The sequence below is a fragment of the Butyrivibrio sp. VCD2006 genome, assembly GCF_000423925.1.
In the GTDB taxonomy this organism is placed as follows: Bacteria; Bacillota; Clostridia; order Lachnospirales; family Lachnospiraceae; genus Butyrivibrio.
In genome coordinates, this window is the sequence record NZ_KE384111.1 from 6,064 (window position 1) to 48,980 (window position 42,917).

At 42.2% G+C, this 42,917-nt stretch carries 54 protein-coding genes and 1 pseudogene; 9 read left to right on the forward strand and 46 right to left on the reverse strand.

Features of this window, described 5'->3' with window-relative positions:
* Window positions 1-267: 267 nt before the first annotated feature.
* The 7 genes from G586_RS0120710 to G586_RS24325 form a co-directional block, all read right to left on the reverse strand.
* On the reverse strand, window positions 268-522 hold the full coding sequence (locus tag G586_RS0120710; protein ID WP_026529228.1) for a hypothetical protein: 255 nt from the start codon (window positions 520-522) through the stop codon (window positions 268-270).
* Window positions 523-649: 127 nt separating this feature from the next.
* The gene (locus G586_RS24320; protein WP_035773870.1) at window positions 650-949 is read right to left on the reverse strand and encodes an immunity protein Imm33 domain-containing protein; all 300 of its coding nucleotides are present in this window, start codon (window positions 947-949) and stop codon (window positions 650-652) included.
* A gap of 131 nt (window positions 950-1,080) precedes the next feature.
* Window positions 1,081-1,635, reverse strand: coding sequence for a DUF3990 domain-containing protein (locus tag G586_RS0120720; protein ID WP_026529229.1), 555 nt, complete (start codon window positions 1,633-1,635; stop codon window positions 1,081-1,083).
* Between the two features lie 138 nt (window positions 1,636-1,773).
* Entirely contained in the window at window positions 1,774-2,511 is a 738-nt protein-coding gene (locus tag G586_RS0120725) for a LytR/AlgR family response regulator transcription factor (protein WP_035773872.1), read from the reverse strand.
* Window positions 2,512-2,670: 159 nt separating this feature from the next.
* Entirely contained in the window at window positions 2,671-3,633 is a 963-nt protein-coding gene (gene floA, locus G586_RS0120730) for a flotillin-like protein FloA (protein WP_026529231.1), read from the reverse strand.
* A gap of 191 nt (window positions 3,634-3,824) precedes the next feature.
* A complete protein-coding gene (locus G586_RS0120735; protein WP_026529232.1) occupies window positions 3,825-4,304 on the reverse strand; it encodes an NfeD family protein in 480 nt (159 codons plus the stop codon).
* 98 nt (window positions 4,305-4,402) lie between these two features.
* Window positions 4,403-5,137 (reverse strand): sensor histidine kinase, encoded by a 735-nt coding sequence (locus G586_RS24325; RefSeq protein WP_155834319.1) that lies wholly within the window; start codon window positions 5,135-5,137, stop codon window positions 4,403-4,405.
* 278 nt (window positions 5,138-5,415) lie between these two features.
* Here G586_RS24325 and G586_RS0120745 point away from each other — a divergent pair, with 278 nt between their 5' ends.
* From G586_RS0120745 to G586_RS0120755, 3 genes are read left to right on the forward strand one after another with little or no spacing between them, the layout of a single operon-like run.
* Window positions 5,416-5,967 carry an ECF-type riboflavin transporter substrate-binding protein gene (locus G586_RS0120745; RefSeq protein ID WP_026529233.1) on the forward strand — a complete coding sequence of 184 codons (552 nt, stop codon included), beginning with the start codon at window positions 5,416-5,418 and terminating at the stop codon, window positions 5,965-5,967.
* On the forward strand, window positions 5,964-7,688 hold the full coding sequence (locus tag G586_RS0120750; protein ID WP_026529234.1) for an ABC transporter ATP-binding protein: 1,725 nt from the start codon (window positions 5,964-5,966) through the stop codon (window positions 7,686-7,688). The genes G586_RS0120745 and G586_RS0120750 overlap by 4 nt, the downstream gene beginning before the upstream one ends.
* Window positions 7,681-8,508: an energy-coupling factor transporter transmembrane component T family protein gene (locus G586_RS0120755; RefSeq protein WP_026529235.1), complete on the forward strand. Its 828-nt coding sequence runs from the start codon at window positions 7,681-7,683 to the stop codon at window positions 8,506-8,508. The genes G586_RS0120750 and G586_RS0120755 overlap by 8 nt, the downstream gene beginning before the upstream one ends.
* Before the next feature lie 91 nt (window positions 8,509-8,599).
* On the opposite strand, the gene G586_RS0120760 is transcribed toward G586_RS0120755, so the two are convergent.
* A complete protein-coding gene (locus G586_RS0120760) occupies window positions 8,600-9,655 on the reverse strand; it encodes a zinc finger Ran-binding domain-containing protein (protein ID WP_026529236.1) in 1,056 nt (351 codons plus the stop codon).
* Between the two features lie 26 nt (window positions 9,656-9,681).
* Window positions 9,682-10,884, reverse strand: a complete 1,203-nt coding sequence (gene coaBC / locus G586_RS0120765) for a bifunctional phosphopantothenoylcysteine decarboxylase/phosphopantothenate--cysteine ligase CoaBC (protein WP_026529237.1) — start codon at window positions 10,882-10,884, stop codon at window positions 9,682-9,684.
* 153 nt (window positions 10,885-11,037) lie between these two features.
* On the opposite strand from coaBC, the gene G586_RS0120770 reads away from it, so the two are divergent.
* Window positions 11,038-11,808, forward strand: a complete 771-nt coding sequence (locus tag G586_RS0120770; RefSeq protein WP_026529238.1) for a type III pantothenate kinase — start codon at window positions 11,038-11,040, stop codon at window positions 11,806-11,808.
* 45 nt (window positions 11,809-11,853) lie between these two features.
* Here the strand turns inward: G586_RS0120770 and G586_RS0120775 are convergent, their stop codons facing one another.
* Both G586_RS0120775 and G586_RS0120780 read right to left on the reverse strand, forming a co-directional pair.
* On the reverse strand, window positions 11,854-12,369 hold the full coding sequence (locus G586_RS0120775; protein ID WP_196811665.1) for a GNAT family N-acetyltransferase: 516 nt from the start codon (window positions 12,367-12,369) through the stop codon (window positions 11,854-11,856).
* A gap of 67 nt (window positions 12,370-12,436) precedes the next feature.
* Window positions 12,437-13,483 (reverse strand): M42 family metallopeptidase, encoded by a 1,047-nt coding sequence (locus tag G586_RS0120780; RefSeq protein WP_026529240.1) that lies wholly within the window; start codon window positions 13,481-13,483, stop codon window positions 12,437-12,439.
* A 331-nt stretch (window positions 13,484-13,814) separates the two neighbouring features.
* Between G586_RS0120780 and G586_RS0120785 the strand changes: the two genes are divergently transcribed.
* Entirely contained in the window at window positions 13,815-14,897 is a 1,083-nt protein-coding gene (locus tag G586_RS0120785) for an NAD(P)H-dependent flavin oxidoreductase (RefSeq protein WP_026529241.1), read from the forward strand.
* 28 nt (window positions 14,898-14,925) lie between these two features.
* On the opposite strand, the gene G586_RS0120790 is transcribed toward G586_RS0120785, so the two are convergent.
* The 8 genes from G586_RS0120790 to G586_RS27170 form a co-directional block, all read right to left on the reverse strand.
* Complete coding sequence (locus G586_RS0120790) at window positions 14,926-15,348, reverse strand: DUF3021 family protein (protein WP_026529242.1); 423 nt, start codon at window positions 15,346-15,348, stop codon at window positions 14,926-14,928.
* Between the two features lie 21 nt (window positions 15,349-15,369).
* The gene (locus G586_RS0120795; protein ID WP_026529243.1) at window positions 15,370-15,819 is read right to left on the reverse strand and encodes a LytTR family DNA-binding domain-containing protein; all 450 of its coding nucleotides are present in this window, start codon (window positions 15,817-15,819) and stop codon (window positions 15,370-15,372) included.
* Window positions 15,819-16,730: an ABC transporter permease gene (locus tag G586_RS0120800; protein ID WP_026529244.1), complete on the reverse strand. Its 912-nt coding sequence runs from the start codon at window positions 16,728-16,730 to the stop codon at window positions 15,819-15,821. The genes G586_RS0120795 and G586_RS0120800 overlap by 1 nt, the downstream gene beginning before the upstream one ends.
* A complete protein-coding gene (locus G586_RS0120805) occupies window positions 16,730-17,644 on the reverse strand; it encodes an ABC transporter ATP-binding protein (RefSeq protein WP_026529245.1) in 915 nt (304 codons plus the stop codon). The genes G586_RS0120800 and G586_RS0120805 overlap by 1 nt, the downstream gene beginning before the upstream one ends.
* Before the next feature lie 246 nt (window positions 17,645-17,890).
* Window positions 17,891-18,403 carry an O-acetyl-ADP-ribose deacetylase gene (locus tag G586_RS0120810; RefSeq protein WP_026529246.1) on the reverse strand — a complete coding sequence of 171 codons (513 nt, stop codon included), beginning with the start codon at window positions 18,401-18,403 and terminating at the stop codon, window positions 17,891-17,893.
* A gap of 46 nt (window positions 18,404-18,449) precedes the next feature.
* Window positions 18,450-18,962: a SprT-like domain-containing protein gene (locus tag G586_RS25470; protein ID WP_051204993.1), complete on the reverse strand. Its 513-nt coding sequence runs from the start codon at window positions 18,960-18,962 to the stop codon at window positions 18,450-18,452.
* A 186-nt stretch (window positions 18,963-19,148) separates the two neighbouring features.
* Complete coding sequence (locus G586_RS0120825) at window positions 19,149-19,367, reverse strand: hypothetical protein (protein WP_026529247.1); 219 nt, start codon at window positions 19,365-19,367, stop codon at window positions 19,149-19,151.
* An 890-nt stretch (window positions 19,368-20,257) separates the two neighbouring features.
* Window positions 20,258-21,367 carry an SHOCT domain-containing protein gene (locus tag G586_RS27170; RefSeq protein WP_242832079.1) on the reverse strand — a complete coding sequence of 370 codons (1,110 nt, stop codon included), beginning with the start codon at window positions 21,365-21,367 and terminating at the stop codon, window positions 20,258-20,260.
* 241 nt (window positions 21,368-21,608) lie between these two features.
* On the opposite strand from G586_RS27170, the gene G586_RS0120835 reads away from it, so the two are divergent.
* Window positions 21,609-22,397: a hypothetical protein gene (locus G586_RS0120835; RefSeq protein ID WP_026529249.1), complete on the forward strand. Its 789-nt coding sequence runs from the start codon at window positions 21,609-21,611 to the stop codon at window positions 22,395-22,397.
* Window positions 22,398-22,580: 183 nt separating this feature from the next.
* Window positions 22,581-22,880 (forward strand): hypothetical protein, encoded by a 300-nt coding sequence (locus tag G586_RS0120840; protein WP_026529250.1) that lies wholly within the window; start codon window positions 22,581-22,583, stop codon window positions 22,878-22,880.
* Window positions 22,881-23,161: 281 nt separating this feature from the next.
* Here G586_RS0120840 and G586_RS26470 read toward each other — a convergent pair whose 3' ends face one another.
* The 11 genes from G586_RS26470 to G586_RS27435 all read right to left on the reverse strand — a co-directional run bounded on the left by G586_RS26470 (window position 23,162) and on the right by G586_RS27435 (window position 28,808).
* Window positions 23,162-23,317 carry a hypothetical protein gene (locus G586_RS26470; protein ID WP_155834324.1) on the reverse strand — a complete coding sequence of 52 codons (156 nt, stop codon included), beginning with the start codon at window positions 23,315-23,317 and terminating at the stop codon, window positions 23,162-23,164.
* Window positions 23,318-23,356: 39 nt separating this feature from the next.
* The gene (locus G586_RS0120850) at window positions 23,357-23,578 is read right to left on the reverse strand and encodes a hypothetical protein (protein ID WP_155834326.1); all 222 of its coding nucleotides are present in this window, start codon (window positions 23,576-23,578) and stop codon (window positions 23,357-23,359) included.
* Window positions 23,579-23,882: 304 nt separating this feature from the next.
* On the reverse strand, window positions 23,883-24,038 hold the full coding sequence (locus G586_RS26475; protein WP_155834328.1) for a hypothetical protein: 156 nt from the start codon (window positions 24,036-24,038) through the stop codon (window positions 23,883-23,885).
* Between the two features lie 195 nt (window positions 24,039-24,233).
* On the reverse strand, window positions 24,234-24,545 hold the full coding sequence (locus G586_RS0120860) for a hypothetical protein (RefSeq protein ID WP_026529252.1): 312 nt from the start codon (window positions 24,543-24,545) through the stop codon (window positions 24,234-24,236).
* A gap of 50 nt (window positions 24,546-24,595) precedes the next feature.
* Window positions 24,596-24,853 (reverse strand): hypothetical protein, encoded by a 258-nt coding sequence (locus tag G586_RS0120865; RefSeq protein WP_026529253.1) that lies wholly within the window; start codon window positions 24,851-24,853, stop codon window positions 24,596-24,598.
* Window positions 24,854-25,205: 352 nt separating this feature from the next.
* A complete protein-coding gene (locus G586_RS25480) occupies window positions 25,206-26,060 on the reverse strand; it encodes a macro domain-containing protein (protein WP_051204994.1) in 855 nt (284 codons plus the stop codon).
* A 24-nt stretch (window positions 26,061-26,084) separates the two neighbouring features.
* Window positions 26,085-26,339, reverse strand: coding sequence for a hypothetical protein (locus G586_RS0120875; RefSeq protein ID WP_026529254.1), 255 nt, complete (start codon window positions 26,337-26,339; stop codon window positions 26,085-26,087).
* 92 nt (window positions 26,340-26,431) lie between these two features.
* Window positions 26,432-26,944 carry an RNA 2',3'-cyclic phosphodiesterase gene (gene thpR, locus G586_RS0120880; RefSeq protein ID WP_026529255.1) on the reverse strand — a complete coding sequence of 171 codons (513 nt, stop codon included), beginning with the start codon at window positions 26,942-26,944 and terminating at the stop codon, window positions 26,432-26,434.
* A 99-nt stretch (window positions 26,945-27,043) separates the two neighbouring features.
* Window positions 27,044-27,385, reverse strand: a complete 342-nt coding sequence (locus G586_RS0120885) for an arsenate reductase family protein (protein ID WP_026529256.1) — start codon at window positions 27,383-27,385, stop codon at window positions 27,044-27,046.
* Window positions 27,382-27,615, reverse strand: a complete 234-nt coding sequence (locus tag G586_RS0120890; RefSeq protein ID WP_026529257.1) for a hypothetical protein — start codon at window positions 27,613-27,615, stop codon at window positions 27,382-27,384. Before G586_RS0120890 ends, G586_RS0120885 begins: the two co-directional genes overlap by 4 nt.
* A gap of 77 nt (window positions 27,616-27,692) precedes the next feature.
* A complete protein-coding gene (locus G586_RS27435) occupies window positions 27,693-28,808 on the reverse strand; it encodes an AlkZ-related protein (protein ID WP_330363307.1) in 1,116 nt (371 codons plus the stop codon).
* A gap of 636 nt (window positions 28,809-29,444) precedes the next feature.
* On the opposite strand from G586_RS27435, the gene G586_RS0120900 reads away from it, so the two are divergent.
* The gene (locus G586_RS0120900; RefSeq protein ID WP_026529258.1) at window positions 29,445-31,073 is read left to right on the forward strand and encodes an IS1182 family transposase; all 1,629 of its coding nucleotides are present in this window, start codon (window positions 29,445-29,447) and stop codon (window positions 31,071-31,073) included.
* A gap of 217 nt (window positions 31,074-31,290) precedes the next feature.
* Here the strand turns inward: G586_RS0120900 and G586_RS27595 are convergent, their stop codons facing one another.
* The gene (locus G586_RS27595; protein ID WP_026529259.1) at window positions 31,291-31,596 is read right to left on the reverse strand and encodes a Dabb family protein; all 306 of its coding nucleotides are present in this window, start codon (window positions 31,594-31,596) and stop codon (window positions 31,291-31,293) included.
* A 27-nt stretch (window positions 31,597-31,623) separates the two neighbouring features.
* A pseudogene (locus tag G586_RS27600) lies at window positions 31,624-31,890 on the reverse strand (DUF4298 domain-containing protein); the annotation flags it as partial.
* Window positions 31,891-32,138: 248 nt separating this feature from the next.
* Between G586_RS27600 and G586_RS26480 the strand changes: the two are divergent.
* Window positions 32,139-32,303, forward strand: a complete 165-nt coding sequence (locus G586_RS26480; protein WP_155834330.1) for a hypothetical protein — start codon at window positions 32,139-32,141, stop codon at window positions 32,301-32,303.
* Window positions 32,304-32,357: 54 nt separating this feature from the next.
* Here G586_RS26480 and G586_RS0120915 read toward each other — a convergent pair whose 3' ends face one another.
* The 14 genes from G586_RS0120915 to G586_RS0120985 form a co-directional block, all read right to left on the reverse strand.
* Window positions 32,358-33,431 carry a DNA/RNA non-specific endonuclease gene (locus G586_RS0120915; RefSeq protein ID WP_035773877.1) on the reverse strand — a complete coding sequence of 358 codons (1,074 nt, stop codon included), beginning with the start codon at window positions 33,429-33,431 and terminating at the stop codon, window positions 32,358-32,360.
* A gap of 114 nt (window positions 33,432-33,545) precedes the next feature.
* On the reverse strand, window positions 33,546-34,295 hold the full coding sequence (locus G586_RS0120920) for a vWA domain-containing protein (protein ID WP_330363309.1): 750 nt from the start codon (window positions 34,293-34,295) through the stop codon (window positions 33,546-33,548).
* Window positions 34,296-34,345: 50 nt separating this feature from the next.
* Window positions 34,346-35,716: a macro domain-containing protein gene (locus G586_RS27180; protein WP_026529262.1), complete on the reverse strand. Its 1,371-nt coding sequence runs from the start codon at window positions 35,714-35,716 to the stop codon at window positions 34,346-34,348.
* Between the two features lie 9 nt (window positions 35,717-35,725).
* Window positions 35,726-36,127, reverse strand: coding sequence for a (deoxy)nucleoside triphosphate pyrophosphohydrolase (locus tag G586_RS0120930; RefSeq protein WP_026529263.1), 402 nt, complete (start codon window positions 36,125-36,127; stop codon window positions 35,726-35,728).
* A 321-nt stretch (window positions 36,128-36,448) separates the two neighbouring features.
* A complete protein-coding gene (locus G586_RS24345; protein ID WP_051204995.1) occupies window positions 36,449-36,838 on the reverse strand; it encodes a DUF4342 domain-containing protein in 390 nt (129 codons plus the stop codon).
* Between the two features lie 15 nt (window positions 36,839-36,853).
* Entirely contained in the window at window positions 36,854-37,102 is a 249-nt protein-coding gene (locus G586_RS0120940) for a hypothetical protein (RefSeq protein WP_026529264.1), read from the reverse strand.
* Window positions 37,103-37,153: 51 nt separating this feature from the next.
* The gene (locus G586_RS27445) at window positions 37,154-37,468 is read right to left on the reverse strand and encodes a PspC domain-containing protein (RefSeq protein ID WP_081674513.1); all 315 of its coding nucleotides are present in this window, start codon (window positions 37,466-37,468) and stop codon (window positions 37,154-37,156) included.
* A gap of 254 nt (window positions 37,469-37,722) precedes the next feature.
* Window positions 37,723-38,616: an NUDIX domain-containing protein gene (locus G586_RS25915; protein WP_081674514.1), complete on the reverse strand. Its 894-nt coding sequence runs from the start codon at window positions 38,614-38,616 to the stop codon at window positions 37,723-37,725.
* A gap of 73 nt (window positions 38,617-38,689) precedes the next feature.
* Window positions 38,690-39,244: an NUDIX hydrolase gene (locus G586_RS0120960; protein WP_026529265.1), complete on the reverse strand. Its 555-nt coding sequence runs from the start codon at window positions 39,242-39,244 to the stop codon at window positions 38,690-38,692.
* A gap of 39 nt (window positions 39,245-39,283) precedes the next feature.
* Entirely contained in the window at window positions 39,284-39,586 is a 303-nt protein-coding gene (locus tag G586_RS0120965) for a DUF3685 domain-containing protein (protein WP_242832080.1), read from the reverse strand.
* A complete protein-coding gene (locus G586_RS0120970; protein WP_026529267.1) occupies window positions 39,583-39,993 on the reverse strand; it encodes a peptide deformylase in 411 nt (136 codons plus the stop codon). The genes G586_RS0120965 and G586_RS0120970 overlap by 4 nt, the downstream gene beginning before the upstream one ends.
* Before the next feature lie 77 nt (window positions 39,994-40,070).
* The gene (locus G586_RS0120975) at window positions 40,071-40,988 is read right to left on the reverse strand and encodes a hypothetical protein (RefSeq protein ID WP_026529268.1); all 918 of its coding nucleotides are present in this window, start codon (window positions 40,986-40,988) and stop codon (window positions 40,071-40,073) included.
* Window position 40,989: 1 nt separating this feature from the next.
* Complete coding sequence (locus G586_RS0120980) at window positions 40,990-41,751, reverse strand: YwaF family protein (protein ID WP_026529269.1); 762 nt, start codon at window positions 41,749-41,751, stop codon at window positions 40,990-40,992.
* Window positions 41,752-41,857: 106 nt separating this feature from the next.
* A complete protein-coding gene (locus tag G586_RS0120985; RefSeq protein WP_242832081.1) occupies window positions 41,858-42,586 on the reverse strand; it encodes an AAA family ATPase in 729 nt (242 codons plus the stop codon).
* Window positions 42,587-42,917 lie beyond the last annotated feature (331 nt).

Below are 42,917 nucleotides of genomic sequence, written 5' to 3' on the forward strand. Positions count from 1 at the left end.
TCTTCTGTCTATGATTTCAGAAATATTCCTATTTTCATAGATAGTCTAAAATTCTTAATCTATGATTTTCCTAGAAATGCTGTTTCCCAGATACTCGCGGCCTCTTCCGTCTATGATTTCAGAAATATTTCTATTTTCATAGATAATCTATAATTCTCCTTCTATGATCCTCTATGATTCTCCTGGAATAACCGATTTCATAGACTATTTCTATATGTTGGCAGTGAAACTAACTCTTCTCCTTATTTCACTGCTCTAAATTTTCCGTCAAGCAGTGAAACAGCCTCTTTTCTTCATTTCACTGCCCAAATTCTTCCTGCCAGCAGTGAAACAACCTCTTTTCCTTATTTCACTGCCAAAATTCTTCCTGTCAGCAGTGAAACAACCTCTTTTCTTCATTTCACTGCCCACAATCACCCCGTCAAGCAGTGAAACCAACTCCTTTACACATTTCACTGCTACAAGCTTTATCCCTCCAGAAAAATCTAAGAAATACCCAAAAGTCACATTGCATAATGCCATGCATCACTTCTATACGTAATCCGCACGATATACATAATCCTTACTATATACATAATCCTTACTATATGCATAATCCTTACGATATGTATAATCCCTACGATATATACGCAATCACTACGATATGAACCTACTCAACTCTATTGCCAGTATGACTGTCTATGAAATATCTTTCGGTTTCATCCTCACAGAATTCCAAGTCTGCCCCAACCGGCATGTCATAAATAGCTAGCACAGCAGGTTCAATTTCAACCAGACGGTCAAAATCAACAACCAGATTGTTTCCTGGAGTGTTGATGTATTCCTGCGTATCTGTATCGCCAATTGCTCTCCATCCATTATCAGAAGGATTGACACTTTCTTCTCTGAAAATCCATTTCAAATTTGAAGTTCCCTCATACAAAGATTTTGTAATGATGCATCCACCCAGATTGGGGTGTGTTCAATGATTCCTCACCTTTTTTCTTAAATCTCCCAAATAATCCCATAGCTTTTAACCACCTTTCCTCTTAGTATTTACGCCAATGTCCCCCTGCATTTACTCCTGTAATTCTCCTGAAATTACTCCTGGATTTTCTCCATCACTTCCGCAAACTCGGTCATATACTTCTCCTCGTCCGCAGCAAGTATCTCCTTGTTAGCCTTTATGACATCCAAAGGCAATGTCTCCGCAGACACAAACTTCAAAGCAGCTCTCGCCTTATCAGACTTAATGACAACCTGCTTATACAAAGGTCCGATCGTCAGTAGCTGCACAGCCTCATCGTCAGACAGATATCCGCTCGTCATGATTCCCATAGTATTGAAAATCGTGTCGTTGGCGATCGGCCCTACAATTACGTCATACTCAGAAAGTTCATCCGGCATGGATCTTCGGTTGGAAAAGACGTACCTAAACCACTCACCATCCCTCTCAAAACTCTTGACCTTCAGTCCTTCCAAATCGAGCTCATAGATATTTACAAACACAGCAGCGCCGGGTTTTTCTCGAACCCAGCGCCTTGCAAATTCCTCGTTATCTGTTGTATAAAAACCCTGCCCGAAGTCCGCATTAACACGGCCTCTTCGGATATCCGGATCTCTTATCTCATCGTACCCCGCATGAAAAACTCTCATAGTTCCAACATCCTTTTCTCAGAATCCACTTCCCAAATATCAATTGCCTTTGGAAAACTCATCATTCGCCAATAGCAGTTGTCTTGTAAAACTCATCATCCTTTCACCAATAGCTATTTCCGTCAAAGCACTCAGCCATCACGAAAACTTCCTCTTGATTTCATCATATTTCTCGGAAGTCATAAGTGCAGTTTCATCTGTATCCTTAAGCTTCACCGTGTAGGTCCAGCGGCCGTACACTTCAAGCTTCTTAACAGCATCTGTCTTGATTATATATGACTTATGGCATCTTATAAACTGCTCGGGATCAAGTTTTTCCTCAAGAGCTGCCAGGGACTGCGAAGTCAGGAAAACCTCATCCTTTGTAACTATCCTTGTCATGCCATCGGTCCGCTCGATCATGATGATATCGGCAACATTTACGATATTGATTTCTTCCTTTCCGCGGATTATAAGCTTCCCGCGGGAAGACTCGCTCTTCTCATCCGAATCATTCTCAGCCGGATTCTTCACCTCTGTCATGCTCTTTATCCTATCGAGAGTCTTAGCAATCCTCTCCATATCAAAAGGCTTCACCAGATAGTCAAAGGCATAGATTTCAAAAGCATTAGCCATGTACTCACTGTGGGCTGTCGCGAAAACTATCTTCACCTTGGGGTCAACTTCGGTTATAGCCTTTGCGCACTCAAGTCCGCTGTCACCGCCAAGATCAATATCCATGAAAACTACCTGCGGACGGAGCTTTATGAAATCACTGATGGCAGATGCAAAATTCCCGCAGGAAGCCACTACCTCGCAGCCCTCATTTTTCTCTATCATTTTCCCGAGGATCATTCGAATCTGCTCCTCATCCTCAACAACCATAACCTTAAGCATACCTATGCCTCTTTTAATCAATTTTTCTCGCTACATTTTTACAGCAGCGACGATTTTTATTCATTGGTACCCATTTTAACGATTTTTACTTGGTTTTTTTCCTATATTTTTATTATCCTTCTTGCTGTCAACATACTTCTTATCATTACTTCCGATGCATTACTTATCCTTCTTGCTGTCAACATACTGCTTAATACCACTTCCGATGTCATTCTTCATCTTGGTGTCAGCCTGAACATTCTTAAGATTGTAATAATCAAGAACTCCCAGATTACCTGATCTGAGTGCCTCTGCCATTGCCTTCGGAACTTCGGATTCAGCCTTAACAACCTCTGCTTTCATCTCCTGCTCAAGTGCAACAGCCATCGCCCTTCTCTCCTCAGCCTTAGCCTGAGCGATCTTGGTATTAGCCTCAGCCTGAAGACTCTGAAGATTTGCACCAATGTTTCTTCCAATATCGATGTCAGCAATATCTATAGAAATAATCTCATATGCTGTACCGGAATCAAGTCCTTTTTCAAGCACCACCTTTGAAATCTCATCGGGATTCTCAAGCACATCGCTGTGAGCCTTCGCGGAACCTACGGTTGTAACGATACCCTCACCGATTCTTGCAAGAACTGTTGCCTCTCCTGCACCACCAATCAACTGGTCGATGTTGGTTCTAACTGTAACACGAGCCTTAACCAGGAGCTCTATACCATCCTTTGCAACTGCTGAGATCTGAGGTGTCTCGATTACCTTAGGAGTAACGCTCATGGTAACAGCCTCAAAGACATCTCGTCCGGCCAGGTCTATTGCGGATGCCTGCTCAAAAGTCAGGTCCATGCCTGCACGCTCTGCAGCGATAAGTGCATTGACAACGCTATCTACGTTACCGCCTGCAAGGTAGTGTGCCTCAAGCTGATTGGAAGTTACCTGGATTCCGGCCTTTGTAGCCTTGATCATGGGTCTTACGATGAATGCCGGTCTTACACGTCTCAGCTTCATTCCGACAAGTGAAAAGACGCTAATCTTTACTCCGCTGGCAATTGCTGAAATCCACATACCCACAGGTATGATTGAGAAAAATACTACCAGTAAAACTATAACTAATACTGCAATAATAATAGGTGCGCTCATTTCAATCCCTCCTCGCCTTTCGGCTAAATCATTTTTCAACCACTATGTTAATGTTCCCTCACGGCAAAATCACAAAACTCTGCTTAGCAATACTTAATTTCATCCATAAAAATCCGCTTAGCTTTATCTGACTTCATCCATAAAAATCTGCTTAGCTTTATCTGACTTCATCCATAAAAATCTGCTTAGCTTTATCTGACTTCATCCACAAAAATCTTGTTATTTTTTATCTCTGTTATTGAGAGCTTAGCTCCCTTCGCTATATAACCATTCGTTATAATATCAAGCTTAACACCGTCAAACTCGCCTTTCCCCGAAGGTCTGAGATCTGTCAGCGCAACTCCGCTTTTCCCAACAAGATATTCCATATCCTTCTCTTCTATGAAAAGATTCTTGCCCGGAAGATCGGTGTCTAACTTGATCGGCGATTTCACGCTCTTAGAGTTGAACACTATGATGCTCACAACCAGCATTATCGCAATTACTATGATTGCAACAAGCCCAACAATTATTCTCTCTGACATATTCCTTCCTGTCAGGAATATTCCCGCCACCGTGAAAATGGTGCCGCTTATCCCAGGTATTCCAAAACCCGGAATGTAAAACTCAATGCCGATCAGAATGATTCCAACCAGCAGGACCACAATGCCCAAAACCTGTATTGCTCCCATGGCCATACTCCTCTCTATCCATAATTCTTCATCAAACCACTTATCACTTCACGGCTTATCCTTAGAACTATCTTACCTTCCTCGAATTACCAGCCGTTTCACAGCTTCTTTAATTCCACTGTAAAAACCGTCTTCCCTTCCTCTGTTTCCAACTTTATATCTCCACCGCTCTCCTCCAGAATCTTTGACACGATCGCAAGTCCCATTCCGTGGCCTTCGCCCTTTTTAGTGGTGAATCCTTTTTTGAAAATATGCTCCCTGATTTCATCCGGAATCTCTGGCCCATTGTTTTCCACATCAAAGATGTATTTATCCTTCGTCTCGGTGATGTTTACTCTAATCCGCTTTTCCGAAACTTCTGAATCCACAAGTGCTCTTATGGCATTGTCTGTCAGGTTCGACAGCACCTTGCAAAGCTCCCAGTCCTCAATTTTGATATCCTTTAAATCGGACTTCACATCAATGACCATCTCGATTCCCTTCGCATCGCACTCAGCATATTTTGCAGCTAAAAGAGCGTTTATAGCGGGCTTTGATGTCTTGATTGCTTTCCCGGTCTTTAGTAGTTCCTTGTAAACCTTCCGGAGATAAGAATTCATTTCATCATATTCTTCAAGCTCCATCAGACCGTACACAATCTGCAGCTGATTCAGGTAATCATGTCTGTCCATCCTGAGTCTGTCATTTAATTCGCCAAGGTTACTGACCGTCTCCACAAGCGACTTGTTTCTGTCAAGGAGCCTAAGGTAGCTTCTCGCCAGTATGACCAGACAGGCCATAAGCACAACAGACAATATTATTAAAAGTAAAAGGTAAATATTTATAGCTTCCAAGGTTGCCTCCGTGATCACTTCCTGAAAAAAGAATACCACCCTGATATTCCAAAACAACTCGCATTCTCCCAAATATACAAAAAGCAGTCTGAAATGTCAGTAAGCAGTCGTGATAAATGATTAAGTCAAGGCCATGCACTAAATCATTTATCAAAACATATTCTTAAATCATTTATTCCAAGATCTTATCTTTAAATCATTTATCCAAATTACTGCACTTAATTACTTACATAATGTAGTATAATAAATCTATATTGTGATAACTAGGAGGAATGTGTATGAAGAAACTATCAGTAAAAACAATTGTCGCTATTGGTATCGGTGCTGCACTGTTCTTTGTCCTTGGAAGATTTGTTGCAATACCGAGTCCTGTACCCAACACTAACATCTCAATCCAGTATGGTCTTCTGGCATTTATCGCTGCCGTTTTCGGACCCATCGCCGGTGCACTTGCAGGTCTTATCGGACACTTCTTCATAGACTTCAGCTATGGCTGGGGAGTATGGTGGAGCTGGGTTATCGCTTCTGCAGTGTTTGGTTGCCTCGTAGGCATTGTTACCCTGAAGCTCAAGCTTGACGAGGGAGAGTTTGGTACAAAGGGAATCATCACCTTTAACATTGGTCAGGCTATTTCACATGTGATTGCATGGGTAGTGGTTGCTCCCGTTCTTGACATTCTCATGTACAAAGAGCCCGCTAACAAGGTATTTGTACAGGGTATTACAGGTGCGATCATTAACATCATCACAACAGCAATCATTGGAACTATCATTTGCATTGCATATTCAAAGGCAATCCCTAAGAAGGGAAGCTTAAAGGAAGAAAATTGACACAGACACAGCCAATCATTGAATTTAAAGAACTTGGATTTCAGTATAGAGCGCAGGCATCTCCTACGCTCTATAATATTAGTTTTACAGTCCGAAAGGGAGAAAAGCTGCTGATTGCAGGCCCCTCAGGATGCGGCAAATCCACAATAGCAAATCTAATAAACGGTCTCATTCCCTTTTCATATAAAGGTGAAATAACCGGATCGCTTCTGATAAACGGCAAAGAGTCCCGTGACATGTCCCTGTTTGACATATCACACACAATAGGTACAGTGCTCCAGGACAGCGATGCACAGTTTGTCGGAATGACGGTGGCAGAGGACCTTGCATTTGCTCTGGAAAATGACTGCATCCCTCAGGATGAGATGAAGGAGAGTGTCTTGAAAGTCGCAGATATCCTAAATCTACGGGCTGTTCTTCGTCATGCTCCCTCGGAGCTGTCAGGCGGTCAGAAGCAGCGCGTATCTGTGGGCGGCGTCATGGCAAGTGATGTGGATCTTTTCCTCTTTGACGAACCACTGGCAAATCTCGATCCCAAGACAGGTAAGCAGGCAATCGAGCTGATCGATGACCTTCAGAAAAGAACCGGGGCAGCGGTTATCATAATCGAGCACCGTCTTGAAGATGTGCTCCACCGACCTGTTGACAGAGTCATTCTCATGAATGAGGGCCACATTGTTGCAGACACAACTCCGGATGAGCTCCTGTCCTCTGAAAATCTCTCTGATTGCGGAGTCCGTGAGCCTCTGTATCTCACCTGCCTTAAATACGCAGGCGTGAATGTGAACGCTTCCATACATCCATCATCTTTGGATGGCCTTGCGCTGTCTGATGATGACAAACAAAAGGTTCATGAGTTTTTCATAAAAAACCGAAAAGAGAGCAATTCCGCACCTCAGAATGCACTCCTGGATGTAAAGGACTTATCTTTTACCTACGAGAAAACCGAAAAGCAAACTCTTCGCAACATTTCCGTAAGCATCAAAAAGGGTGAAATGCTTGCCATTGTCGGTACAAACGGCGCCGGTAAATCCACCTTTTCCAAGGTAATCTGCGGAATGGAAAAAGAGGACTTTGGTGAAATCATCTTTGACGGAAAAGACTTCATAACCCTTTCCATCAAAGAGCGAGCTGAGCACGTGGGCTATGTAATGCAGAATCCAAATCAGATGATCTCACAGGTCATGATATTTGATGAGGTCGCGATGGGCCTCAGGCTTCGAGGTGTTCCCGATGATGAAGTTAAGGAACGAGTGGAAAAATCCCTTAAGATCTGCGGTCTTTATAAGATGCGCAACTGGCCGATCTCAGCACTTAGCTATGGTCAGAAAAAGAGAGTAACCATATGCTCAATCCTGGTTCTGGAGCCCGAGGTCATGATCTTAGATGAACCCACAGCAGGGCAGGATTACAGAAACTATACAAGAATCATGGAATTCTTAAAGAGCCTTAACGAGCGTGGTATCACCATAATCATGATCACCCACGACATGCATCTAATGCTTGAATACGCAAACAGAAGCATCGTCTTTTCAGATGGAATGATAATAGCTGACAAAAGCTGTGCAGAGGTCCTTACGAATAAGGAAATCGTTGACAGAGCAAGCCTAAAGGAAACCAGTCTTTACCACCTTGCAGGCATCTGCGATATCGAAGATGGCACAGGATTCGTTCAGAATTTCATCGATTATGAGAGGGAAAACGTAAGAAAACATGAATAATCTTTTTAACTATATCGAAAAGAAATCACCAATACACGATCTCACGGGAGCCACGAAACTGGTATGCCTTTTTCTCTGGAGTCTTGCAGCTATGACCTCCTATGACACAAGGCTTCTTGCGGTACTTGCAGTTCTTGGAATCGCGCTTTTCCCTGTGGGCAAGATTGGAGTAAAAGATGTTTCCTTTATGCTGTGGTTTACATTGGTGTTCCTGGTACTCAATACAATACTTGTCTACCTGTTTTCACCTCATCACGGCACAGAGGTTTACGGTACCTGCACTTATCTGTTCGGAATGTCCGGACACTTCGCACCGACAGCAGAGCAGCTCTTTTTCCAGCTCAACTATATACTGAAATACTTTGCAACCATTCCTTTTGTGCTCCTCTTTGTCTGCACCACAAACCCAAGCGAATTCGCTGCATCCCTGAACAAGATCGGTGTCAGCTATTCAGTATCCTATTCGGTTGCGCTGGCGCTTCGCTACATACCTGACATCCAAAAGCAATATCACGAAATCAGTCAGGCATCCCAGGCAAGGGGCATCGAACTCAGTAAAAAGGCATCTCTTATACACAGACTGAAGTCAGCATCTGCAATTCTTGTTCCGCTTATCCTTAGTAGCATGGACAGAATCGAGATCATCTCCAATGCTATGGAACTAAGATGCTTTGGTAAAAATAAAAAAAGAACCTGGTACATGGCCAGGCCCTTCAAAGCTTTGGATTATATAAGTATTGCTGTCTGCGCGCTTCTGCTTGTAATTTCCATCACGCTGACAGTAGTAAACGGAAGCAGATTCTATAATCCTTTTAAATAATGGAATTACACGGCATTCCAAATCATGCACATTATATTTCTAAGTAAAAAATGGCGCCTCCACGTAATGTGAAGGCGCCTTAACTTTATCATTATTTCCACTCTGTGAGCTTATCTCCCTCAAGAGTTAGCTCTATTGTCTGGCCTTTCTTGATATCTCTCCACCAGGATTCCTGAATCTCATAGGTTTGCTGCTTTTCCTTATCCTTGCCGAAAGATTTGTAATGCAGGGTTCCGCTCATGGTGTACTTTGATTCGCGGCCCGCTTCTCTTTCCTTATCACTTAGATTAAGGGTCGGCCAATATGGATTCTTGTCATTTCCTGATGCGGTCTCTGTTTTCTCGTAAGTCCATCTGTCTATGTCGTAGTAATACTTTGTGTCGTAGATCGGTTCCTGCCTGTAAACAGGCTCATCTTCCTCGTAGTACTCGGTTGTGTAATCCGGCACATAGGTTTCATGCTCAGTGAAGGTTCCATCTCCGTTGTCCGAATAGCTTGTCTCATAATGCCCACCATCCTGAACTGTCCTTGACTTAGTGACCGATTCATAGTGATCGAGAACTGACTCATAGCTTCGAATTTCCGAAGCAGTATACGCTAGCCGTGCCCCACTTGGAAGATTCCAATCCGATTCCCGAAACGTCCGGTAATCCTCAATCTCAATCGAATTCTCCCAGGTCATCTCCTGCACATCAAAGGTGTAATCCCTCGGCTTATTGAACCATGCCGACAGCACATTTGATAAGGTCACCGAAACCACAAGCCCCAGAACAATCCACATCCAAATCGGTATTTTCTTATTCTGATCCGGAGAAGCCTGAATGTTATTCTGCACAGGACTCGGTGCGGGCTTTGGTTTTTGCTCTTTTAGTGAAAAGTAATCATCCTTGCTTTCCGCCTTAGGTGCTCCACAGTTTTCACAGGTTGTCCTCGCAGCCGTATTTAATGCGCCGCAGTATTCGCAGTACCAGTCAGCACCTACAACCTTATGCCCGGGAACATATTCCACCTTCCCGGCTTTCATGTAAAACTTTGTCTCCTTGCCCCTCTGCCTTCCGCAGTTAGGACAGTCATACGTTGTTCCCGGAATGCCCGTACTTCCACAGGACGGACAATCCCAGTACCCCATTACAATTTTATCTGCCATTCAATACCTCATTTTCGAAAATAATATCAGCCCCTATTATCCATTCTCTTAAGGATCTCATCAAGAAGAGCATTCGCTGCCTCATCCTTACTCATGATAGGAAGCTCCTTCTGGTCCTCCCCTGTAATGAGCGTCAGGATATTGGTATCTGTGCCAAATCCCGCACCCTCAACCTTAACGTTGTTAGCCGCGATCATGTCGAGATTTTTCTTAGCAAGCTTTGCCTTGGAATTCTCAATCATGTTCTCAGTCTCCATGGAGAAGCCACATAAAAACTGGTTGTCTCTCTTCTTCTCTCCCAGTGTCTTTATGATATCTGTCGTCCTCTCAAGGGGAATCGACATATCACCGTCACCTTTTTTAATCTTGTTATCTGCAACAGTAGCAGGTCTGTAGTCCGCAACAGCTGCTGACTTTATCACGATATCTGCAGAGTCAAAATTTGCCATCACAGCTTCATACATATCCTGCGCCGAAACAATGTCGACAACATTCACATAGGCAGGCTTAGGAAGATTCGTAGGACCCGATACAAGAGTTACCTCAGCGCCTCTTCTTGCGGCGGCCTTAGCGATGGCGTAGCCCATCTTTCCTGTGGAATGATTTGTCAAAAACCTAACCGGATCCAGTGCTTCCCGGGTGGGTCCTGCAGTTACCAGAACCTTCTTACCTGTCATATCCTTCTCAAAAGCAGCGGTATGAAGACATACTTCCAAGAGAGTCTCAGGTGAAGGCAGCTTTCCTTTTCCTACTGCTCCGCAGGCAAGGCGTCCGCTGTCAGGCTCTATGATCTCCCATCCGTAGTGGCGAAGCTTTTCAATATTATCCTGAGTTACGGGATTTTCAAGCATCGCTGTGTTCATGGACGGTGAGATTGCCTTGGGGCATCTGCAGGCAAGCACTGTTGTTGTCAGCATGTCATCTGCGATACCATTTGCAAGCTTAGCAATTATGTTAGCCGTAGCAGGTGCGATTATCACCATGTCAGCTTTTTCCGCAACGGAAATATGCTCAACGCTGTGCACGAAGTTCCTGTCAAAAGTGTCTGTCAAAGCCTTATTCCCTGTGAGCTGTTCAAATGTAATCGGCGTCACAAACTTTGTGGCATTTTCAGTCATGATGACCTGAACGTTCGCATGCTGCTTTACCAGCAAAGAAGCCAGCTCGCACGCTTTATAACAGGCTATTCCTCCGGTTACTCCGAGTACTATATTTTTATCTTTGAGCATAATAAATCTATCTCCTTGAAAATAATAAACAATTCGAATTAACTCTATCACAATAGGGCATAAATGCAAGAAAACTTAGCTTGAAGTCAAATTTTCCTATGTTATAATCAGTTTGGTTTTTACCACATAATTAAGATTTTGGAGGAATTTTTCATGATTCTGGCTATAGATGTAGGAAATACAAATATTGTTCTTGGCGGAGTCGAGAACGGAGTTGAGAAATTTTCAGTGAGACTTGCAACTGACCGCAACAAGACTGCAGATCAGTACGCCCTTGATCTTCAGGGCATCTTAAACATGCACCACGTAGAAATCTCGGAGATTGAAGGCGGCATCATCTCATCCGTCGTACCCTATCTTCAGACAGTTCTTCCGCAGGCTGTAAAAATACTTACAGGTATCGACATCCTGGTGGTTGGTCCCGATATGGATACAGGACTCGATATCCGCACAGATAATCCCAAAGCAGTAGGAAGCGACCTTATTGTCGGCGCTGTTGCCGCTAGAGCAAAGTACAAGCTCCCCATCGCCATCGTTGATATGGGTACAGCAACCACCATGACTGTTATTGATGAGAACGGCAGCTACATCGGTGGTATGATCATGCCGGGTCTCTGGGTATCCGTAAACGCCCTTTCATCTCTGGCAGCACAGCTTCCCAATATCGATCTCACAGAAAAAGCAAATGTCCTCGGCACTAACACCGTTGATTCCATGCGTTCCGGTGCCCTTATAGGATGCGCGGCAATGCTTGACGGCATCATCGATAGAGTGGAAGAAGAGCTTGGAAAGCCCGTAAGCGCTGTTCTTACAGGCGGAGTAAGCTCTCTGGTTGCACCATATTGTAAAAGAGATTTCAATTTAGAACCTGACATCCTCATCAGAGGACTTCAGCTGTTATACGACAGAAACAAAAAGGCCTGATATAGCCTCATGATATCTTGAACGAAACATTTAGGGCGTCACAGTCTACAGCACCATGTCCATCTCGTGCCACTTCTCTCCGCCCCATACGGATTCGGATTCGCCGAGATCTCTGAAGCCGAAGTGCTGATACATACCGACCTTTTCATCGAGACAGGTGAGAACAAGGCGCTTTCTACCGCGTCTTGTTTCTCTTTCCCGATAATGTTCAACAAGTGTTCTTGCAAGTCCGGTCCCGCGAAACTCGGGAAGTACTGCAAGACCTGCAATCATCACATTCTCTCCATTCGGATTATGGTTATTTGCATCAGTAAAAAAATCATCGCGAAGAACCTGCTCATCTGAAGCAATACCATTTAGAAATCCTGCAATTTTCCCCGTCTCTTTATTTATAGCCACAAGGAAAAAGTCACCTGCTGCCTTAACTCTAGCTATCATGTTTTTCTCAGAGCAGGCTTCATTTGGCGGAAAGCAAATACTCTCAACCACAGCAGCTTCAACTGCTTCTTCAAACTTTATGGTGCGAAACTCAAATTTGTCGCTAATTTTTATATTCCCCATATCTACTTTCCCCAAACAAAATCATAACTATTTTCCGGCAAACCAATTTCAACGCATACCGAATCAATCACAGCACATACTGGATCAAGAGTCTCAGAACATTTTCAGCTCCGTCTCTGTGACTTCTTTCATATCCATGTGAAGCATAAACACCGGCGCCAATAAGTCCGTGCTTTAAGTCGTTTCCGGAGCGAAGAGTTGCCTCAACATCGCTTCCGTAGTGAGGATAAATATCCACGGCATAATCTGCGCCGCTCTCCTTGGCAGCCTCCACAAGTCCCTTAACAATCTCATAGCTGTAAGGGCCACCGCTGTCCTTAGCACAGATGGAAACCTGTTTCTCAGTGCAGGTAAGGCCATCGCCTACGCAACCCATATCAACTGAGATTGCCTCAGTGCAACCCTCGGGAACACTGCCGCATCCACCGTGTCCAACCTCTTCAAAGACAGTGATGTGAGCATAAAGAGCTCTCTTAGGAGTAACCTTCTTCTCCTTGATATATTTAGCAAGACCAAGAAGAATTCCGACACTGAGCTTATCATCAAGGAATCTGGACTTGATGTATCCTGATTTTGTAACTCTTACGTTGGGTTCAAAGCAAACGATATCTCCGACCGAAATTCCAAGCTTCATGGTGTCAGCCTTATTCTTAACATCCTCATCAAGAACAACCTCGCAGCTCTCCCAGGTTCTCTTCTCATCGTCATAGTCACCGTTTACATGAATTGATGCATTATTGAGCTGGAAGGTTCCCTCATAGATTCCGTCGAACTTAGTCACAACACGAACGTTCTCAGTCTCGGCATTGTTCGGATTCATTCCGCCAAGATTGGTTAGCTGAAGTCTTCCGTTTTCCTTGATCGTGGCAACCATTCCGCCAAGTGTATCAACATGAGCCTCTAAAAGAAGGCCGTCCTTTTTGTCTTTTCCTGTAAGATCAACAATAACTCCGCCCTTATTAGTAAGAGTTGCCTTAAAGCCAAGCTTCTCAAATTCCTTTTTAACCCACTTGGCAGCTTCCTCTGTGTAGCCTGTAGGTGAATCAATATTAAGAAGCTCTGTTGTTTCTTTCACTATAAAATCTGTGTATTTAGTTAATGATATCTTTTTCATGTTTTTTCCTCTTATACTTTCCGGGAACAAGTTCGAATTCAAAAATGAGTACCCAAAAGAATTCCCCATGATCAGGTCATTTGCAGGCCTAAAACCTATTATAGCACCAAAAAATCCATGCAGCACTTATGAATCCGTCCCATTACGCTCTCATACGAGGCATTGACAAGAGACTCTTTTAGGTATAATATCTCAATCAAATTTAACTATATTTTATTTAACTATATCACATAGTATTCAAAACTATTTCTGCTCTCACTTTCCTAAGAAAGGAGCCACCAGAGCAGTAAATACATGACTACTATAAATATCACATACAAGGGAGATTAATATGGATATCAATGGAAAAGAACTGCAGCATGCAATCATTCAGGGCGGAATGGGCGTCGGTGTATCCCTTTCAGAGCTTGCAGGAAACGTTGCAAAGGAAGGCTGCATGGGCGTTATAAGCTCAGTAAACATCGGCTTCAAAGAACCAGATTTTCTCACAAACCCTTTCGAGGCTAACATCAGAGCCCTCAAGAAGCACATTGAGAGAGCAAAAGAAATTTCTCAGGGAAATGGTCTCATTGGCGTAAATATCATGGTTGCGGTAAGTCACTATGAGGAGACAGTAAAGGCTGCAGTAGCTGCAGGGGCAGATGCCATCATCTCCGGCGCGGGACTTCCCCTCAATCTCGCAGAACTTGTTAAGGGCAGCAAGACACTGTTTGCTCCTATTGTTTCCAGTAAAAGAGCAGCCATGCTTCTGTGCAAATCCTTCATCAAAAAAGCCGGCTCTCTTCCGGATTTTATCGTAATTGAAGGCCATGAAGCAGGCGGACATCTTGGCTTTTCAGCCAATGACCTGGAGGCCCAGACCTGCCAGCCAAACCTTGAAATTCTAAAAGAAGTAAAGGAAGTGATAAAACCCTTCGAGGAGGAGTTTAAGAAAAACATTCGCGTCTTTCTTGGCGGCGGAATTTTTGACGGAAAAGATATGGCAGAAGCCATCAAAGCAGGCGCCGATGGCGTGCAGATAGGCACACGCTTCATCGCCACAGATGAATGTGATGCACACGATGTCTTCAAACAGGTAATCGTTGATTCAAAGGAGGAAGACATCCGCATAATCAAAAGCCCCGTAGGTATGCCCGCTAGAGCTATCTATACCCCGCTTCTTGAAAACTTAGAAAAAGACAAAACCTTCTTTGCCCAGAAATGTAACAGCTGCCTCACAGCCTGCCCCAAGGGTGAAAACATTCCCTATTGCATAAGCAGGGCCCTGATTTCAGCGGTTGAAGGAAACAGGGAAGAAGGACTGTTTTTCTGCGGTGAAAACGCTAAAAGAGTAAAAGAAATCGTGCCAGTAAAGGAACTTATAAATGAACTCCTCACCGATTTCAATAATGAAATGGGAGTATGCCGGACTTGATTCCGGTACACTCCCATTTAATCTTCTATCACTCATCCTTATATTTTTTCAAGGCATCAGTCATTTCATCTGCCTCACCTTTTGAGAGTATATATGACGTAACGGTTGCAATAAAATATACTACCGCCACACTGACAATTACTGACAGCGCTCCCTTTAGAGTAGGGTCAAACCAGTCAAAGAAAATTCCAAGAACCATTATGATTACGCAAAGGCACAGATAATGCACGCAGGTCAGAAGGATCCTCCCTGGCACACTTATTGGCTTTTTGGGATTGTATGAAAAGTAGGCTGTTGTCACAAGTGAAGTCAAAAAGCTAGCCCCGAAAATCTGAGGTATTATATCCGTCCAGATTTCGTCGTACTTAAAAATTGCGATCCAGACAACAAACATAATCCCAGTATTTATGATTAAAAACCATTTTAGAAAATCAGAAATAAAATTCTTCATAATGTATTAAAATCCTCCGTCTTATTTCCCAATGCCAAGCTTTTTCTTCAGTGCCGGAACATATCCTCTTGAGATAATGATATCCTCACCATTTTTAAGGCTTGCGATAAATCGTCCATTGAACTCAGGACTGAGATGGTCGATGGTTTTAATGTTAACTATGGCATTTTTGGATATTCTCAAAAATGAAGACTCAGAAAGAAGCTCTTCAATTTCGAAGAGCTTTTTCCTTGTATCAAAGCAGTCATTTTTCGTGTAAGCAAAGACGTGATTGTCGGTAGCATCAAAATACAAGATATCCCTGGTAGGCACCATTCTGATGCTCTCATCCGCATAAACCGCCATGGTTTCCTTGCTCACGCCATCCTTAAGACGACGGATCGTTTTTAAGACCTCGTCGTCCAATTCGGCCATCCTTATTATGATTTCATCTTCTTCACCGGGTAACGGCGTTTCAATTGTTATTTTCATTATCTGTCTTTCTTCTTGCTGATTGATAAGATGATTGTCGAGAGAATGATAAAGAATACCCCAACACTAATTAGTATAACCACTTTTAAAGGCTCGGACAATTGGCTATTGCCCATGAAAAGATTCATTCCCATTGCCTTATCGACTTCCTCTCTGATAACCTCAGGAGTTCCGTCAAATAGTGAATTCTCAATCGGCATCAGCATTACTTTTCTGAAAAGCGATGTGCCATAAATAAACGGGAAACACTTAACAACCTTCTGCATCGTATCGCTCATGGAACCGATAGGAAAATAGATTCCGCCAAGAAATCCTGAAAGTGTACCAAGAATTATTCCAATTCCGCTCCATGCACTCTGGCTTTTTATAACTGAAGCAAGGGCAAACATGATCGTTGAATAAACAAATGTATTAAGCATGATCAAAAGAAGAAGTCTTAGATGTGTTGCAAAAGAAAGCACCTCCATTCCCTTCGCCACACCTATGATCTCAGTTACAGCAAAGGTTGCGATACTCATGATCACTCCGGCAATCCATGCTCCTGATATGTAACCAAGCACAAAGACAGGTCTTTTCACAGGCATGACAAGGAGTGAATTAAGGCGATTTCCGGTTCTGTCCTTGATCATGTTTGAATAAAATGCGTGAGTGACAGTTGAAGCATTTATAGTAAGTATTCCGGCGCAGGTCCAGAGGAAACTGAAGTTATTTATGGTATTTACATCGCTCTCGCCACCTCTTCCGGGAACAAGCTTAATGGCATCAATCAGATCACCATTGTTGATATCACCGAGGAAAAATACCATCAGCAAAATTATTATCATCATTGAAAGAAGTGAGAAAAATACAGCTGAATAATCCCTAAAATATAAACTGACATTTCTTTTATTTATCGCAAGAAAACTTCTCATTATACTGCCCTCCCATACTGGTTAGTAACATTTAAAAATACGTCATCCATTTTTCCCTGAATTATCTCAAAACCATCAACTATGCCCTGCAGCCTACTTGCGGTTTCAGCTGCCGCAAAGGGATTGTTTGACTCCACGCACCCTCCGTAGGATGTGGAAATAAGTCTGTCTTTTCCGATGATATCCACAACCCTGTCGCGATTGTTCTCAGTAAAATAGAGCTTCAAACTGTCTTTAGCAAAACGTTCCTTTAATTCAAAAGGAGTTCCCTCCGCAAGCTTTTTTCCCTTACTGATGATGATGATCTTGTCAGCGGACTGCGCTTCCTCCATGTAGTGAGTTGTAAGAAAAACAGTCATATCAGTGTTCGCGCGAAGCATCTCAACAGCTTCCCAAACATCAACTCTTGTGGCGGGATCAAGACCTGTTGTAGGCTCGTCCAGGAAAAGAATCTTCGGTGAATGCATAAGTGCAAATGCGATTTCGCATCGCCTCTTCTGACCTCCCGAAAGAACCTTGTAACGCTTGTCCATAATATCGGACAGCTTCAAAATGTCAGATAGGTCGGACAACCTGCTTTTTATAGTGCTGTCATCAAGTCCAAGCATTCTTGATCTTGTAACAATATTCTCTCTAACTGTGAATAAGTCATCCAGAACATTCGACTGATATACAACACCTATTGACCTTCTTATTTCCATATCCTCTTTGCCGAGCTTATATCCGCACAGATAAGCTTCCCCGCCATCAGGAGTAAGTATCGTCGATAGCATGTTTACCGTGGTGGATTTGCCCGCTCCGTTCACTCCCAGGAATCCGACAAAATCGCCCTGCTTTATTTCAAAACTAAGATTATCAACCGCATAAAATTTCCCGTATCTTTTTGTAAGATCTTTCATCTCTATAGAATTCATCGCCGCCTCCTCAATTGTTTTCTCATCTGATAATCGGATAATAATCCATATGTTGTTTGTGGGAAACGGATTTGAAAGTAAGTTGTAATTTTGAAGGGGTAAGTTGCATTTTTCATGATTGAAAGTATGGAAAGGCATCTTCGATAAATGCGAAATAGGGCAAAAAAACAGACTGTTCCATTTTAAAGAACGGTCCGTTTTCTCATTCTATCTCTGCGGCTATCCGCTGATAGTTCAATTCTATTTTCATTCCATCTCTGCGGCTATCCTCTGGTAGATCAGATAATCTTCTTCAGAAAAATTCACTATCGTAATCTCAATCTCGTACTCGGGATTAGCTTCAAACCACTCCTTCACCGTTTTTAGCGCAACCTTCGCTGCATCCTTCTTGGGATAGCCATACACACCGGTGGATATTCCCGGAAAAGCAATACTATGAAGGTCATTTTCCTTTGCAACTTCAAGGCTGTTCCAGTAGCAATTCCTAAGATCCTGAGGATCCGACGCGCTTCCGCTGTATATCGGTCCAACTGTGTGAATAACATGCTTCGCGAGAAGATTGTAGCCTCCCGTGATCTTGGCCTCACCTGTCCTGCAGCCGCCAAGAGTTCTGCACTCATCTAAGAGCCCCGGACCTGCAGCTCTGTGAATAGCGCCGTCCACACCTCCTCCGCCCAAAAGACTCGAATTAGCCGCATTAACTATTGCATCCACGGCAAGTTTTGTAATATCTCCTGCATGATACTTAATTGAACTCACTCTGCACCACCTCTCCGAATTTACTGGATACTCACTCCGTCTGACTCTAGTTAACCGTTTTCTTTCGCCAATCTGTTGCTCCGCACCTGGTACACCCATAGCGTCTGTAATACTTCGTGAATTTACTGTCTCGTTTCCTGTAAATAGTCGCCCCGCATCCTCCGCAGGTAAAGACATATTTAACTGTCATACGCTCCGGTTTATAGTTCTCAACGCCCTTCTCCTTGCCGCTTGTAACACGCTTAATATTATATCCGTATCTGCAGTTCATCATCACAGCGTTTGCTTTCCACCTGCCCTGATGCTTCATACAGCCTTTGCAGGTATGGAGAAGTTCGTGGATAATCGTCTCCTTGCAAGCCTTTTCAGATATGCGATCATCCGTCAGAAGACTCTCCGCAATCTGTATTGTATACGTCCCATCCGGTTCCAGCCTGCACTGTCCCCATCTGCTCCGCGCACGGGTATTTATGACCCATTCCCTAACTGTTCCTGTCTTAATTCCAAGGGCAGCAATCTCAGATAAACATTCCTGCCTTAGTCTTTCAAAATCCTTCATATTACACTCTATTGACGGATCAATTCCGAAGCATAAAGCTCTGCTGTCGGATCAACTTCAAAGCACCAAGTGCCGCTCTCCAAGCATCGCCCATCTCTCAAAGCAATGCCTTCCTTCTGATCTACATCGTCAATAGTACCTCCTGAAAAATAAGAGCGGTACACATTCGCACCGCCCCGTTAGTACTTATTTCTTAAACAGTCCGCCTGCAAGATCTTTTATATCATTAAGATCAAGCTTGCCATCTGCTACAGCAGCCTGTACCTTCTTGATATCTGACTCTTCAACATCAATATTCGCTTTCTTGAAAAGTTCCTTCGCCTGTGCAGGATCTGCCTTGGCAATCTGTGCCATTAACTCTTTGTTACCATTGATTTGTTTTAAGATTCCAGCTATGTCTGCCATTTTGTACCTCCTCCAACAATGAATGTTATCCCAACAGAAATATTATACTACAAAATGATATAAATGCTTTATAGCGGCTGGTTTTCCTATTTTCCGGCTTAACCTTTTGGAGGAAGTATAGTAAAGCGCCTCACTGATGAGAGGGAATAGATGGATAGAGAAACTTATTGTGGGTAATGTTACTTGTCAAAAGGCAACAGCCTGTATAAAGACAAGTATGACAAACTGGTTTTTATGCTGGTTTTAATGGGGTTACTACTTGTTAAAAAGTGTTAATCAATATAAAGGCAAGTAAATTAATCTGCTTTTATGCTTAGTTTTGATGAGATTCCTACTTGCTACAATGTGTGAATCAATATAAAGGCAAGTAATTAAACTGGTTTTATACTTAATTTTGACGGAATTCCTACTTGTTACAATGTGTGAATCAATATAAAAGCAAGTAATCAAGGCGATTTAGAAGCATAGCACGTCATAAAGCTTAAATCCATAAAAGACGTGTAATCTACGCCCATTCTGATCTATGCTGAATGAGAGTAGTACACGTCATATGGCTCAAATCTATAAAATGTCGTGTAGTCTTGGACTATTCTGATGAGATGATGATCAGTATTGCTACACGGCATATGCCTTTAATCGATAAAAAGCCGTGTAGCATTGGCCTATTCTGATGAGATAATTATGAGTATTGCTACACGGCATATGCCTTAAATAGATAAAAAGCCGTGTAGTCTTGACCTATTCTAATGCCATGATGATGAGTATTGATACACGACATATATCGTAATTCTACAAAAGACGTGTAGCATTGAACTGACATAGTGTATCTATGAAAACAGTAATTTCCCTAAATAATAGATGAAAGCCGCTGTGGTAATATTCTTTCGCCGTTATTCCCCAAGAAGCTTCTTTTTCTGTACTTCAAACTCCTCCGCCGTAATAACTCCCGACTCCATCAGATTCTTGAGTTTCATTATCTCATCCGCTACCGAAAGATTTTGCTGCTGATTAACTAAATTTTCTGGTTGCACAACTGTATTCTGTGGCTGCTCGACTGCATTCTCTGGCTGAATAATAGGCGATTGTGATGCAGGTTGCCTATTCATAGATGCATCCTGTCCCACCTGTGACATTCCGAAGTTCCCCGCTTGTGGCATTCCCGGGTTCCCAGCCTGAGACATCCCTGAATCCCCCGTCTGAGGCATTCCCGGATTCCCAGCCTGAGACATTCCTGATTCCCCCGTCTGAGGCATTCCCAGAGTCCCCGCCTGTGGCATCCCTGGATATTCAATCGGTTGCCAGGCATATGCTTCTTTCTTCTTTTTATTTGCCATGACAGCTATAACTACTACGATTATCGCAACCATAACAGCACAACCAACTATGCATCCGATAACTAGCGGTATATTCAACAGACTAAACTCTACATGCATACCCTCTTTTGGCATCGACAGAAGATCCCACTTCAAAGTCTTTCCATCATCAGAAACATAGGTCGCATTACTATTTGATGCCTTAAAAGGGAGCTCCAACACAAATTCCATATATCCGCCTGCCATGCTGAAATAGTTCTTATACTCAGATAGCTGTTCCTGCTGCTCATCTTCGAACATCTTCCAATCGATTATGTACGTAAAGCCATTTCTCTGAACCTTCAGCTGATCAGGGTTAATTGCAGCCTCTCTATCCGAATCACCAAATTCATTGGCAAGATCATTAAGGTCCACATTCTCCTTAACCATCTCATATCCCACATAGTCCTCTTGATAATATTCCTTACAAGTCCAACCATTGTCTTCCATCTCGGTAACTTCTTCCTCCGGAAGTGTCATGTTAATATCCTCATCACCCATTTCCGCAAGGCCTTTGCTTATTGCATAAAGCATGGAAATATCAACCTTTCCATTACTCTTGACCTTTACAGTTGTAGTGAATCTCATGCACCCTGACAAAACAGTTGCACAAAGTAGAAGCATCATTAACGTGTAGAATTTTCTCATAGCAGCCTCCTTGGCAAGAACATAATATTTCTTTTTAAAAATGGAGCCCACAGATGCTCCATTACTATTATATGGTTTGAAAAAGTCATATTCTATAAAATCAAACGAAATTTTCAGGAACCAAATTTAGTAATACTTTGCCCCAAATATAAAACGTCTTTTCGCCAACTTTCATATGAATTATAGTAATTTCTTTTCGGATAATTTATAATCATTTTTAGTACTACAAGGAGGAATCGGCATGAAAAGCAACAAGAATTGGGGAAAGTTCATAGTATCGCTAGGTATAATAATCGTCCTGCTAGCAGGATGTGGAAATGAATCTATACCTGATCCAGCCTCTTCGGAACCAGTAACTTCTGAAGATACTTCTCCTGAGCCTGCCCCGACAGGGCAAGTAGCTTCTGGAGATACATCTACTGAGTCTGCCACAGCAGAGCCAGTAGCTTCTGAAGATACTTCTCCTGAATCTACCCCGGCAGACCCAATAGCCTCAGAAGACATCTCTCTCGAACCTACCCCGAAGGCCTCCGCAGAAAACAATAGTCTCATAAAGCATCACTCCACTGAACACGAATATAACCATGGAAAGGATGGATATTACAATCTTTTAGATGATGGTGTGGAATTCGAACTGACAGCGCAGCTTGATGGCACATGCTGGGTCTATGCTTCAGCCTGTTCAATGATGACCTCTTATCAACTCGATCATGATGGGGTCGTAGTTCTGGATCAGATTGATCTTCTAAACGAAATTTACAGCGACGATAAGGAAGAAGGGATTTTTACAGTCAATGGAGCTAACAAAAAATCTGTTGGCGGAGAAGGTCTTTTTGTCATAAATGAACTGGCCAATGGATTTGGTGATGGATTTGTACTTGATGGTGCAATTGATGCTAGAAACTGGACCATTGATGCGGTCAAAGAAGGGATACGCAAATATGGCGCCCTCTATATCGGAATTCCTGATCCTTCCAACAAGAAGGGAACATATGATAATTATTACACTTTGAATTGTCCCACACCATAAGATGGTGACTTTGACCATTCAATTGCAATTCTTGGCTGGGATGATTCTTTTCCCAAAGAATATTACCGTGAGGAAGCGTCCAGGGACGGTGCCTGGATTGCCTACAACAGCAGTCATCCCCTGGGATATTATTATGTTTCATATGACACACCCTTCGATCAGCTCTACGATACGCCTCTTTTCATGTCAATAACTGATGGTTATTCGAAGGTTTTATCCTATGACTGTGGCAAGTGGTTTACAGAACCGGTCCGAACAGGAGATGTAACTACAACTGCCAATGTCTTCTGTGAAAATGGAACGCTTGCGGCAGTTGGAACCTATTCTCCAACTGATGATGCAGATCTCACAATACAGATCATGACACCTGATCTTAGCGAATGCCTATATTCCCAGGTTTACCATGCTGACCATGCCGGATATTATGTGTTCGAGCTGGACCAGCCAATGGAAGTCGACGAATATGCCATCGCTATTTCTTAACCGGAAGGCGCTCCTGTTGAAGGAACTTCCATTGAACTTGACACCTGGTATTACACAGACATCACAATTAAAAGCGGTCAATCCTTCGTACTGATTGACGGCAAATGGCTTGATATGAGCGAAGAAAACACCTGGAATCAATTTGGATATGAAACCAATAATGCCTGTATCAAAGCACTGTATGTGAAATAATAGTTTTTCTATAAAAAATTATGCCGCAGCATTGGTCTAGAATCCCAAACCAAATACTGCGGCTTAATTATTTTATCTATCGTTTTTATTTATCTAGCTACAGCAAGATTATCTGCAAATCTGATAAGCTCAGCCTCAATTCTGCAATAATCTGCATCATCAAGTCTTCCAAAAGGCTTTCTGTATGTAGCAGATGCATCTATAAAACCAAATTCTTCCATAAAGCTCTCAAAAATCTTACGCATAATCATTTGCCCCCTTATCTTATATAATCTATCTGACTATCAGCCATCAATGTGAATATTCTCAAAGCAGTGTGCGCATTCTGCATCATCCTGCATAACATCAATTGATGTTATCTCGTGGCAGTGAGGGCAACTGATCTCCATCATCTGAGTCTTTGCTGCTTCTGCTGTCATATGTCCGCTGATACCTGCGCCTGCAACAACTGCAACTGCTGCAATTACCATAGCTATTCTCTTTACCATCATGTTCCCCTTTTTCATTTTCAATACCTCGCTCAAATCTATGTTTTGTTTCGTTGTTATCTTCTTGATGAAGTTATAATATCAATACTTTTATCACAGTTTTATCACTCTCTGTCCAACAAATGTCTACACACCACTGTTTATGCGGTTTTGAGATGCTTCTTATAAGACTATGATATCCAAATTACACGTTATTATGTATGCCAAAGAACGCAAAATAGCTATTTGTATTCCTCTATTATAGATAACGAAACAGAAGCGCCAGAATCTTCAACTAAAAGATTCTGACGCCTAAAATTCCAAACATCTATTTCGGAACTAATTAAAAGATAAAGGTAGCACCGAATACTGTCATTCTCTTGTTATAGTTGAATACTGAAAGTCTGTCGAGGAACGCATCATGCCTTCTGTTATATGTTGCATTTTTCTGTTCGCTCTTAATAGTTTTTGTTAAATCCTGTACATCGTGAAATCTCATAATGGATCCTCCTCTCATAAGATTATTTGTTTTGCCACGTGGTAAGTTATCTGTTTCTGATAGTATATATACCATGCAATAAAAAACAGACCGTATGATGCACTCATAACAGTCTGTTTTGCACTGATTTGTCTCTATAAAGTGTAAATTTGTATTAACTTTCCATAATCTACGAGATGCGGATCTTGCAAATCATCAACACCCCTTTTTTCCATTTTTATGATCAGCGATAGAACATGCTCCGGCAGTGCCATATTCAACCAAACCAACAACTGCAGGGTCTAACGTTATACTGCCATCCTCTAGGACAAAAGCAGGGATTCCAACGTCACCTATTTCCTTACTATGATCAAATACGGGGTTAGTATCCCGTAACCTGGTAAAAGCACTCATGTTACGAATATTCTCACCTATGTTTATATACTCAAATTCTCCCTCACGGCCTATAATCTGATCATGAATGTAGTCACAATATGGACACGTAGGCATTCCGTAAATTTTGATCATAGCTGAATCCTCCTTTATTCTCTATTATTGCCTCATTTAATCAGACTGAATCACATGAAAAAATCATCTATCTTTTCTACAGAATCAAGTATCTCAGCTTCATCAACCCCAGCATTTCTACTAACACTTACTGATGCCATCAATCTCTTTGAAATGTCAGAGCTAAATGCATCGCTAATAAGGCCATCAAAAACCTCTATACTTTCTTGTAGATTCTCCCTAAATAGATTCAATCTTTCTTTTAACTCATCATCAACTTCTTCTTGATGTTGTATATACTGGTTAATTAACTCCTCCTTACATGACATTTGATGCACATTAATAATTGTATCATAATTACGATTTTGTACTGTCGTAATAACAATAAAAATTTTATTATCAAATTATGTTTTTTCTCTTCAATCCCTTCTTTTTATAATATTTTTCTTAATTTAATTATCTTGATATAGTCTCCAAATTACTACTTAGTTACGCCTCGTAATCATTAACCTTGTTCTATTATTTTAACAATCTACAGAATAAAATATCCTCACCAAAATGGTGAGGATAACTTCTTACAAAGATAGATATGCTTTACTATTTTTCTAACTGTTAGTTTTAAATATTTACTTAGAGTATGTTGTAAATGTATGCCTAATATTTCAGTATTATCCATCCTTCTTACAGCCTCTTTAATATAGCTTCAATAATAATCTTCCTATCCTTCTCTGATATTTTTATTTTCTTTAGAATCAAAGATAAAGCCAAATCAATTAGCTCAGGATTATCCTTTAAAAACGCTCCAATTTCTTTTATTCCTTTTGCACCAAATGCTTTCACATTTTCCAACAGTTTATATATCTTCTCGTTCTTTAAATCTATATTGTCGTCATTCTTAAGAGCATCCTCAAAAGCCTTAATTGCATCCTCTGAAACTCCTTGAGATTTTAAATCATCTCTGCTCTCATCCAATGACTTAAGCAATTCTTTTTGCAATGTGTCATATGGGATATTTTTATCCTTCAAAATCTTGAAATAGATCTTAGCAACATCATTATCCGATAATACAAACCATACTGTTTCTATCGAATCATGATTTTCAAGATACTCAGTAACTGCCTCTATAGCTACTTCCGTACCTTCAACCTTTGGTACTCCCAAATGGCCAACCCCAAGTGCTAAAAAGGCAATGCTCTTGATATTCTTTTTTATTGCAGCATCAAGTATGCTTATATAACACTGTTTAAGCGCTAATCTGCTTTCTTCTTCGCTTGTCCATTCAGGAACAAGCGTGTGGATAATGTAAGTATATTTAAGATTTGGCGCACTCGTAATAAAAACATCCCCTGGCTTCTTTGATTCGATTCCCATTTTCTTCAATTCCACCATAAGCTGTTTTCCTGCCTTTTTATGAATCTGATAATCCAGTCCGGCAGCACCTGGCTTAGATGCATTGGTCGAATTGATAACCGCTTCGACTTCTGCTATTTCCGGCAATTTCAATATGTCCGCATTTATCACTTCTATTTTTGCCATATTACCCCTTCATATTTGAATAATTTAATCCCTCTTCTTTATCCTCTCCGAAATAGCATGTAGCACAAAACTTACGCATATCGCCGCAACAGCAATTCCCACACAGGTATACAAGACGGGTCTCATCAGTGGTGAATACTCTTCAGGGGCATAGATGCCGTTTGCGTGCAGCTTCATGGAGTAGGTGATCCAGTAGATGGTCGACACTACAGCTGTGATCCACAAGCATATTCTGAAAAAGAACAGTATTTTTATTTGTGTCTTATTATTCTCAGTCATTATCATTTATTTCCTTTTTTCTGTATTTATTAGACCACCCTCACATTAGAACGCCCTCTCATTAGAATGTCCTCAATTAAAAGGTCCTCTCATTAGAAAGCCCTCACGTACCCGATCTCAGTGTAGATCATGCCATGCTTGCCGCGCTCGGATTTCATTAGTGAAATGCCTTTTACGCGCATGGTTTCCTCAATCTCTGCGTCAGTCTGAATCGGGAAGTCCCTGCTGCCGGTTGCTCTTCTGACTAGGGTGATGTGGGACATGAATTTCTTTCTGTCAAAATCGATATCATTGTCTGAAAGTGCCTTCCTCAGACGCTTCACGTAATCATGGAGATCAGGATTATCGAGGACATTTGCAAAAACCATATCCTTGAAACGCCTTGTACCCGACACCTTAATTGAGAAGGATCTTAGCGGAACATCACGCATAATTTCCTCAATCTTCTCAGGTTCATCATTTTCGCCAAGAAACGCCAGGGTCATGTGCAGGTTCTCAGGCCTGGTGTAGCCACCTTTGATGCCGGATCTCATGAGGTCATCCTGCATTTCAATAAGGGCATCTGTCATGTTTTCATCCAGAGTGATAGCAATGAATAAACGCATACAAAATCCTCCTTACTATAGGCTCCAAATTTCGTACCCTCAGGCAGGGCTTCAACTCATACTCACGCCTTTTCCCTGCATCAGGCAGAGCTCCAACCCTTACTCCCACTTCTTCCAAACATCCGGCTGATAGCCCAGTGTGGACTGCTTTCCATTCCTTACCACCGGGGTCTTTAATATCTGCTGATTTTCAAGGAGCTTCTCGAGCTTGTCCTCATCCGCAATGTACTGGATAAGCGCCACGGCATCCTTGTCCTTTGCGTCCGGGTTAATCATGTTCATTATTCCGCCGTTGGCACTTGCGACAGAAGTCAGCTCCCCTTTGCTCATGCCCTTTTCCTTCAAATCGACGAACTGAAACTTGATGCCTCTCTCCTTGAAAAAACGCTCAGCTTTCTTTGTATCATTACACTTCTTCGTACCAAAAATCTGTATATTCATAGTTTGTACCCGCAATCCGCCTTCTCAGGGCCCTCAATTCCCGATTCATAATGTGCCCTGAATTCCATGTTTATCTCTCTGATTTCCTTGAGGCCGTCAATGTATGGCTGATACATATCAGCGAGGCCTCCCATGCATCCGTCACAGGAACCGCTGATATTCCCGATGGATTCAGCGACGATCTGCTCCCTTTCTTCCTTTGTTGTATCCTTAATTAAAATCGATTTCATCATCATTCCTCTTACGAACTACCATCACCGACTCTGCATCGTAAATGGATTTCACGCTAATTATTCATAAATTTTCATTATTTCAAAGCTTCACTAAGGCTGTCGGTTATCCCTCTCGGCCCTCTGATCGCAGTGATTCCGTACTTATCTTTTAAAACCTGAAAAGTGAATTTATCCTCACTATATCTTTTTTCCAGGCGAATTTTCATGAGCGCCTTGATGGTCAGATTTTTATCCGAATAATCATACGGAATGTCCGTCTCAACAACTCTGCACTTATACATCACCGCCGACACTGGTGCGCCAACATACATGAAAACCGTATCGCCGGTCATTATTCCCGCTCCCTGCTTCCAGTCTATCTCTTCGGCATTATCAAAAGCGTGCACAATATCATAGTACTTGGGATTAGCCGGGATAATCCATTCCTTTGGAGCGCGGGTCTTCTTATTTCTTACGCTCGAACCGGCACCCGCTATCAACCTGGAAATCTGCGTTTTGGTCGCAACCGGGTAAATCTCCTTCATGTGCTCTGCGATAGCCCTGCCTGATTCCTCAGGTGACTCGCTATACCTTGATGTGACATAGTCGTAACCCCAGAGATTTTCAGGCTTTGCGTACACCGCGATGGGCCAGCCGTAGAACTCGCCTTTTTTGTTTTTCCTCTGCCTGAAATCCTTCACGCATAGATATGTCTTAGCCTGCAGCTCAGTGACTACGCCGTCAAAGCCCTTCTCGCCGCCTTTCCCAAAACCTGCTCTTTGCTTAACTTCGTTGGAAAATAGCTCATCCTCTGCTTCAAACAGATCCATTATCTTTTTCTGTTTTATGGATGCCATCTCATCATCCCAAAGAGCATCGAAATCATAGCCATCTCGCCTGAAATTAGCGAAATACGGGAGCCATTCCTTTGAGATAAAACCGGCCTTTTTTTCAAAGAACTTACCATAAGCAACTTCTCCGCTTCTGGCGATTATCTCTCTCCACTCCCAGGGATCAACCTCCGGATCCCCGCACCACCAGTAGCCCGGAACAGTACGTTCCTCCAGTGAAAATCCCGGAATATCATTTTTAAAAAGTGGCAAAAATCCCACCTCATTTATGTAGTTAATTGCATCCTGAACTGTATGCAGGCACTCCGGATCATCCCAGTCCACACCATACATTATCCAGGTTCCACTCTCATTTCCCATACTTTTTTCCTCCACTAATATTTTAATATATTTTTTTCCGTGCTAAAAGAATTCGTGTGTGATACTTCTGTGATATTTGTAAGAGTATGATTAACTCAGAACATAAGACAAGGGCAGCCACGGTAGCGATGCTTTACCAAGGTGGAGCCTAAGGTCTGAAGGATAACATTCCAGCGAAGGTAGCGATGCTTTACCGGAGCCAAGGAATAAAGCCTGCGGTTCAGTTGAGGGGAACGATATTCAGGGCGGCGATGCTTCACCCGAAGATATCACATAAACAAATCGTCCACTGCAAAGGAGTTATCTCCACGCGAAAGGATGACATTATTTTAAAGGGGCTGTCGCACTAATTAGTGTGGCAGCCTTTCCTTACGCCCAGCCCCAAGGTATCCATTTGAAAATGCTTGTGTTCGTCTGCGGTGTGATTTTCTAAGATTCATAAATGAAGAGAGCTCTCCTCTCAGCGGTGTTCGTAGCAGTCGAGCTCTCTTCATTTCTTCATCTTGAAAATCATCATCCTCGTCCGAGAACTGCGCATTTTCAAACGGACACCTTGAGGCTAGGCTGTCTATGAAATGTCTGCAAAACACAAAAACCGAGCTTCGAAAAGCCCGGCATTTGCTGTAAAATATGTTTATGCGATTAAACAAAATCTTACAAGGAGATTATACCGTTTCTTCCTTGTATCATCAAATCAAACTTCCGCTCGACATAGAGATTTCTATCCCATCCGATGATCCGGTACGCCTGGTAAGTGCATTTGTGGAGGAAATGAATCTTTCTGATCTATATGGGACTTATGACAGAACCAGAAAGAATCAGGCTACACCGCGTCAGATGCTTAAGATTGTCATCTATGCAGCAATGAACAGAATCTATTCTAGTCGTGATATTGAGTCTGCATGCAAGAGAGACATCAATTTCATGTACCTTCTGGACGGAGCGCCTGCTCCTGACCATTCCACCATCGCAAGATTTATATCAATTCATCTCTCACAGTGTGCCAAGCAGATCATGGCACAGGTAGGAATCATACTGCTGGAACTTGGTGAGATTTCAGGCGAAAACATCTTCATTGACGGAACCAAGATAGAGTCAGTAGCCAACAAGTATACCTTTGTATGGAAGAAAGCTGTATCAAAAAACATGATAAAGCTGACTGAAAAGATATGTGTTTTCTGTGCCGAATGTGAAGAACTCTATGGGATAAAAGTAGTCTATAACAACCAAATCTCATTACATACATTGAAACGGCTTAGGAAGAAGCTTTGTAAACTCAAGGATGATGAAGGGATTGAGTTCGTGCATGGTATTGGAAAAAGAAAGACTCCGCTCCAGCGTTCAATAGAAAAACTTGAAGAACACATAGAAAAGCTCAAAGAATACAACTATAAACTTTATGTATGCGGCACCAGAAACAGTTATTCAAAGACTGATACAGATGCAACATTCATGAGGATGAAGGAAGATGCTATGCTCAACGGCCAGCTTAAGCCAGCATATAACCTGCAACATGGAGTGGATTCAGAGTATGTCACATGGCTGGATGTATTCCCGGCTCCAACAGATACCATTACGCTGATCCCGTTCCTTAAAGACATGGAGGAACATCTTACATTCAAGTATAAAAATATCGTTGCTGATGCAGGCTATGAAAGTGAAGAGAATTATATATTTATCGAATCAAATGAGCAAACTGCCTACATCAAGCCTCAGAATTATGAGCTTTCGAAAACAAGAAAGTTCCGGCATGACATTAGCAGACGCGAAAACATGGACTACGATCCCGAATCAGACAGCTACATATGTAGAAACGGTAAACAACTCACTGCAGTATCCAAAAGAACACAGAAAACAGCAACGGGATATCAGCGGGAAGTAACTATATACGAGTGTAATAGTTGTGATAGCTGTCCTTACAAGAAAGACTGCATTAAAGGAAATAACTGCAAGACAGCGTTTGAAGATAGAAACAAGAGACTTTCCGTTTCTAGAAAAATGGAAGAAAAACGAGCAGAATGTCTTGAACGAATAACCAGCGATTACGGAACTCAGCTAAGAATGAACCGTAGTATTCAGGCGGAAGGATCATTCGCAAACGTGAAAGAAGACATGAATTTCAGAAGATATCTGTATCGTGGAAAAGAAAATGTTCTTGCACAGAGCATACTTCTGGCAATCGGCTATGATATAAATAAACTACATCATAAGATTGCTGCTGAGCGAACAGGAACACACCTGTTTGAATTGAAAAAAGCCTCATAATTTTTGATACTTCAAAATAGAAAAGTCAACGTTGCCCCGATTAGTACATCGGCTTATTAAAGTACACTATTTTTGACAACAGGAAAGATATCCATTCATCAAATCCACAATTCATGGTATGGAAAAAGGGCTTCGCCCAGATGATTTAATCATCTAAAGCGACAGCCCCTTTAAAGTGTCTTAATTTTCTTAGATCAAAATGTGTATGGCCATCAAATCACTCAACTTCGTAATCCAGGCAGCTCCTGATTTTGGTATAGGGTCTCACCTTGGAATCGGCTACCGCTACGTGCTCAGGATGAGCAGCGTAAGCCTTAAGAGCATCCTCATTCTCAAAAGTCGAATCCAGCATAAGATCCGCATTTGAAGATGCAAGGCCATCGATATTTACCTTGATATCGACAATTCCGGGAACCTTTCCCTTTAAGCCTTCAAGCCCTTCCTTGATCCCCTGCTTGATTGTTACTTTCTCTTCGCTAGAAAGCTCGTCCTTTAGTGTCCATAAAATCACATGCTTAACCATTCTCTTTTTCCCTATCCTTTCCATCAATTCCTTATTATGTTCAAGTGCATTGTAAATTCCATCTTCAGAAAGCACTCCGCGCTTCAAATCCCTGGGCAACAGTCCCTCTTCATCCAATGAAAAATCATCCTTCCAATCCTGTCCGGAGTAATAATCATCAAGTTTCTTGATCTCAGATTGATAATCCAAGAGATCTCCCGGACATTCCTCAGCTTTTTCCATTCTTCTCAAAGCTTCATCCAAGATGGACTCCATCTCAGTGATGCGATTTACAGCAATATCTACCTTATTCATCCCGATAGCACCTTGTCATACATTCAATTTTCTGCGTCATTTTCTATCTGAAACACTAACTAAGATTATAGCCGAAAATGATACAATTTTTCACAAAAGTCATCAGAAAAAGATATTAAAAAACATTTAAAAATGCCCTAAAGTAATCCGACCCACCCATCGATATATCATGTGTAAGCGAAAAAGAACATTCAAATGGCCAATACGAATGAAACAAAAAATAAGATGATTAAATGGAGGTTTCTCTTATGTATATGTACGAACTGTTTCTTTCAAATGATGTAGAAGGCAAGAGCATTCACTTTATCCAGACAAACCACAAGGTTGACAACCTTGAGAATTGGCTTAGCAAGCTTGTAAAAGATAACACTATAACCAAGGACGTTGCTAACGCAGTAACTTTCGTTTGGTAATCAATATATAAAAAAGCTACCGGAAGATTCTGACACGGCTTTTATATTTTTTATTTATGGATTACATCTCTGGCAAGGCCTGTATCCCTTATCCATTACTTCATCCCTCGTGGCGTCCTCGAAATAAACCTTATTCTTATCCTTCATTTCCTTCACGCTGTCACAATCAGGATTGTGAAATACATGGGAATTACGATTACCAATATATGAATAAGTCTTCTCAGTCTCAGAAACGGATCTTGAGACGTTTTCCGAATTATCAACACTACCTGATGAAGTAAATTCCTCTAGCGTAAAACTGGTTTTTCCACTCTGGCTTCCATTATCAGAATCTGCCTTCTTTTCTATATTCTTAGACTGATCCGCCTTCTCATCCTGATCTGCCTTCTTATCCTGATCAACAATTTTAGTTTGCCCCGCCTTATAACTCCGATCCAATTTATTAGAACCATCAGAGTAATCGATAATCACTCCGGGCTGCACATTGTAGCAGAACACGTTAAAGCTGACTCCCTTGCCGTTGTCCTCGACGGACAATGCTTCGATTTTCACACCATCACAGAGGAGGTTATTGCCATCGAACACGGGAGTGACCCTGTACATCACATGATTCCCGCTGCTTCTGATATAATCCGCAACCTCGTTTTCATAGGGCAGCATGCCTTCAACATTCATGTATCTGGTGCCGGTAATCAGGTTCTGTTCGTTAGCATTCTCGCCGGTCAGCTGAAATCCGATCATGTGGCATCTATTGTACAGATACGGAGGGTCTGAATCTACAAGTCCCGGATATTTCTCTTGTTCCCAGCCTGTGGGTCTTACCATGCTTATGGACTCGCGATCCTTTGTTGGCATCAGATCCTTGCCGATGCTTGCCATGGCCGGGGTGCATCTACCAAGATCATCGAGCTCGCCATAGCTCTCAAAGGACACCTTCGTTATCTCACTTTTCGTAAACTCAGGCTTATTGTCATTTATCGTGATTGCAGGACTGCCGCTGTACTCAGGGATTGTAGAGTCCGCTGTTTTCCCACCGCCTGCGGCGCATGTACCAAGAAAATTCGAACATAGTAAGGCCGTTACAAGAGTTACAGCGCACATTGTTTTGGAAAAAAATACGTTCCTCATAACCGGTCTCCTTATCCTTTTTTGCGAAAATGGTGTAGTTTCTCTATATACAAGATATATCAATTATCGGTGTAAATATAGTCCTCATTTAGCAAGATAGGAGGATATATTTTCTTACCTCCTGGGTGCGCAACTTCTTGCCTCATAGTCCCTGCGGATATCCTCTTCCCAGCATCCTGAATCAAGCTCAGCCTCAGCATCCATGGCACTTCCCGCCATCATAACCGAGCAGACCGCCTTGGAAACACCTGCGTAAAGCTTCTCGGTTCCCATTGAATCATGCATGTAGTTGACTGCTCTTCCTTTTTTAATACCAAAACGCTGTGCCTCCGCATAGGAGTCGATGTTCGCGCCTATGAAAATAAACTGCCATCCATACTTCTTCTGCTCATGCTGGATCATCTTCCTGATCTGTCCGTATGAGTATCTGCTGCTGGCGTTTTCCATTCCGTCAGTAGTTATTACGAAAATAGTTTTCTCGGGTCTTTCGTCCTTAGGAGCATGCTTGTGAACATTCACAGTGTGCCTTATCGCTCCGCCAACCGCATCCAGAAGCGCCGTGCAGCCTCTCACATAGTACTCTTTTGGTGTGATATCCTTAACCTCTCTGATATCGACTCTGTCGTGAAGGACCTCTGTCACATCATCAAAAAGGATTGTTGATACGTATGCCTTTTCGCCTGTCTCGCGCTGCTTTTTTATCATGGAATTGAAACCGCCTATTGTATCCAGCTCAAGTCCGCCCATTGATCCGCTTCTGTCCAATATATAAACAATCTCTGTATAACCTCTGCTCATCTCATTACCTCCATCGTAATAATCATTGTTTTCTTCCGGCTCCGGAGCTCTATCTGATAATGTCATGTTACTACGGAGGCAAATAAAAATGGTCAACCCGCAGGCGACCATTCTTTTTATCCTTTTGAGAGCGGATCAAGTCCGTAATCAAAGAGCGTTACATCGATTTTCATAACGTTGTAGTCCTTGTGAGTAATGAAATATTTGACCACAACGTCCGTTTGCGAAATCGGAGATAAAGCATATCCCGCAAGCCTCAGGAAATCCACCGTTTCATCCAGGTTTAATCTAAGCCCCACCGCAAGAGAAAGCACCTTTTCCTTGGAAGGCTTGACCTGGCCTTTTAATAGCTTTGAAAAATACTGCTTGGAAATATTGGCTGCAGAGTAAATCTGTGAATTCTTAAGCCCCTTCTTGTTGATAAGCTGTTGCAGATGCTTCTCAAAGGAATCTGTATACATCTCCTTAAGGGCATCATCCAGGGACTGCGTCTTTTCAGCGGCGCCAAACATGGGCTCTTTAGGGTGCATAATAATGGCACATTCCACAGTCTCTTTTTTCTGCACGGAAGCGGGACATTCCATAGCCTCTTTTTGCTGCACAGAAATGTCAGCTTTCATAGAAGCTTCTTTGGCCCTGCCCTTCTTTGCAGGCGTCATCGCTTCTATAGCATCTTTAAGAAAGTTACGTCTACTTACAGACTTCTTACTGGGACCGCCCTGCGTCGTTATTGCATCCGGCGCAGGCATTCCAATCTTAGGGTCGTTATAGATGAAATCCGTATCTTTCTCAAAATAGCCTAATTCTTCATCGCAAATATCAGAGCCCTCAAACTCTTCATCGCATACATCCGAAGCCTTACACTCTTCCTCTTCTTCAAAAGGCGCTGCATAGGGGCTTTGCATCATGGCATTCATAGGAACGCCATCATGCCTGTACTCATCCTCCAAAGCCCCACTCACATACTCATCATCGATGAAGCTTTTTACATCGTCAAAAAGCTTGCCTGACACATGATAGGCATATCCGCCGAATACGACCAGAGTGATCTCCATCTCGTGATCTTCAAGGAAAGATGTGAACGCATCAATCGCTATCTGGATTCCCAGTTCCTTCGGAAATCCATAAGTCCCCGTCGCAAGAAGCGGAAATGCAATAGACTCACAGCCATTTCCAGCTGCCAGTTCAAGGGACCTGTCATAGCACTGCCTAAGAAGCCTCTCTTCACCGTAATCGCCGCCTTCCCACCAGGGACCGCTCGAGTGGATGATGAATTTGGCATCAAGGTCAAAAGCGGGCGTAATTCCCACTTCACCGGGCTCAAGAACTCCGATCTCCCTTCTGGCAGCCAGGAGCTTTTCCTCGCCGGCAGCTTTATATATAGCAGCATCAACGCCATCCCCGATAGCCACATCAGGATTCGCCGTATCAACGATGGCATCTGCTTTAACTTTTGTAATATCGTTTCTGATTATTGAAAATGGCATTGTTTTCCCCTAGTTCATTTCTGCAGCAATTTTTGGAAGTAATGCTAAATCCGCAGGGAGCCAGTCCACACTCCTAAGATCGTTAACCTCAAGCCACTTGGCAGCTTCATGCTCCAAAAGCTGAAGCTTTCCATCAGCTACAGTTGCCCAGTAGCAATTCATATGAAGATGAAAAGTCTCATAATCATAATCAATTACATCGATCAGATCGTGCACCAAGATCTCAGCGCCGAGTTCTTCCCTTATCTCACGAACAAGAGCCTGCTCTGGCGTCTCTCCCTCTTCAATCTTTCCTCCCGGAAACTCCCAGCCATCCTTATAATCCCCATATCCGCGCTGGGTAGCGAATATCTTTGTTTTCCTATCGTAATCATCGCAAATAATGGCTGCGACTACGTTAACAATTTTCATACCTGATTCCTTACTGCATGTATTTCCGAACGTTTAAGAAAAGAAACTCGTGAAAACAGAGCCTACGCCGTTTCTAAACTCCTGTAACATAAGCAGATAGCTAATATCCATATGTACCCCCTCTTGATGAAAACCATGCAAATTGTCGCACAAAAATAATATATTGGCGAAATTTGTACTGCATTTCTATTATAAAACGCAATCCATCATGAGCCAACTTATTTAATGTAATCCGGCACGCAAGCTTCACCTCAAAGCAGCAGATAAAAAGCCCCGAGAATTAAAATCCTCGGGGCCGGTATCTTGTATGATATTCAGTTTTTACTTCACTTCGTCAGTAGAGCCGTCCTTCTTTACTACAATCAGCTTGCAGCCAAGTCCGAATGCTGCTACAGATCCTGCGATAAGTGCCCAGGGTGCAGCTGCGAGTCCAAGAACTCCACCGATAATGCCAACATTTACAGGAACGCTTAAAACAATCTCATCGCCCTTCTTAACCTGGATCCTGTCAACATTACCATCCTCAACGACCTTCTTAAGCTTATCAATAAGCTTCTTAACATCGTCCTCAAGCTCACATGACTTGGGCTGAAGGAGCTTTATAGCCTCATCAGCATCGCCGTTTGTCTTCTCGAGAGTTTCCTTTGCTACTGCATATGTAACTCCTGCCTGATCCATTACCTTTTCAATTGCTTCAAGTGTGATATTCATAGTGACCTCCTATTGTTATACTTGTTTTGCTACAATAGCTACTACAGTTTTCGATTGTTTCCGCTTTGCTTTTGTCTTTTCTGCTTCAACAATCAGGTGCTTAATGGCATCCGCTACAGGAAGTGCATAACACATGCCGGTAATAGTTAGACCAATACTTTCGACCATAAACATTATATTTACCTCTGCGGCCGCTTCCCATGTAAGGAGCACGCCTAAGAAAATTGCTCCAACACCGGCATATCTTTTCAATTTTTTATTCATACTATTTTCCTCCTGAACCCCCAAATAAAGTTCATTAGGGAATGATGAAAATCAGATTTTGAAACCTTTGATTTCATCGTTGTCATCAGAACCGGGATTAAAGCCTACCGGCTCATCTGATACATTAGTAGTTCCTGCCGAGTAACTGTTTTCTTCGATGCGCCTGTATCCGGGATCATTTTCAGGAGCATCATCCATAATGATTGCTGCAATAATATATGGAAGAATGCCTACTCCTGCAAACATGATGAGAAGCACGTAAATAAGTCTGACAATCGTTGTATCTATGCCAAAATATTCAGCTATGCCTCCGCAAACACCACAAACCTTTTTATCTGCGCTCTTGTATAATCTTTTTCCGTTCATAACAACTTCCCTTCTCCTTAAAACTCCACCCGGCCGATTGATGGCCAAGTGGTCTGCACATCGCCTTCTATAAGCACCATCTGTTTATATAACGAGTGCAAAAATGAAATGTCTTCAAAAAATTTTCATTCAGGAAATTTTTCCTTTAAATAAGAATTATCATTAGGAATTTTCCCATAAACAAAACTACCATAAATGCAATAACAGACCATCCAATACACTGATAAAGACCTGTTTTACACTTTCTTTTTTGGCTAAAACACCAAAACTCCACTAAAAAATTGTTCCTGAAAAGCGATCTGGGCATATATTTCATCTTTATTCGGAATCTTGATATCGCTCCGAACAGTTCCTTCTGCATCACAGGGGATTACAATCCACTTTGTCTCGTCATCATCATACCTGTGATAAACAGCGATAACTTTTCCCAGAAATTCTTCCACAGGCGTTGTCTCGCCCAAAAGATATATGTCCTGTTCTTCCCCATCACCACCTGTGACTCCATCAACATAACCATAGTTGACGGGATAATAAAGATTCTTATATTGAGAGTGGTAAGTTCCCATGGGGCGGTCTATTTTCCCTCTGACCACCTGCCCGATAATATCCTGGTATCTGTCCCGTGGCACCGGATTTAATTCAAATCCGTAAAGATCACCCATGTTAAGGCAGCATTCACCGCGTTCATACATCTTTCTTATTTCATCAAAAGTGAGCCATTTTGTTTGCAGGACTTCCTTAGTTGTTGCTTTGCTAAGATCCGGCTCCTTCGTTGTTTCAAAATAAAATGAATCGCGAATCCAGTTATGGCGCTGCCCGTCAAATGTGGTGGCTACTTTTGTCGCCAGAATTGTTGCTGACTCAGGCTCCAGTTCGATGCCTACTTCCTCATATACTTCTCGCAGGGCTGCATCAAGACTTGAATCACCTGCTATTGAATGCCCTGCTACTGTTTCCCATTTCAAAGGATCTACTTCTTTATCTGCAACTCTCTGCGATATCAGATATTTTCCGTTCTCCGGATTCTTTATCCAAACCATAACCCATAGATGGAATTCGTCGTCTAACAGATTACCTTGCTCCCCACGCACACAGGTCTTACCGGTTAATCGCCTGTCTATAGTATAAACATCCCACAACTCACTCATCAGTTCCCTCCTGAATTAAAATGGCGCAGCAAATAATTATTCTTTAGCAGCCATTTCAACGTTAATAAGCTCCTCACTCTTTGTTGTCCAAATATTTCATGATGGTCTCAAGCCCTTCCGTCGGTACACAGAAAGTGCCATCGCGGTGCTTGCAACCCTCACGGACCTCCTCAATATCAAACCATTTCACTTCTTCCACTTCCTCAGTCTGCAAAACAAGCTTAGTCTCATCCACAGGCTTCTCATAAGCATATACAAAAGCAACCTCATTGTCCCTGAACATCTTTCCGTGGAATTCCATCTCGTATTTTATATGAAACTTCCCGGCAAAAGTAAGATCACCCTCATTAGTTCTTATTCCAAGCTCCTCAAACAATTCCCTCTGGGCTGACTCTAACGGATCATCGCCCGCCTGGATATGACCGGCAGAAGATGTGTCATACATTGAAGGAAAAGACTCCTTCTCAGCGCTGCGCTTCTGAAGCAGTACCTGATATGAATCTCCCTTTTTTCTTACAATCCAAATATGGGCCGTTCTGTGCGAGATGCCCTTATCATGAGCCTCGCTCCTACTGACTGTTTCCCCTGTAGGTATTCCATTTTCATCTGTAATATCAAAGAACTCCATTTTATCCCCCTCAGTCTAATACTGTTTTAATTACTTTCCTCATTCCTCTCCGCCAAGTCCATAATAGAGCATTTCATTGTACCTGGCATTGGCCGCCTCAGCAGCTTTCTTGTTATGCCAGGCTTCAATATCGCTGCAAATAGCCAGCATCTCATCCACAACCAATTCCGCGGATCGAGGCTTTACGTTATAAAGATATGCCAGCATCCTGTCCATAGCCTTGGGGCTTCCAAGCTGCTTTGCAACCTGCTCGCCAAGCTCCTCGGGAAATCCCAGCTGCTTTAATGCAGCCACCAATTCATCGCGCTTTCTGGCCCATTCCATCCGATTATCTGTCATCATATCAGCACTCCTTGAAAGTGGTCGATTTCATGCTGGATTATCTGAGCCGTGAAATCACTGTATTTCCCATGCTTAGGCTTAAAGTCCTGATCTAAGTAATCGACCTCGATCTCTTTGTACCTGGTGCAGGGTCTCACTCCATCCAAAGAAAGACAACTCTCCTCCGTCTGATACTCCCCAGTCTTCTTTGTAATCACCGGATTTATCATAGGAAAAATGAACGGCCCCATGGCAACAACAATGATCTGCTTCTTTACCCCAATCATGTTGGCTGCCATGCCCACACACCTATCCTGATTAGCTCTTAATGTATCCAAAAGATCCTCTACAACCTGCTTGTCAGCCTCTGTTGCCGGCTCTGACTTTTGTTGTAAAAAGAACTGATCTCTGACAATCTTCTTAACCATATGCTTCCCTCTTACATTTTTCCTTTGACCATATCAGAAAACTGATAATTCTTCAAATGTATGGTTTTAACATGAGATTAATTATGCTCATTCCAGTAATCCTCAGCTGCATCATATGCCTCATCTTCATCATCAAAGTCATCTTCGTAATCGTAGAATTCCTCATACTTATCATCCGCAAAATCCTGAGCTGATTTGTAATCATGGACATTATAGGGATCATAGGTCTTACTCTTTTTCGTTTTTGACTTGCCGGAACTATAACTCTTAGTCGTATTAGATTCGGACGATGCGCTTTTCTTTGTGGAGGTATTCTTCTTCGATACCTGAATTCTTGCCTTCAGATCACTCTCTTTCTCAAAATCCTTTACCTTTTCACCATAGTAGAAGAACACATAAAGCTCAGCCGTATTATCTGCTGTATTCTTATCTGTGAGTAAATACCTTCCATCCGTCCTATGCTTGTAATCAAAAGAATAGGTTCTATTCTCTGTTTTAAAGGTGAAATACTCGAGTGTGCAAAAATGCTCTATCTCAACCTCCGTGCCCTTATAATCCATGCTGTATCCAATTTTGTTATTATTGAAAAATTCCACATATCTGCTGTGATTGTATGCATTCTGAAGCCTTGAAATATATTCTTCCGAAATAGAAACAAACATCTCACACTTTTTAAACTCATCCATGTCATCAATCGCATCATCAAGATACACTATCAAATGCACTTCATTATTCTGTTTATAAATATAGCTGGACCAATCACCATCATTGTAATAGCACTTCGCTTCTACAGATTTTACATTCGCGTTACCGGAATCCTTGTAAAATTCCGGATCCTCAACCATTGCCTTATGTTCATTCCTGGCCGCATCAAGCTCATTATCCCGCCTCTCGGCATCCAGTCTTTCCTTAGTTTTAAGCGCAAAAATCAGACCTGCATAAGCCACAATTAGTACAACTATGATAATTGTTTTTCTTAACTTCTCTGCTTGCATTCTAATCCTCCGCAGTTCCCCGGCAGATTTTCCCAAACACCCAAATCAAAAAGTACATTAGCAGAATCACCATAACAGTCAGTGCCGCATATCCAATAAGATATCCCGGATTCCCCATGAATGATTCAAGCCATGAGAGCGGACTTCCCGGCACAGGCCAGTTTAGGAAGAAATAGTTACAGCCATATTTTTTATCAAATATATAAACCGGTGGAACCAGTATCATCAGGAAAATCAGATTGTACTGGATGTGCTTTATTGATGGTGATATCTCGTTGCAGCTTCTGATAAGCATAGGATATAGCAAAAGCAGCCCGTGCCATGCATAACTATAGATGTTCATGAAATTCCAAACCGGATAGTAAATAGTCCAGTCCGCGAACAGCAAAGCCGCCATTGACGCAGGCATAATTATGATGAATGCTATCTCTCCCAGAACATTCTTCGCATTTTTACACGGCAGATATTCCCGCAGCAGAAAAACAAATATACCAATGCTACAAATATGGAGCGGAAGATATCCTATTCCAAATCTGTGTACAGATACAAGAAACAGATCCTTGAAAATCTCCATAATGACCATCACAACCGGAATTTTCTTCTGAATCTGTCTCCTCCTTTTATCTTCACATCTGCAAATAGCAACCAGCAAAAATATCGTAAGGGCCAAGGTTATAGCCACACTTAATAGATGTGCTGCTCCAAACAACGGATAGCCCATCCCCTGTGGTATATCATCCTGCTGCCTCCAGAAATACTCCATCCCCTGAATCTCCTCGTTTGCCCACTAATCCTCCAAGCTATCCCCGTCAGAAGTCAAAGTCATCAAAAGGTCCAACCATAATTTACCTCCTTATAACCAAAAAATCTCAATCATCCAAAAGCCGCTTAAGAAGCTGCTCCTTATTCTCAATAAACATCTTGGTAATCTGATAACTATCAGTTTCCTCATACTCAACAGGATGAATCTGTCCATCATCAAAGCTTAAGATCTCAGCACCTGGAATTCCCAAAAGAATCGGCGAGTGTGTAACCATAATAAACTGAGCATCTTCTTTTGCACAGTTCACAATCTCCAGCAAAAGAGTAAGCTGTCTCTGCGGTGACAATGCTGCCTCCGGCTCGTCCAAAAGATACAAACCGTGACTCTTAAAATTACTCTGAGCCAGCTGTAAAAAGCTCTCCCCATGTGATCGCTGGTGAAAATGTTGCGGCACACCACCGAGCATACTGTACTCTTCCTCTGCCGATGCCACATTGTAAAAGCTCTCTGCCCTCAAAAAATATCCCCATCCAGGCTTGTTAAATCCTCGTGAAAGTCTAATTGCATTACACAATTCTGAATGTGAATCATAAGTTGAAAAATTATAATTCTTCGTGCCCCCTTCCGGATTAAAACCATAATTCACCGCTATAGCCTCAAGCATGGTTGACTTTCCGCTTCCGTTTTCTCCAACAAAGATTGTTATGTTCTTGTGAAATTCCAGATAATCCAACCCATTTATAGCTTCAATTCCACGAAGGTAGCTACATTCATCTATATCATCCCAGTTAATGCTCACCGCCTGTATAGGCAAGCTTATTCCGTCCTCTAACAAATCCCTTCCTCCAAAACAACATACCATTAATCCTTAACCTGACCCGACATATACATTATGCACCTTGAAGTGTCCCATATAAACCACAGCATATTTTTCTAAGTTACTATTCACACTTTCCCAGATATGGTGTCCTTCACATAAAGAGATTTTGAACATTTCATAATGCCAAGAAAGCCAGAAAAAATCTGACTTTTTGGGCATTTTTATTGCAATAAACATCTTTATGTGTTATGCTATACACATAAAGATAAAGGAGGCAAACTATGGGAATTGTATATCAGACTGACAAAAGATCCGGAATCACATATGCCTATGAAAATCAATCATT

Excerpts from the sequence above, each read along its gene's own strand:
- G586_RS0120710 (WP_026529228.1), bottom strand. The coding sequence starts at position 522 with ATGGCATTATGCAATGTGACTTTTGGGTATTTCTTAGATTTTTCTGGA.
- G586_RS0120720 (WP_026529229.1), bottom strand. The coding sequence starts at position 1,635 with ATGAGAGTTTTTCATGCGGGGTACGATGAGATAAGAGATCCGGATATC.
- G586_RS0120725 (WP_035773872.1), bottom strand. The coding sequence starts at position 2,511 with ATGCTTAAGGTTATGGTTGTTGAGGATGAGGAGCAGATTCGAATGATC.
- floA (WP_026529231.1), bottom strand. The coding sequence starts at position 3,633 with ATGAGCGCACCTATTATTATTGCAGTATTAGTTATAGTTTTACTGGTA.
- G586_RS0120735 (WP_026529232.1), bottom strand. The coding sequence starts at position 4,304 with ATGGGAGCAATACAGGTTTTGGGCATTGTGGTCCTGCTGGTTGGAATC.
- G586_RS0120745 (WP_026529233.1), top strand. The coding sequence starts at position 5,416 with ATGAAGAAACTATCAGTAAAAACAATTGTCGCTATTGGTATCGGTGCT.
- G586_RS0120755 (WP_026529235.1), top strand. The coding sequence starts at position 7,681 with ATGAATAATCTTTTTAACTATATCGAAAAGAAATCACCAATACACGAT.
- G586_RS0120760 (WP_026529236.1), bottom strand. The coding sequence starts at position 9,655 with ATGGCAGATAAAATTGTAATGGGGTACTGGGATTGTCCGTCCTGTGGA.
- coaBC (WP_026529237.1), bottom strand. The coding sequence starts at position 10,884 with ATGCTCAAAGATAAAAATATAGTACTCGGAGTAACCGGAGGAATAGCC.
- G586_RS0120770 (WP_026529238.1), top strand. The coding sequence starts at position 11,038 with ATGATTCTGGCTATAGATGTAGGAAATACAAATATTGTTCTTGGCGGA.
- G586_RS0120775 (WP_196811665.1), bottom strand. The coding sequence starts at position 12,369 with ATGGGGAATATAAAAATTAGCGACAAATTTGAGTTTCGCACCATAAAG.
- G586_RS0120780 (WP_026529240.1), bottom strand. The coding sequence starts at position 13,483 with ATGAAAAAGATATCATTAACTAAATACACAGATTTTATAGTGAAAGAA.
- G586_RS0120785 (WP_026529241.1), top strand. The coding sequence starts at position 13,815 with ATGGATATCAATGGAAAAGAACTGCAGCATGCAATCATTCAGGGCGGA.
- G586_RS0120790 (WP_026529242.1), bottom strand. The coding sequence starts at position 15,348 with ATGAAGAATTTTATTTCTGATTTTCTAAAATGGTTTTTAATCATAAAT.
- G586_RS0120795 (WP_026529243.1), bottom strand. The coding sequence starts at position 15,819 with ATGAAAATAACAATTGAAACGCCGTTACCCGGTGAAGAAGATGAAATC.
- G586_RS0120800 (WP_026529244.1), bottom strand. The coding sequence starts at position 16,730 with ATGAGAAGTTTTCTTGCGATAAATAAAAGAAATGTCAGTTTATATTTT.
- G586_RS0120805 (WP_026529245.1), bottom strand. The coding sequence starts at position 17,644 with ATGAATTCTATAGAGATGAAAGATCTTACAAAAAGATACGGGAAATTT.
- G586_RS25470 (WP_051204993.1), bottom strand. The coding sequence starts at position 18,962 with ATGAAGGATTTTGAAAGACTAAGGCAGGAATGTTTATCTGAGATTGCT.
- G586_RS0120825 (WP_026529247.1), bottom strand. The coding sequence starts at position 19,367 with ATGGCAGACATAGCTGGAATCTTAAAACAAATCAATGGTAACAAAGAG.
- G586_RS27170 (WP_242832079.1), bottom strand. The coding sequence starts at position 21,367 with ATGAGAAAATTCTACACGTTAATGATGCTTCTACTTTGTGCAACTGTT.
- G586_RS0120835 (WP_026529249.1), top strand. The coding sequence starts at position 21,609 with ATGAAAAGCAACAAGAATTGGGGAAAGTTCATAGTATCGCTAGGTATA.
- G586_RS0120840 (WP_026529250.1), top strand. The coding sequence starts at position 22,581 with ATGTCAATAACTGATGGTTATTCGAAGGTTTTATCCTATGACTGTGGC.
- G586_RS26470 (WP_155834324.1), bottom strand. The coding sequence starts at position 23,317 with ATGCGTAAGATTTTTGAGAGCTTTATGGAAGAATTTGGTTTTATAGAT.
- G586_RS0120850 (WP_155834326.1), bottom strand. The coding sequence starts at position 23,578 with ATGAAAAAGGGGAACATGATGGTAAAGAGAATAGCTATGGTAATTGCA.
- G586_RS26475 (WP_155834328.1), bottom strand. The coding sequence starts at position 24,038 with ATGAGATTTCACGATGTACAGGATTTAACAAAAACTATTAAGAGCGAA.
- G586_RS0120860 (WP_026529252.1), bottom strand. The coding sequence starts at position 24,545 with ATGATCAAAATTTACGGAATGCCTACGTGTCCATATTGTGACTACATT.
- G586_RS0120865 (WP_026529253.1), bottom strand. The coding sequence starts at position 24,853 with ATGTCATGTAAGGAGGAGTTAATTAACCAGTATATACAACATCAAGAA.
- G586_RS25480 (WP_051204994.1), bottom strand. The coding sequence starts at position 26,060 with ATGGCAAAAATAGAAGTGATAAATGCGGACATATTGAAATTGCCGGAA.
- G586_RS0120875 (WP_026529254.1), bottom strand. The coding sequence starts at position 26,339 with ATGACTGAGAATAATAAGACACAAATAAAAATACTGTTCTTTTTCAGA.
- thpR (WP_026529255.1), bottom strand. The coding sequence starts at position 26,944 with ATGCGTTTATTCATTGCTATCACTCTGGATGAAAACATGACAGATGCC.
- G586_RS0120885 (WP_026529256.1), bottom strand. The coding sequence starts at position 27,385 with ATGAATATACAGATTTTTGGTACGAAGAAGTGTAATGATACAAAGAAA.
- G586_RS0120890 (WP_026529257.1), bottom strand. The coding sequence starts at position 27,615 with ATGAAATCGATTTTAATTAAGGATACAACAAAGGAAGAAAGGGAGCAG.
- G586_RS27435 (WP_330363307.1), bottom strand. The coding sequence starts at position 28,808 with ATGGGAAATGAGAGTGGAACCTGGATAATGTATGGTGTGGACTGGGAT.
- G586_RS0120900 (WP_026529258.1), top strand. The coding sequence starts at position 29,445 with ATGCGATTAAACAAAATCTTACAAGGAGATTATACCGTTTCTTCCTTG.
- G586_RS27595 (WP_026529259.1), bottom strand. The coding sequence starts at position 31,596 with ATGGTTAAGCATGTGATTTTATGGACACTAAAGGACGAGCTTTCTAGC.
- G586_RS26480 (WP_155834330.1), top strand. The coding sequence starts at position 32,139 with ATGTATATGTACGAACTGTTTCTTTCAAATGATGTAGAAGGCAAGAGC.
- G586_RS0120915 (WP_035773877.1), bottom strand. The coding sequence starts at position 33,431 with ATGAGGAACGTATTTTTTTCCAAAACAATGTGCGCTGTAACTCTTGTA.
- G586_RS0120920 (WP_330363309.1), bottom strand. The coding sequence starts at position 34,295 with ATGACATTATCAGATAGAGCTCCGGAGCCGGAAGAAAACAATGATTAT.
- G586_RS27180 (WP_026529262.1), bottom strand. The coding sequence starts at position 35,716 with ATGCCATTTTCAATAATCAGAAACGATATTACAAAAGTTAAAGCAGAT.
- G586_RS0120930 (WP_026529263.1), bottom strand. The coding sequence starts at position 36,127 with ATGAAAATTGTTAACGTAGTCGCAGCCATTATTTGCGATGATTACGAT.
- G586_RS24345 (WP_051204995.1), bottom strand. The coding sequence starts at position 36,838 with ATGAATATCACACTTGAAGCAATTGAAAAGGTAATGGATCAGGCAGGA.
- G586_RS0120940 (WP_026529264.1), bottom strand. The coding sequence starts at position 37,102 with ATGAATAAAAAATTGAAAAGATATGCCGGTGTTGGAGCAATTTTCTTA.
- G586_RS27445 (WP_081674513.1), bottom strand. The coding sequence starts at position 37,468 with ATGAACGGAAAAAGATTATACAAGAGCGCAGATAAAAAGGTTTGTGGT.
- G586_RS25915 (WP_081674514.1), bottom strand. The coding sequence starts at position 38,616 with ATGAGTGAGTTGTGGGATGTTTATACTATAGACAGGCGATTAACCGGT.
- G586_RS0120960 (WP_026529265.1), bottom strand. The coding sequence starts at position 39,244 with ATGGAGTTCTTTGATATTACAGATGAAAATGGAATACCTACAGGGGAA.
- G586_RS0120965 (WP_242832080.1), bottom strand. The coding sequence starts at position 39,586 with ATGATGACAGATAATCGGATGGAATGGGCCAGAAAGCGCGATGAATTG.
- G586_RS0120970 (WP_026529267.1), bottom strand. The coding sequence starts at position 39,993 with ATGGTTAAGAAGATTGTCAGAGATCAGTTCTTTTTACAACAAAAGTCA.
- G586_RS0120975 (WP_026529268.1), bottom strand. The coding sequence starts at position 40,988 with ATGCAAGCAGAGAAGTTAAGAAAAACAATTATCATAGTTGTACTAATT.
- G586_RS0120980 (WP_026529269.1), bottom strand. The coding sequence starts at position 41,751 with ATGGAGTATTTCTGGAGGCAGCAGGATGATATACCACAGGGGATGGGC.